At 47.2% G+C, this 57,671-nt stretch carries 44 protein-coding genes and 2 pseudogenes; 24 read left to right on the top strand and 22 right to left on the bottom strand.

Features of this window, described 5'->3' with window-relative positions:
* Positions 1–35 precede the first annotated feature (35 nt).
* The 3 genes from QZU58_RS01645 to ilvN all read left to right on the top strand — a co-directional run bounded on the left by QZU58_RS01645 (position 36) and on the right by ilvN (position 5,768).
* Positions 36–3,101 carry an FAD-binding and (Fe-S)-binding domain-containing protein gene (locus QZU58_RS01645; protein WP_294494193.1) on the top strand — a complete coding sequence of 1,022 codons (3,066 nt, stop codon included), beginning with the start codon at positions 36–38 and terminating at the stop codon, positions 3,099–3,101.
* 421 nt (positions 3,102–3,522) lie between these two features.
* On the top strand, positions 3,523–5,271 hold the full coding sequence (gene ilvB, locus QZU58_RS01640) for a biosynthetic-type acetolactate synthase large subunit (protein ID WP_294494190.1): 1,749 nt from the start codon (positions 3,523–3,525) through the stop codon (positions 5,269–5,271).
* The gene (gene ilvN / locus QZU58_RS01635) at positions 5,271–5,768 is read left to right on the top strand and encodes an acetolactate synthase small subunit (RefSeq protein ID WP_294463120.1); all 498 of its coding nucleotides are present in this window, start codon (positions 5,271–5,273) and stop codon (positions 5,766–5,768) included. The genes ilvB and ilvN overlap by 1 nt, the downstream gene beginning before the upstream one ends.
* Positions 5,769–6,024: 256 nt before the next feature.
* Here ilvN and pepD read toward each other — a convergent pair whose 3' ends face one another.
* Positions 6,025–7,488, bottom strand: coding sequence for a beta-Ala-His dipeptidase (gene pepD / locus QZU58_RS01630; protein ID WP_294494187.1), 1,464 nt, complete (start codon positions 7,486–7,488; stop codon positions 6,025–6,027).
* A gap of 301 nt (positions 7,489–7,789) precedes the next feature.
* Complete coding sequence (locus QZU58_RS01625; RefSeq protein WP_294494184.1) at positions 7,790–8,011, bottom strand: hypothetical protein; 222 nt, start codon at positions 8,009–8,011, stop codon at positions 7,790–7,792.
* Positions 8,012–9,448: 1,437 nt separating this feature from the next.
* On the opposite strand from QZU58_RS01625, the gene QZU58_RS01620 reads away from it, so the two are divergent.
* The 3 genes from QZU58_RS01620 to QZU58_RS01610 are packed head-to-tail and all read left to right on the top strand — an operon-like array spanning position 9,449 to position 13,091.
* The gene (locus tag QZU58_RS01620; protein WP_294463264.1) at positions 9,449–10,696 is read left to right on the top strand and encodes an alpha/beta hydrolase; all 1,248 of its coding nucleotides are present in this window, start codon (positions 9,449–9,451) and stop codon (positions 10,694–10,696) included.
* Positions 10,697–10,715: 19 nt separating this feature from the next.
* Positions 10,716–11,822, top strand: coding sequence for a glutamate 5-kinase (gene proB / locus QZU58_RS01615; RefSeq protein WP_294494181.1), 1,107 nt, complete (start codon positions 10,716–10,718; stop codon positions 11,820–11,822).
* A gap of 9 nt (positions 11,823–11,831) precedes the next feature.
* Complete coding sequence (locus QZU58_RS01610) at positions 11,832–13,091, top strand: glutamate-5-semialdehyde dehydrogenase (protein WP_294494178.1); 1,260 nt, start codon at positions 11,832–11,834, stop codon at positions 13,089–13,091.
* A gap of 71 nt (positions 13,092–13,162) precedes the next feature.
* Here QZU58_RS01610 and QZU58_RS01605 read toward each other — a convergent pair whose 3' ends face one another.
* The 7 genes from QZU58_RS01605 to mltB all read right to left on the bottom strand — a co-directional run bounded on the left by QZU58_RS01605 (position 13,163) and on the right by mltB (position 20,581).
* Positions 13,163–14,110, bottom strand: coding sequence for a glycosyltransferase (locus QZU58_RS01605; protein WP_294494174.1), 948 nt, complete (start codon positions 14,108–14,110; stop codon positions 13,163–13,165).
* Positions 14,111–14,400: 290 nt separating this feature from the next.
* The gene (modF, locus tag QZU58_RS01600) at positions 14,401–15,849 is read right to left on the bottom strand and encodes a molybdate ABC transporter ATP-binding protein ModF (protein ID WP_294494171.1); all 1,449 of its coding nucleotides are present in this window, start codon (positions 15,847–15,849) and stop codon (positions 14,401–14,403) included.
* Positions 15,850–16,146: 297 nt separating this feature from the next.
* Positions 16,147–16,956 (bottom strand): ElyC/SanA/YdcF family protein, encoded by an 810-nt coding sequence (locus tag QZU58_RS01595; protein WP_294494167.1) that lies wholly within the window; start codon positions 16,954–16,956, stop codon positions 16,147–16,149.
* Positions 16,957–17,021: 65 nt separating this feature from the next.
* A complete protein-coding gene (locus QZU58_RS01590) occupies positions 17,022–17,318 on the bottom strand; it encodes a DUF493 domain-containing protein (protein WP_294462652.1) in 297 nt (98 codons plus the stop codon).
* Positions 17,318–18,526, bottom strand: a complete 1,209-nt coding sequence (locus QZU58_RS01585; RefSeq protein WP_294462654.1) for a D-alanyl-D-alanine carboxypeptidase family protein — start codon at positions 18,524–18,526, stop codon at positions 17,318–17,320. The genes QZU58_RS01590 and QZU58_RS01585 overlap by 1 nt, the downstream gene beginning before the upstream one ends.
* Positions 18,527–18,571: 45 nt before the next feature.
* A complete protein-coding gene (locus QZU58_RS01580) occupies positions 18,572–19,435 on the bottom strand; it encodes a septal ring lytic transglycosylase RlpA family protein (RefSeq protein WP_294494164.1) in 864 nt (287 codons plus the stop codon).
* A 21-nt stretch (positions 19,436–19,456) separates the two neighbouring features.
* On the bottom strand, positions 19,457–20,581 hold the full coding sequence (gene mltB / locus QZU58_RS01575) for a lytic murein transglycosylase B (RefSeq protein WP_294462649.1): 1,125 nt from the start codon (positions 20,579–20,581) through the stop codon (positions 19,457–19,459).
* Positions 20,582–21,097: 516 nt separating this feature from the next.
* Here mltB and QZU58_RS01570 point away from each other — a divergent pair.
* The gene (locus QZU58_RS01570) at positions 21,098–21,622 is read left to right on the top strand and encodes an S-ribosylhomocysteine lyase (RefSeq protein WP_294462647.1); all 525 of its coding nucleotides are present in this window, start codon (positions 21,098–21,100) and stop codon (positions 21,620–21,622) included.
* Positions 21,623–21,988: 366 nt separating this feature from the next.
* A complete protein-coding gene (locus QZU58_RS01565; RefSeq protein WP_294494161.1) occupies positions 21,989–22,867 on the top strand; it encodes a DUF2799 domain-containing protein in 879 nt (292 codons plus the stop codon).
* 195 nt (positions 22,868–23,062) lie between these two features.
* Here QZU58_RS01565 and rodA read toward each other — a convergent pair whose 3' ends face one another.
* From rodA to leuS, 8 genes are all read right to left on the bottom strand, one after another.
* Complete coding sequence (gene rodA, locus QZU58_RS01560) at positions 23,063–24,199, bottom strand: rod shape-determining protein RodA (RefSeq protein ID WP_294494158.1); 1,137 nt, start codon at positions 24,197–24,199, stop codon at positions 23,063–23,065.
* On the bottom strand, positions 24,199–26,166 hold the full coding sequence (mrdA, locus tag QZU58_RS01555) for a penicillin-binding protein 2 (RefSeq protein WP_294494154.1): 1,968 nt from the start codon (positions 26,164–26,166) through the stop codon (positions 24,199–24,201). Before mrdA ends, rodA begins: the two co-directional genes overlap by 1 nt.
* A 5-nt stretch (positions 26,167–26,171) precedes the next feature.
* Positions 26,172–26,642 carry a 23S rRNA (pseudouridine(1915)-N(3))-methyltransferase RlmH gene (rlmH, locus tag QZU58_RS01550; protein WP_294460459.1) on the bottom strand — a complete coding sequence of 157 codons (471 nt, stop codon included), beginning with the start codon at positions 26,640–26,642 and terminating at the stop codon, positions 26,172–26,174.
* A gap of 43 nt (positions 26,643–26,685) precedes the next feature.
* Positions 26,686–27,006: a ribosome silencing factor gene (rsfS, locus tag QZU58_RS01545; RefSeq protein WP_294460461.1), complete on the bottom strand. Its 321-nt coding sequence runs from the start codon at positions 27,004–27,006 to the stop codon at positions 26,686–26,688.
* Between the two features lie 352 nt (positions 27,007–27,358).
* Positions 27,359–28,012, bottom strand: a complete 654-nt coding sequence (gene nadD / locus QZU58_RS01540; protein WP_294494152.1) for a nicotinate (nicotinamide) nucleotide adenylyltransferase — start codon at positions 28,010–28,012, stop codon at positions 27,359–27,361.
* On the bottom strand, positions 28,005–29,048 hold the full coding sequence (holA, locus tag QZU58_RS01535) for a DNA polymerase III subunit delta (protein ID WP_294494148.1): 1,044 nt from the start codon (positions 29,046–29,048) through the stop codon (positions 28,005–28,007). The genes nadD and holA overlap by 8 nt, the downstream gene beginning before the upstream one ends.
* 15 nt (positions 29,049–29,063) lie before the next feature.
* A complete protein-coding gene (locus QZU58_RS01530; protein ID WP_294460468.1) occupies positions 29,064–29,795 on the bottom strand; it encodes a hypothetical protein in 732 nt (243 codons plus the stop codon).
* Positions 29,796–30,040: 245 nt separating this feature from the next.
* The gene (gene leuS, locus QZU58_RS01525) at positions 30,041–32,617 is read right to left on the bottom strand and encodes a leucine--tRNA ligase (protein WP_363174807.1); all 2,577 of its coding nucleotides are present in this window, start codon (positions 32,615–32,617) and stop codon (positions 30,041–30,043) included.
* A 412-nt stretch (positions 32,618–33,029) separates the two neighbouring features.
* Here leuS and rlmKL point away from each other — a divergent pair.
* The 6 genes and pseudogenes from rlmKL to QZU58_RS01495 all read left to right on the top strand — a co-directional run.
* Positions 33,030–35,186 (top strand): annotated as a pseudogene (rlmKL, locus tag QZU58_RS01520) (bifunctional 23S rRNA (guanine(2069)-N(7))-methyltransferase RlmK/23S rRNA (guanine(2445)-N(2))-methyltransferase RlmL); the annotation flags it as partial.
* Between the two features lie 400 nt (positions 35,187–35,586).
* A complete protein-coding gene (locus tag QZU58_RS01515) occupies positions 35,587–37,491 on the top strand; it encodes an ATP-binding cassette domain-containing protein (RefSeq protein ID WP_294494144.1) in 1,905 nt (634 codons plus the stop codon).
* Positions 37,492–37,550: 59 nt separating this feature from the next.
* The gene (locus tag QZU58_RS01510; RefSeq protein WP_294494142.1) at positions 37,551–39,332 is read left to right on the top strand and encodes a DUF3466 family protein; all 1,782 of its coding nucleotides are present in this window, start codon (positions 37,551–37,553) and stop codon (positions 39,330–39,332) included.
* A 155-nt stretch (positions 39,333–39,487) separates the two neighbouring features.
* Positions 39,488–40,378 (top strand): PHP domain-containing protein, encoded by an 891-nt coding sequence (locus tag QZU58_RS01505; protein WP_294494140.1) that lies wholly within the window; start codon positions 39,488–39,490, stop codon positions 40,376–40,378.
* A gap of 5 nt (positions 40,379–40,383) precedes the next feature.
* Positions 40,384–41,007, top strand: a complete 624-nt coding sequence (locus tag QZU58_RS01500; protein WP_294494137.1) for an L-threonylcarbamoyladenylate synthase — start codon at positions 40,384–40,386, stop codon at positions 41,005–41,007.
* A 195-nt stretch (positions 41,008–41,202) separates the two neighbouring features.
* Entirely contained in the window at positions 41,203–42,021 is an 819-nt protein-coding gene (locus QZU58_RS01495; protein WP_294494132.1) for an MBL fold metallo-hydrolase, read from the top strand.
* 25 nt (positions 42,022–42,046) lie between these two features.
* Here the strand turns inward: QZU58_RS01495 and QZU58_RS01490 are convergent, their stop codons facing one another.
* A complete protein-coding gene (locus QZU58_RS01490; protein WP_294494129.1) occupies positions 42,047–42,361 on the bottom strand; it encodes a hypothetical protein in 315 nt (104 codons plus the stop codon).
* Between the two features lie 143 nt (positions 42,362–42,504).
* Here QZU58_RS01490 and QZU58_RS01485 point away from each other — a divergent pair, with 143 nt between their 5' ends.
* The gene (locus QZU58_RS01485; protein ID WP_294494126.1) at positions 42,505–42,813 is read left to right on the top strand and encodes an AAA family ATPase; all 309 of its coding nucleotides are present in this window, start codon (positions 42,505–42,507) and stop codon (positions 42,811–42,813) included.
* 68 nt (positions 42,814–42,881) lie between these two features.
* Here QZU58_RS01485 and QZU58_RS01480 read toward each other — a convergent pair whose 3' ends face one another.
* Positions 42,882–43,199, bottom strand: coding sequence for a thioredoxin family protein (locus tag QZU58_RS01480; RefSeq protein ID WP_294494123.1), 318 nt, complete (start codon positions 43,197–43,199; stop codon positions 42,882–42,884).
* A 421-nt stretch (positions 43,200–43,620) separates the two neighbouring features.
* On the opposite strand from QZU58_RS01480, the gene QZU58_RS01475 reads away from it, so the two are divergent.
* The gene (locus QZU58_RS01475) at positions 43,621–43,995 is read left to right on the top strand and encodes a MarR family transcriptional regulator (protein WP_294494120.1); all 375 of its coding nucleotides are present in this window, start codon (positions 43,621–43,623) and stop codon (positions 43,993–43,995) included.
* A 283-nt stretch (positions 43,996–44,278) separates the two neighbouring features.
* On the opposite strand, the gene QZU58_RS01470 is transcribed toward QZU58_RS01475, so the two are convergent.
* Positions 44,279–44,953 carry an HAD-IA family hydrolase gene (locus QZU58_RS01470; protein ID WP_294494118.1) on the bottom strand — a complete coding sequence of 225 codons (675 nt, stop codon included), beginning with the start codon at positions 44,951–44,953 and terminating at the stop codon, positions 44,279–44,281.
* A gap of 228 nt (positions 44,954–45,181) precedes the next feature.
* Between QZU58_RS01470 and apt the strand changes: the two genes are divergently transcribed.
* From apt to QZU58_RS01430, 8 genes are all read left to right on the top strand, one after another.
* A complete protein-coding gene (gene apt / locus QZU58_RS01465) occupies positions 45,182–45,724 on the top strand; it encodes an adenine phosphoribosyltransferase (RefSeq protein ID WP_294463033.1) in 543 nt (180 codons plus the stop codon).
* Positions 45,725–45,958: 234 nt separating this feature from the next.
* On the top strand, positions 45,959–47,056 hold the full coding sequence (dnaX, locus tag QZU58_RS01460) for a DNA polymerase III subunit gamma/tau (RefSeq protein ID WP_363174806.1): 1,098 nt from the start codon (positions 45,959–45,961) through the stop codon (positions 47,054–47,056).
* 158 nt (positions 47,057–47,214) lie between these two features.
* Positions 47,215–48,576 (top strand): hypothetical protein, encoded by a 1,362-nt coding sequence (locus QZU58_RS01455; RefSeq protein WP_294494115.1) that lies wholly within the window; start codon positions 47,215–47,217, stop codon positions 48,574–48,576.
* Between the two features lie 149 nt (positions 48,577–48,725).
* Positions 48,726–49,058, top strand: a complete 333-nt coding sequence (locus QZU58_RS01450) for a YbaB/EbfC family nucleoid-associated protein (RefSeq protein ID WP_294462880.1) — start codon at positions 48,726–48,728, stop codon at positions 49,056–49,058.
* 153 nt (positions 49,059–49,211) lie between these two features.
* On the top strand, positions 49,212–49,811 hold the full coding sequence (gene recR, locus QZU58_RS01445) for a recombination mediator RecR (RefSeq protein WP_294462878.1): 600 nt from the start codon (positions 49,212–49,214) through the stop codon (positions 49,809–49,811).
* Between the two features lie 243 nt (positions 49,812–50,054).
* The gene (gene htpG / locus QZU58_RS01440; RefSeq protein ID WP_294494112.1) at positions 50,055–51,965 is read left to right on the top strand and encodes a molecular chaperone HtpG; all 1,911 of its coding nucleotides are present in this window, start codon (positions 50,055–50,057) and stop codon (positions 51,963–51,965) included.
* A 278-nt stretch (positions 51,966–52,243) separates the two neighbouring features.
* Positions 52,244–52,888: an adenylate kinase gene (gene adk / locus QZU58_RS01435; RefSeq protein ID WP_294494109.1), complete on the top strand. Its 645-nt coding sequence runs from the start codon at positions 52,244–52,246 to the stop codon at positions 52,886–52,888.
* Between the two features lie 214 nt (positions 52,889–53,102).
* Complete coding sequence (locus QZU58_RS01430) at positions 53,103–55,397, top strand: clostripain-related cysteine peptidase (RefSeq protein WP_294494105.1); 2,295 nt, start codon at positions 53,103–53,105, stop codon at positions 55,395–55,397.
* A gap of 484 nt (positions 55,398–55,881) precedes the next feature.
* Here QZU58_RS01430 and QZU58_RS01425 read toward each other — a convergent pair.
* Positions 55,882–56,073, bottom strand: a pseudogene (locus QZU58_RS01425) (tyrosine-type recombinase/integrase); the annotation flags it as partial.
* A gap of 88 nt (positions 56,074–56,161) precedes the next feature.
* Positions 56,162–57,671, bottom strand: a 1,510-nt coding sequence (locus tag QZU58_RS01420) for an IS3 family transposase (protein ID WP_294494102.1), incomplete at its 5' end; no start/stop codon positions are given.

Genomic DNA, 57,671 nt, shown 5'->3' with positions numbered 1-57,671 from the left:
TAATTCTTTCTGATTATTTAAATACGGTGCAGAAGATGATTCCTAAGATAAACCCTGACAGCAGTGTCGATCCGGTATACCTTAACTATTTCAGCAGATTAAAGAGCGAGAATTTCCAAGGCGACATCGAATATTCATATTCGAGCAGACTTGCGGTGGCCACGGACAATTCCGTGTATCAGAGACTTCCGAAGGGCGTAATTTTCCCAAAGAACAGGGATGACGTGGCTCTGGCCGTGAAAATTGCCGGGGAACCGGAATTTGCGGGAATAAGATTTGCTCCGCGCGGTGGCGGTACAGGCACAAACGGTCAGTCTCTTACCGACTGGCTGGTAATGGATATGTCACGCCATATGAGAGGTATCAGGGATCTCAATGTTGAAGGTCGTACCGTGTTTGTCGAATCAGGCGTAATCAAGGATTATCTCAATCAGCAGATTAAGCCTCACGGACTGTTCTTCTCTCCTGAACTCTCAACATCAAACCGAGCCACTTTCGGCGGTATGATAAGCAACGACTCATCAGGACAGGGTTCCCTGAAGTACGGTAAAACATCACAACATGTGCTTACCGTTGAAGCTGTTCTTCTTGACGGCTCCGCCGTTACCTTCGGTCCGGTAAGCGGAGATGCTCTCAAAGCCAAAATGGATCAGGAAAACATGGAAGGCCGTATCTATCGTACGGTATACGGCATCGCCAAAAACAAGAGGGAAGAGATACTTAAAACCTTCCCTGATCTGAACCGCTTCCTTACCGGATACGATCTCAAGCACGTGTACGATCCTGAAACAGACACCATTGATATCTCCCGTATCATCTGCGGTGCCGAAGGTACCCTGTGCTTTATTACCGGTGCGACGGTAGACCTGACTCCGATACCAAGCTACAGATCCCTTGTGGTAATCAAATACGACAGCTTTGATTCGGCTTTAAGACACGCTCCGGTGCTGGTTGAGGCCAATGCGCTCTCTGTTGAAACCGTCGACTCAAAGGTGTTCAATCTTGCCAAGCAGGATATCGTTTGGCACAGTGTAAAGGATCTCATCTGTGAGGTTCCGGGAAGAACCATGGACGGTATCAACATTGTTGAATTTGCCGGCTGGGACAACGAGCTTGAAGGCGGAAGAATGAAGGCTCTTACCGATTCCCTGGATAAGGATCTCGGGGCTTCAGGAAACACCAGGGGAATTATCGGTTATCAGACCTGCACCGAACTGAAGGATATTCTCGCCGTATACGCCATGCGTAAGAAGGCTGTAGGTCTTCTCGGAAATGCCGAAGGCGATGCCAAGCCGATAGCATTTACCGAGGATACCGTGGTTCCTCCGAAGCACCTTGCCGACTACATTCAGGAATTCAGGGCTCTTCTTGACAGCCATAATCTCACCTACGGCATGTTCGGTCACGTGGACTCAGGCGTGCTTCACGTAAGACCGGCCCTCGATCTGTGCGACCCTGAGCAGGAAAAGACCCTGCGCACGATTTCCGATTCCGTTGTGGCTCTTACAGCAAAATACGGCGGTATCATGTGGGGTGAACACGGCCGCGGCTTCCGTTCCGAATACGGTCCGGAATTCTTCGGCGGTCTCTTTGAGGAATTAAGAAAGGTTAAGGCTGCCTTTGACCCTAACAACAGAATAAATCCGGGCAAGATTTGCGTACCGTACGGCATTGATAACGAAAAACTGGTGAGCGTTGACGATACCAAGCGCGGTTTTTATGACCGTCAGATTCCGGTTGACGTGAGACACAGCTTCAGGGCTGCCGTAAGCTGTAACGGCAACGGCCTCTGCTTTAACTTTGACAAGACCGCTCCTATGTGTCCTACCTACAAGCTTCTCGGCGACAGAAGACAGTCTCCGAAGGGCAGGGCCGGACTTACAAGGGAATGGCTGAGACTTCTGCAACTGGCCGGTACTGATATCCTTAAGGAAGAACAGGCTCTTAACGAATCAGGATTCAGTCTCGGAACCCTGTTCGCCAAACTCAGAAACACCATGTCGGCAGCTGACAGAGATGACTTCAGCCATGAGGTCAGAAACGTGATGGACTGCTGTCTGGCATGTAAGGCGTGTGCTTCCGCCTGTCCGGTAAAGGTTGACGTTCCTGACTTCAGATCAAGATTTCTGAACCTTTATTTCAGCAGATATCTCAGACCTGCCGGAGACCTTCTGGTCAGAAACATCGAGCAGACCGCACCATACATGGCAAAGATGCCGAGACTCATGAATGCGGTGAACGGTTTTGCTCCGGTTAAGTTTATCACCAAGAAGCTCTGGGGATTTGTTGATGTTCCGGTAATGAGTTATCCGACCTTCAGCACTCTGGTTAAGTCAACAGATGCCGAGTATCTGGATCTCGACAAAATGATCGGTATCAGTGAGCAGGAACGCTGTAATTACGTGATTCTGGTTCAGGATGCCTTTACCTCCGCATATGATGCTCCGGTAATTGCTGATTTCATCAGCCTTGCCTCAAAGATGGGTAAGAAAGTGCTTATTCTTCCTCTCAAGCCTAACGGTAAGGTAATGCACATCAGGGGCTATATGAAGGCCTTTGCAAAGACCGCACGTTCAACAGCTGATTTCTACAACAAGGTTTACCAGCTGGGCATTCCTATGGTGGGAGTCGATCCTGCCATGACTCTCTGCTATCGTGACGAATACAGAAAGATTCTCGGTGACAGCCGCGGAGATTTCGTGGTGCAGATGACTCAGGAATGGCTGCTTGACAATCTTGATGCCCTGAAGAAGGCGGAAGGTGCCGACGGCATTCATGAATATTATCTGATGGCTCACTGTACTCAGAAGAGTCTGAAGCCTACCACTCATGCCGACTGGACCAGAATCTTCGGTGCGGCAGGGCTGAAGCTTGTTCCTGTTCCGGTAGGCTGCTGCGGTATGGCCGGTCTTTACGGTCATCTCAAGGCCAATGTGGAACGCAGTATGCAGATCTACCGCGAAAACTGGGCTCCGGTTTTCAGAAAATATCCTTTGGAATACTGTCTTGCTACCGGTTACTCCTGTCGCGAACAGGTGCGCCGTATGGAAGGAAAGAGCGTTATGCATCCTCTTCAGGTGCTTAACATGTATCTTAAGTAGTGGCTTTGCAGACGGTGTCCGGGCACGCTCGGGAACACTGTCTGATTCAGGTATTTGAGATGCCGGAGGAGGGAGCTCTCCGGTACCCGGGAAAAAACCCGTTTCCATCCCTTAAACCGCAATCCCGCAGGGTTGCGGTTTATCTTTTTTTGTTGAATTATATTGCCGTTTTTGTTATAAAGTACATGTAGTTTTGAGACTATCACGACCCTGCATGAAAGTCCTTTTTACTTTCATAAAGATTGTTTTCTTAAATAAATTTCATTTATGAAAATTATTTTTTTAGCAGATGGTTGTGCCGGCCAGTCAATGTAAGCTTATTGGATGCTTAAGATCCTTCCGGCTCGATCGAACTGATGAGTGGAGGCGGTCGTTGACTTCGTTTTTTCAAAGATTTTAATAAAGCCCGGGAGGCTTTTTTATGGAAATGTTATCTGGTGCCCAGATGGTTATTCGCACCCTTGAGGATTTGGGGGTTGATAAGTTATTCGGATATCCTGGCGGCGGTGTTTTACACATTTATGATGCCTTGCTTGAATCGTCAAAGATAAAGCACATCCTGGTTCGTCATGAACAGGGCGCTTCTCACATGGCTGACGGCTATGCCCGTGCCACTGGTAAGGTAGGTTGCGTTCTCGTTACCTCAGGTCCGGGTGCAACCAACGTAATCACCGGTATTGCGACCGCTTATGCCGATTCCATTCCAATGGTTGTTTTAACCGGTCAGGTTGCCACAACCCTCATCGGTTCCGACGCTTTCCAGGAAGTTGACATGCTCGGCATTTCACGTCCTATCGTTAAGCACAGCTTCTTATGCAAAAAGGCTACCGATATCCCTGAATGCATCCGTAAGGCGTTCTACATTGCCTCTACCGGCCGTCCGGGGCCAGTAGTTGTAGACATTCCTAAGGACGCTCAGAATCCTCAGCTCAAGTTCCCGTATAATCCGGTTCCGCTGAGCGAAATCTCCATGCGTTCCTACAATCCTACCACCGTAGGCCACAGGGGACAGGTTAAGAGAGCGGCCAGAATGGTTGTTGAAGCAAAGCGTCCGATTCTCTACATCGGCGGCGGTGTTATTGCCTCAGAAGCTTCAGCAAAGGTTTACGATCTGGCACATCGCTTCAACATTCCGGTAGTTACCACTCTGATGGCGATTGGCGCATTCCCAGGCAGTGATGAACTGAGCCTCGGCATGCTCGGCATGCACGGCACCTATGCCGCCAACATGGCAATGCATAACTCAGATCTGATTATTGCACTCGGTGCACGTTTCGATGACCGTGTAACCAACAATATCTCCAAGTTCTGTCCTGAGGCCAGAATCATTCACGTTGATATTGACCCTTCATCAATTTCAAAGTGCGTTGAGGTTGACGTACCTATCGTAGGTAACGTAAACACCGTTCTCGATCAGCTCAATGAAGCGATCAAGGAAATTGAAACCAACGGCGGCATTGACGAACAGAAGATGAAGACCGATTCTGAAGACTGGTGGAAACTCATCAACGGCTTCAGACAGTCTCATCCGCTTGAATATGCAAGCGATGTTACTCCGGGCCTTCTCCATCCTGCAAAGGTTGTGGAAGAGGTGTACAGGGCTTCTAAGGGTGATGCCATCGTTGTTACCGACGTAGGTCAGCACCAGATGTTTGCCGCACTTTACTATCCGTTGGAAAAGCCACGCAGATTCCTGTCATCAGGCGGTCTCGGAACCATGGGGTACGGCTTCCCTGCAGCCATTGGTGCCAAGATTGCAAATCCGGACAGTGAAGTTGTATGCTTCACCGGTGACGGTTCATTCCAGATGAATCTTCAGGAACTTGCGGTATGTCTGCAGTACAACGTTCCTGTAAAGGTTATCATTATCAATAACCGTTCACTCGGTATGGTTAAGCAGTGGCAGATGATGTTCTACAACGGACGTCAGAGCGAATCATACATGGATGCAGTACCGGATTTTGTTAAGCTGGCTGAGTCATACGGTCAGGTTGGTCTCAGAGTTAACAATGAATCCGAATTAAGCGATGTTCTTGCCAAGGCATTCTCAATTCATGACAAGACCGTGGTTGTTGATATTATTGCAGACCCTGATTCCCGCGTATATCCAATGCAGATTGGCGGCGGTTCTATGGCTGATATGTTCTTAAGCAAGACGGAGCGTACATAATGAAGCATATTATTTCAGTTCTTCTTGAAAATGAAGCCGGTGCTTTAAGCCGTGTAGTCGGTTTGTTTTCACAGCGTGGTTTCAACATCGAATCACTTACTGTAGCTCCGACTGAAGATGATACCCTTTCCCGCATGACCATCGTTACCTGCTGTGACGATGATGAGGTTGAGCAGATTACCAAGCAGCTTCACAAGCTGATTGACGTTCTGAAGGTATTTGATCTGGCTGATTCAGGTCATATTGAAAGAGAAATCATGCTTGCCAAGGTAAGGGCAAATACCCGTGATCTCCGTGATGAGGTTAAGTCAATCTCCGACATTTTCCACGGCCAGATTGTAGACCTTACTCCTGATCTCTACACCATTCAGGTTATCGGTTCAAGCGATGAGCTCAATAACTTCCTGACTGCTATTTCTCAGGCTGTTGACATCGTGGAAATCATCCGTTCAGGTGTATGCGGTATTTCTCAGGGTGAAAGATCCTTAAGACCGTAACGGAAACTGATTCTGTTTAACGGACAAAACTCCTCTTTCCGAAAGTTGCGGAAAGGGGAGTTTTTTTATGGCATGGATTTTAGTAATCACAGCCGTTTCATAAACTCTTATATAAGAATTGAAGCACGATAATAAATAAGAATTCCGGCATTGCTGCCGGAATTCTCATTGTTTTTGTAACAGTCGTCAGAAATGAAGCTGTATGCGACGGAACGACGTGAAACATTCCGGAGATAATATCTCCGGAAATCCTGAATTACAGCTTTTCAAGAATGCTTACAATCCATTTGTAGCATGTTTCAACCGAGGATATGCGTACACGTTCGGAGGTGCTGTGGGCCCCGTATATGTCCGGTCCGATGGAAATAATGTCAAGCTTAGGATTCAGGGCCTTGAAGAGTCCGCATTCAAGACCTGCATGAATAACGGTGGTTACAGTTTTTTTGCCTGTAAGTTTTTCATATTCATCAGAGGCCAGTTTCATCAGACTGCTGTTGAAGTCAGGCTTCCAGAAAACGTAGCTTTCCTTATGATCTATTCTGGCATGGCATGCATCAGCAATGTCTTCAATTTTGTTTTCAATCTTAGCCTTGCCATCATCGGTGGCATATCTTGCCAGAAGTTCAAATCTGCAGATGTTGTTTTCGAGTCTGGCCACGCCCATGCTGCAGGAGGTAAGCGGAGTTACGCCGTCATCAAGATATTCAATGATTTTGGTGTTCAGTGACTTCAGGTTCAGGAAGTCCACTGTTGATTCTTCCGTCATCATTACGGCCGGCAGTGTATCCAGTCTGGTTATTTCAAATGAGACGTCAGGATCGCTTTCACTGAATTTGGTCTGCACCCTGTTGATGATGTCCTGCAGTGAATTGATGAACTTGTTTATGAGATGCTCCTGCAGGCAGAGTGTGGCGGATGCACATGAAGGAATGGAGTTTCTTACATGCCCGGAACTGAATTTGGAAACACAGACGTTAAAGCCCTCTTCTTTCAGAGCGGATAAAAGATAGAGCAGGGTACCGCCGCCGTTTAATCTGTTTTTATTGATATCGATGCCGCTGTGACCGCCGCGACCGTTGGACATCCTGATTTCAACAGCACCGAATCCGCTTTCCGGCACTTCCCTGATGTCCGGTGTATAAGATATGTTATATGCGGTGCCGCCGGCACAGCCTATACATATTTCACCGATGTCCTCGGAATCAATGTTAATGGCCAGATTACAGTCCATGTCATCTTCGGTGAGGGTGTTTGCCCCTCCCATGCTGGTCTCTTCTGAAACAGTGAACAGCGCTTTTATTTTAGGGTGCCTCAGTGTGTCGTCACTTAATATTGAAAGTATGATGGCAACACCGATGCCGTTGTCGGCACCGAGCGTTGTACCTTCTGCGGTAACGAATCCGTCATCGGAAATTACTGGACGGATGGCGTCCTTCTGAAAGTTGAAATGAAGTTCCGTTTCCTTAACCCCGACCATGTCCATATGAGACTGAAGCAGAACGGACGGACTGTTTTCCATTCCAGCGGATGCGGGTTTTGTAATGAATACGTTTCCCGAATCGGACATTTCAGCTTCAAGTCCAAGATCCGCAGCAACGCTCTTCAGATATTCTCCGATGTCTTTTTCGTGGCCTGAGACGTGCGGTATGCGGCAGATTCTGCTGAAGTAGCTCCATACTGCTTTAGGACTGAGATTTTCTATAGAAGATGATGTTTGCATGTTTTGTGTTCTTAATATTATTGTGATATGAAACAGGACAGCCTCATTTTATCACTATTTACATAAAATCGAGTGAAGCAGAGGGAGATGATTGCAATAAATGCTACGGGGACGGCATATCGTCGTTAGATTTTTCTATAAGAAAATGATAATGCTGCGGGCGGATACTGACGGTGCATGGCAGTCCGATGATTTTAGGTAATGTGATAAGAGAGAACCGCAGCCATGGAAGATGGCTGCGGTTCTTTTGGGAATCAGTAATCATAATCCTGTCTGAACGGCAGGGTACTGAAACGGGACATCAGATTTTGGATGCCTCTTCAGGTATGTTCCAGGTGTCCGCCGCATAGTGCATTCTGATGAAGTTAAAATTAATCTCATCAGTAAACATCAGTCTGTTGACTCTGTTTCTCCTGACACAGTTTTCGGAGAAGAAGTGTTCGGTGCGGGAGTTTTCCCTGACCTGTCTGGCAGGAACGTTCCTACGCTTACCTGCGTAGGTAATAATGCTGTTTTCAGCCATAAAATCCTCAGTGGTTTAGAAGACGAATCTACAAGTCAATTATAGAACAACTGATGAAAAAGTCCACATTATTTGAAGGGCCGGGCTTGGACGCGGTCAGTACGGGAATTGACGTTATTAACTGAATGACGGAAACCTTTATTTATATATATGTAAGGTTTTTTATTTATGGAAAACTACCGAATAAAACAGGAAAACAAGGCTGTTTGTCGGATTTATGTTCATTTTTAGGAATCGTCGTTTTACTCATTTATCCCATGTTTTTTGTCCACAGAAATAAATAGTGGAATCTGCGTCACGTTATCACGCGGTTTTTTCCGTCATTTGGTATTCAGTTGGAAAAGTGTCATTGTGTGTTTGCGGATGAATATTTGTATGCTTCCTGTCCGTGTTTTGCTTAAATGGTGAAAAATTCAGCATAAAACCGTGTAAAAAAAGATCAATGCTGTTATTCGAAGCTTTTTGATGATTTTTAAATAATCAGAATAATAAATATATTACAAAAGCTTAAAATATAAATGTCAAGAGTCTATATATTCTGTTGTGCTGTTTTGTACCCTAAAATTGTTTACAGTAATGTTGATAAGTTTGTGGATAAGTCGCCGATTCATTGATTTTTAACCCTTTTAACGAATGATTAAATTTTTTTAAATATTTTTCTTGCATTTTGAAAGTCTCGTAAAATCAACGTGTTTCACAGTTTTTGCTTTTTGTATATATTAATTTTTAATAGAGTGTTGTACTTTTGGTATTAAATTTCTTTAATTGTTGATATGTTAGCCATTCGCAGTCCTAAAACGCAGGAAATTAAAAAATATTCGTTTGAACACTGTCTGCTGGTTATAAAAATTGAATGTTTTTAAACATGAATGTCGTTGTTTAGGGAACCTAAAACGTTATCATGAAAGTAAAACAAGCGAATAAAAAATATCAGTCTTCGCCGGTTTTTGACTCTATGGAAAGGTTGAAAAAATATACAGTTGCGATATGGGGGGAATTTCGGGATATGTGATCGTAAATGCAAAAAAAATTAACAAATAATAAAATCAGAATAACACGTTTCGGAAAAAAATCAGAAATTGCAGGTCTGAGGATAACTTAAGATTGTGAGTATATTTTTTATCTGTTATGCTGCGTTTAGGTGAAATATTGTTTTCCGGGCCTATGATAAGGCTTCTTAAAATCCTGTTTACTGCCGCTGAAGTCCGTGATTAATGAGGTATACGGTCATACAGTGAGTGATTTTTATCATTCATGGAACTGTGGTACTTCATCCTTCTGCAGCGGGACTCCTTCGGGAATCGGCTTTAATGGCATTTTAAATTATGGTTTGCCTGTGTTTTATGATAAAATTAAAAGACTTATTATTATTTTGCGGCGTGGCTTCTTTGAGCCGCGCCGCCTGTTGCATGGTTTAATGTTGTAAGTATTGCGTGTATGACTGAAATATCTTCCGAAAACCTGAGCGAGGTATTGTTTAAACCTCATCGTTCAAGTCTGGAGACTTCCTTTATATCCAACTCCGTTGATGAGCTTCTGCCCAACCGTGACGGATCTCCGCGTCGCTGGTTTAGGGATCTGCACCGTGACTACTGGAGCTGGATGGGGTTAGACATTCTGGAAATTCAGAAGGTCGTGTCAGACATAGCTGGTTCTGAAAACAAGCGTACCCGTGAGGGAGTGCTGGATACCGTCTATGAATACGGTCCGGGAAACTGGGTCTATGAGTTTTCCATGCTTGCGGAGAAGCACGCTTCTCATGCCAGAAGCATCGAGAATGATCCCGATGCCCGTGAGGAGGCGTTCAAGCATTTCCGTCTGGCTTATCTCTGTTATGCGCTCGCCAGTTACCCTCATCTTAAAGGGGACGAGATGGCAAATCATGCGCTGCTCATGAATCATGTCAATTACAAAAAGGCCGCTGGATACGTTGACGGGCATTTTGAGATTATTAAGTTTAAGTCCGAAGCAGGGGAAGGTACCGCATATGTTCATACTCCTGACAAGAACCAGTGCCTGCCGTGCGTCATCATCTGCGGTAACTATGTGAATCTGGCAACTGAATACCTCAGATTCTACCGTGAGAATCTGTATCCTAACGGTGTGGCGATGATTACACTGGATCTTCCCGGTATGGGCATGAACAGTAATATCCCTCTTACCGCAAACACGGGGGTTCTGCACGAGGCATTGCTGGATTATGTCAAGGAAAACCTTCCTTACATCAACAGGATGCATATCGGAATTATTGCGCAGCGTTTCGGCTGCAACTGTGCCACTCACCTTCTTGTGTCTCATTCATCGGACATCAGGGTTGCCTGCATGATTGCCCCGATTGTAAATGACGTGATGGTTGACCCCGAGCTTCTGAAGCTTGCCTCACCGATACAGCGCACGTCAATGTGTAACCGCATGGGAACCGATGCTGCGGAATGGGAGAATCTGATTCCGAGACTGCAGACCTTTTCTGTCAAGAGACAGGGGCTCATTTCAGGGGTTAAGCTTAAGACTCCGATGCTTGTTGTTTCTTCAGACAGAAAGTCAATCAGTTCCATCGGTGATGCCAAGCTTCTGGGAGGCATCAGCGAAAACACGGAATTTATGGAATTAAAGGCGAATACCGCTTTTGAATTGTTTACAAAGGTAATTGACCAGGTTTCCGACTGGTTAAAGGAACGGCTCTAAAACTGCCGGATTTAAGAAATTGAACGCAAAGACTATAGTTGTAAAATTTGGTACCTCAATGCTTACTTCAGGTACTAAACGCCTTGATCCAGCACATATGATTGAGGTGGTAAGAGTTCTGTCCGCCCTGGCCAAAAAAGGGCATCACATCGTTGTTGTAAGTTCCGGTGCTGTTGCGGCCGGACGTGAGGTTCTGGGTTACCCGGCTCTTCCGAGAACCATAGCCAACAAGCAGATGCTTGCTTCCGTTGGGCAGACCTTCCTGATGAATACCTGGCAGAATCTTTTTGAAATCTACGGACTTCACATCGGTCAGATTCTGCTGACAAGAGCGGATCTTGAGGATCGTGAGCGTTTTCTGAATGCCAGAGATACTCTCGGTGCCCTTATCGCCAATGACATCATTCCGGTTATTAACGAGAATGATGCGGTTGCCACTGCTGAAATCAAGGTTGGTGATAATGACAACCTTTCTGCAAGGGTTGCAATCCTTTCTGATGCGGACATGCTTATTCTGCTGACCGACCAGAAGGGACTCTACACTGCTGATCCCCGTTCAAATCCTGATGCTACACTCATCAGAACCGTGGAAAAAATCACTCCGGAAATAAAGGCTCTGGCAGGTGACAGCGTCAGCGGACTCGGTACCGGCGGCATGGCTACCAAGCTGCAGGCAGCAGAAATTGCCACCAGAAGCGGTATTGAGGTTGTAATCGCCTCCGGTGATGATCCGCGAATTATTGAAAGTATTGTAAACGGTGACTACACCGGCACCTCCTTCCGTCCTGAAAGTGATCCGCTTGAGGGCAGAAAGGCCTGGATTCTTGCCGGTCCTAAGCCAAGATGCTCCATTGTTGTTGATGCCGGAGCGGTAACGGCTCTGAAGGCAAAAGGTTCAAGCCTGCTGCCTAAGGGAATTATCGGAGTTGAGGGCGAGTTCCTGCGCGGTGATGTGGTTAACATAAGTGATGCTGACGGCAGGGTCGTAGCCCACGGTATCAGCAGATACACCAGTGCCGAGCTTAACGCCATCTGTGGTCACAGGTCTGAAGAAATAGAAGATATTTTAGGTTACGAGCACGGACAGGTTGCCGTTCATCGTGACGATTTAGTGGTTTTGGAGTAAAAGAATACCATGGATATGAATTTATTAGGTCAGAGAGCCAAGCAGAGCTCTTATGTTCTGGCATCCCTGTCAACCGCCCGCAAGAATGAGGCTATCACCAAAATTGCCGACATTTTACAGGATTCGGTACAGGAGATACTTGAAGCAAACGCCACTGACCTTAAGAATGCCCGCGAAAGCGGAATCGGTGAAGCCATGCTTGACCGTCTCATGCTTAATGAAAAGCGTGTGAATGATATTCTTTCAGACATGAGAAAGGTCGTTCTTCTTGACGATCCTGTCGGTTCCGAATATGACAGCAGGGTGCTTCCTAACGGACTCAAGCTGTTAAAGCGCAGGGTGCCTCTCGGGGTTGTGGGGGTTATCTATGAAGCCAGACCAAACGTAACCGTGGACATTACCTCACTCTGTCTCAAAACAGGCAATGCGTGCATTCTCCGCGGCGGCAGGGAAACCTTCAACACCAATGCCGTTATTGTGAGAATTATCCAGAGAGGTCTTGAGGCTGCTGGACTTCCAGCCGCTTCAGTACAGTACATTGAGGATCCGGACCGCGCCTATGTTACCGAGCTTCTGCACCTTGATAAATACGTGGACATGATTATTCCGCGCGGTGGTGCCAAGCTTCACATGCTCTGCAAGCATGAAAGCACCATTCCGGTAATTATTGGCGGTTTCGGCGTCGGTCATATTTTTGTGGATGAATCAGCCGATCAGGAAAGAGCTCTTGACGTTATTGAAAACTCCAAGATTCAGAAGCCTAGTGCCTGCAACAGCGTTGACACCATTCTGGTTCACAGAAACATAGCTTCCTCATTCATTCCGAAGCTTGCTGCCCGCATGACTGAAAAGAAGGTTAGAATGGTTTGCCACGGTGAGGCCCTCGCTTATGCATCTTCAGTTGCCGGAAGCATGGTTACAGAAGGTAAAGAAGAGGATTTTGCAACTGAATGGCTGTCTCTTTGTTTGAACGTGGCCGTTGTTGACGGTCTCGATCAGGTTATTTCCCATATGCAGAAATATGAAGCCTGCCACTCTGACGCCATTCTGACCAACGACCATGCAAATGCCTTAAGATTCGTGAATGAGGCCGGTTCTGCATGTGCCTATGTTAATGCGTCAACCCGTTTCTCTGACGGGGCCCAGTTCGGTCTTGGCGCAGAGGTTGCAATTTCCACCCAGAAGCTGCATGCAAGAGGTCCTATGGGCCTCGTTGAGCTCACCAGCTACAAGTGGATTATTGAAGGTGATTACGCCGTTCGCAGCTAATCCTCAGTATGCATGATAACGATAAAGGGATTTACGTATTCGTAAATCCCTTTATGTTTTTCTGGTCCTGTCTAACTCTTCTGACGTCCGGTAAAGTTAAGGAACAGCCAGGATCTTATGCGGTTTTTAAGCGACAGATGCTGCGGCTTATATATGCCTGCATCCTTAAACTTCCTTAGCAGCGGCCAGGTGTAAACGTACCATTCCTTCTTACGTGCGCCGTTTTCTGAGTGAATGGGTTCGGTAACTGCGAACTTGAAGAATCTGTAGGCCATTCTTCTGTTTACGTATTTTCTGGAAAGGCAGGACATTTCCTTATCCTTAAATTCCTTCAGTATGAGTTCCGCCACCATGAAGTTGTTCATGATGATTTTTTCTGAGAGAGAGGTGTTTACGGCAGAACCGCTTCTGTCTCTGTAATAATAGAGTCGTTCCGGTACATACGCTATTTTTTTTGTGCGGTACATGATTTTGTATATGTATACCACATCCTCGCCAATGGCAATGTTTTCCGGGAAGGAGATGTCCTTTATCAAGTCCCTTCGAAAGATCTTGTTGGGAGTGTATATCTTTATATCGAGTTTTTTGGTGACGAAGTTTTCAAAGACGTTGTCATGGTAATTCGGCGCCACCGGAGCCGTGCTGAGAAGTTTTTTGTCTCTTGCGATTTCACAGTAGGCAATGTCGGCTTTGCCGTCCCTTACCGCATCATACATCCTTTCGAGAAAGAATGGAGAATATTCATCGTCGGAATCAAGATAACATACATATTCTCCGGTTGCGAGTCCGAGACCTGTATTGCGTGTTGCGGAAACACCTCGGTTTTCCTGAAAAACTGCCCTGATTCTTGAGTCCTTAAGTGCATATTCCTTAAGTATTTCACCGCTGTTATCAGGACTTCCGTCCACCACGCATACCGCTTCCCAGTCCGTAAATGTCTGTGAAAGCAGAGAATCAAGGCAGGCAGGCAGATATTCTTCGACATTGTATATAGGAATTATTACTGATATTTTGGGCATCTGTTTTATCCTGAAAATGTTCCGAAACACGGGCCGTCAGGCGTGTGCTCCTTAATTATGGTTATCGGTTTGATCGGAGTTCTCGGTTATCTTCCGTTCTTTATGATTATCATGTCTGTTGAAAACATAAAATGTCGGCGGGAGAAAATAAGGCCGGGAGGAAACCTTCCGACCTACTTTATTAGAACGGAGAAATGATGTCAACATTCCTCCTCTTCGGCTTTTTCAGAATATGATCCTGAAAACAGGGAATCCCTGCTTTGTTTAAGGATGTCCTTTCAGTGAGCGAATTATTTGATTTCCACGTCAAATGTTCTTGTGCCGTTGTCCTTGAAAATCAGGTGATGGGTTATTCCTCTCGGAGCATCCTCCTCATGATGGGATACGAAGAGAATCTGGGTTTCACCGTTTTTCATCAGGAATTCAACGAATCGTCTTACGAGTTCGCGGCTGAGTGCGTCAAGTCCCTGCAGAGGCTCATCCAGAATAAGGAGCGGCGGCTGCTTGACCAGGGCTCTGACGATAAGCACCAGTCGCTGCTGTCCATAGGACAGTGATCTGAAACTGCTGTTCGCCTGTTCCCTGAGACCTAAAATCTTCAGCCACTGCATGGCCAGATTTATCTTCTGGTCTCCGGGCTGTTCATAAATGCCGATGGTATCGAAGTAGCCTGAAAGAATAACGCTGATTACGGAGCAGCTTACGCGGTAATCAAGGTGAAATGACGGACTTACGTAGCCGATGTGCTTCTTAATGTCCCAGATTGTTTCTCCGCTGCCTCTTCTGATGCCGAAGAGGGTAAGGTCATTGCTGTACCCCTGAGGATTATCACCGGTTATGAGTGACAGCAGGGTGGATTTTCCGCAGCCGTTAGGTCCGCTTATCTGCCAGTGTTCGTACGGATTTATGGTCCAGTTGAGTTTATTGAGGATTACGTGATCTTCATACTGTACCGTTACGTCTTTAAGTACGGCAATAGGAATGGAACGGTCGATGGTGTCACGACAGTCTTCAGGTACTTCGGGAAGACTGTAGATTTTCGGAAGCTTTTCATAATGGGTAAGCTGCTTAACCTCACTGTTGTTGAGAACCTCGTCCTTGTCACCGAATTTGACCAGTTCCTTGTCCATGATGAGCCCCAGCTTCTGACATACCGGATTGATTTCGTCAAAGCGGTTCACTGTAACAATGATTGACTTGCCCTGATTGTAGACATCGATCAGCATCTGCTGCAGATCCTCTCTGGTCTTTACGTCAAGTCCGTCAAAAGGTGAGTCCAGAACAATCAGGTCCGGTTCCTTGAGCAGTGCTTCAATGATTAGGGTTTTTCTGCCTTCACCGCTTGAAAGCTTGTGGTATGAGCGGTTTAGGGCATAGCTGAAATGAAGTGATTCGCACAGTCTGCTGATGACTCTCTTGTCTTCGTTAACCTTAAGAAACATTTCCATCGGTGTGTAGCCGATAAGGTCACTCTCGGTATCGCTGTTGCGTCTGTTGAAATCCTCCTCAATGAACTCCAGCTGCTTTTCAAAGGAGATGTTGGCAACCTTTACTGATTCCGGCACCGTACCGCTTGAAAGCTTGAGTTCATTGCAGACGGCTCTCGCAAAAAGACTTTTACCGCTGCCGTTCTGTCCTATGACGGTGCAGAAACAGTGATCGTCCAGGGTAAGGTTTTTTAAACAGAAATGAGCCTGACCGTCTTTGGTCAGAAATATACAATCTTTCCAGCTGTACATGATAAATCCTATGTTTGTATTTGTTGTAAAAACCAGGACATGATTCCGTGAGTCTGAATCTCAGTATCTGAAAGTTTTGCGACAGAGAGGGAATATGCATAAGTCCACTGCAGGGTATTTTAAATAGTTCGGACTGTTCTCTCAACAGGTATTTTACGGCTTCTGCAAAAGAAGATGACTGGTAATGGCCGTAACGTACATAACGGTTAGAGGAATCGCCTAACCGGTGCATTAAGTCCCTGCAGCAGGGAAGCCACGGTACGTTTTTCGTTTAGGGGACTCAGTCCCGGTCCGATGCTATTCCGTTTGCGGCTCCGAAGGTTTATCAGCTTCTTCGGAGACGACGTCATTATGCTGATTTTTGCCGTTTTCAGCAGCTTCATGGTTTCTGTCCGTAGTGCTCTCATGGAGCTGGGCATGTTTCGGTGAAATGTTTTCACCGCCGATTTCAATCGAATCTCCCAGAAACTTTGGCTTGCTGTTAAAGAGGTATACGTCGAGAATGCACTTTAATCTGGCAAAGAATTCCCTGACGTTTGACACGAAAAAGTCCTGTCTCGGTACGTGTGCATTGAACGCAATGGCATTGATGCCGTTATGCCTTGCTATGTATATGGCTCTTTCGTTATGAAAGTCCTGACTTATGATGGTTACGCTGTCCTGCTTGAAGATGTGTTTTATTCTGACTACGCTGTCAAGGGTTCTGAATCCTGCGTAATCCAGATATATGTGATCAGGGGGAACTCCCATCTTAATCAGATCCTTACGCATGGTGCGCGGTTCATTATAGGATTTGAGGGCATTGTCTCCGGATACCACGATATAGTCGATCTTGCCGCTCAGATAGAGTTCCACCGCAGCGTTGATGCGGTTCAGATAGTATTGGTTGATCTTGTTGCGGGATACGAATTTTGAGGTGCCCAGCAGCAGACCTGTACGGTTGTGCGGGATTTTTTCAATGGAGTTGTATGTATAGGCGGACATGCGCGAGATGTCACTCATCATGATGCATGTCAGAACAAGCATCAGAAGCACAAAAATGGCGAATACGTAAAAAACCTTCCTAAGGAAGGTTCCGTATTCGATTGAAAATGAGTTCTGACGCATATTACCTGAATTCCGTATTTAACGGCCACTGTACCGGGATGGTGTGGCCGTTTCCTTAGCCGACATTATAGCACATGCTGAATGTGCGGGAGTTCAGCACCTTCCTTGTAGATCCTGTAGAGGATTTCCTTGTCGTTAACGGTGGTGGTAACGTTGAAGGTGATGTACTTGCCGGTACGGCTCTTGCGGCCGGCGCTGATGTCGCAGGCAAGAGTCAGCTTATCAGCAAAGAATGCGGAGATGATCTTTTCCACGGCATCATTGTTGTTGCCGATGAACTTGAAGGTCAGCTTTGCCGGAAACTCAATGAGTTCCTCAAGCTTTGGTTCTTCCTTTTCCGGAGCATTGGTATTTTCGGTCATTAGAATAAATCCTTAAAAAATATCACTACGTGGTCCCAGGTTCTGGATGCGAATCCGCCTTCCTTGATTTCATCAAGAGCCACCAGATTGGTTTTATAGATAACCTTTCCGTCAAGTGAAAGGTTCAGCACGCCGATCTTGGTTCCCTTCTGGATAGGGGCTACCAGGTTTTTCTGATCAAGCGAGTATTCGGCTTTCATGCGGTTTACTGAGTTTACCGGTACAACCAGACTTACGTCGGAAGCAGTACCGATGCTTAGGGTATCCTTGTCACCGAGACGTACTTCCTTGGTCGCAAGAACCTGTCCCTGCTTGAATGCTGTGTATGGTTCATAGAAGCGCATACCGTAACGCAGAAGTTCCTTTGAATGGGCAGCACGTTCCTTTTCGCTGACGTCACCGATGATAACGGAAATCAGTCTCATGCCATTGGTAGGATGTACTGCTGATGCCACAAGGTTGTAGCCTACCTGACTGAGGTGACCTGTCTTGATGCCGTCGGCGTTAATGGTGGTGTCCCACAGCAGCTTGTTTCTGTTCATCTGTTTGATGCCGTTGAAGGAGAATTCCTTTTCGGAATAGATGGCGTATTCCTCAGGAAGATCCCTGATGAGCGCACGGCCCAGCAGAGCCATGTCGTAGGCTGTGGAGTAGTGGTTTTCGTCATAGAGACCGTGACTGTTCACGAAATGAGTGCCCTTGAGACCGATTCTCTTAGCCCATTCGTTCATAAGTGAGGCAAAGGAGCTTTCGGAACCTGCAATGTGTTCTGCCATTGCTATGCAGGCGTCGTTGCCGGAAGCTATGATGATGCCCTTGTTGAGAAGTTCGACCGGAACTTCCTTGCCAACTTCAATGAACATTTTTGATGAGTCTGAGTAATTTTTGCTCCAGGCGTTTTCACTGATGGTAACCTTGTCGTCAAGGTGAAGTCTGCCGAGTCTGATTTCCTGTCCGATTACGTATGAGGTCATCATTTTGGTGAGGGATGCAGGATCAATCTGATCCTCGTAAGCTTTCCCGAAAAGCACGCGGCCTGAAGCGTAGTCCATGAGAAGATAGGCGCGGACGTTAGGTGAAGGCGGTTCCGGAATGTGCTCGCTCGGAGCCGGAGGAGGAAGGACGCTTGATTCAGGCACGTTAACCGTGGCATCTGCCATGGCGATTGCCGAACCGGTAAGTAACACGGATGCAATAAAAGTTGATATTATCTTGGATAACATTTGTTTTCTGTTCCTTTCATTAATTTTTTATCAGTCTGCCGTAAAGAAGGCTCCGGAATATCCGCACTGCTTTATTTTTGACAGGGTCGATGCGGCTTCTTCCTGTTTGAGAGGACCGACCTTTATTCTGTATGCCTGCTGGTAGTTCTGAATGAATACCGGCTTTCCGGTTTCTTTCGCCAGACTGTTTTTTATGTTTTCCGCCTTATTATAATCCATGGTGCTGAAAATCTGAATATAAGGCTTGTATCCGTTGAGCAGATTCATGCTGGTCTGTTCATCGTTTGGCACTGTCTTGATGAGTTCCACGCTGACGCGGGCTGTGCCGGGACCGATTACGCCTATCTTGGAGGCTGCACCTTTGGAAAGATCCAGTATTCTGTTGCCGTGGAACGGTCCGCGGTCGTTAACCCTTACTATGACGGCCTTGCCGTTTTCCAGATTCGTAACCTTAAGGAAGCTCGGGAGAGGCAGGTTCTTGTGAGCGGCGGTATAGCCGTTCATATTGTAAGGTTCACCGTTCGACGTGTTCTGTCCGTGAAATCCCGGACCGTACCAGGAAGCGGTACCTTCCTCGTAATAGCTGTCCACGTCGCGCCATACCTTATATTTCTGACCGAGAACGACATAGTCCTTGTTGCCCCTGACGCTGTATTTTTCAGAAGTGAGCTTGGCTCCGGTGACATTGGTAAGATCCACCGGACGGGTCTGCGGTGCCGGACGGCTGTTGTTCGGGCCTGTGCCGTAATATGCACCGGAGGTGTTGGCTCCTGTTGTGACGGCCGGGTTGCCACCGTCTTCCACGGAAGGGTTCTCACTGACGGTGACGCAACCCTGCAGAAGCAGGCCTGCACCGAAGCAGACTGATGTCATGGATGATAAAAATTTGTTCATGCGGTTCTCCCGGAGGCGGAATTATCTGTGTTTAGGGTGAACTTTGTCCTTTTTGCGGCTGTCAGGCTTCTTAACCGGCTTTTTCTGCGGTGCGGCTGCCGGCTTAGTAATTTCACGGCTGAGATCATAGACGGCCATGGCGTACAGCGGACTCTTATTGTATCTCGTAATTACGTAGAAGTTATGGAAGCCGATGTAGTAATCCCATCCGTTTTCAGTTTGGAATCTGAACAGGCGGCACTTTACGGCATTTCCGTAACGTTCGGAAATGATTACGCCTTTCTTTCTGAGTTCGCCCACGGTAGTGTTAGGCTTGGTGTCTCCAGAAAGAAGCGCTTCGACTTTCGCCGGAGATGTTACCTTTACCTTTGATGTTACCGGTTCGCCGTGCTTCCACTCGTGCTCGTGGAAGTAGTTTGCCACGCTGCCGATGGCGTCATATCTGTCACGGAAGAGATTCTTGTGACCGTCTGCGTTGAAGTCAACGGCCCATTTCATGTAGCTCCATGGCATGAACTGTCCCATGCCCATGGCTCCGGCGTAAGAGCCTTTGATATCATTGTGTTTCCAGCCCTGCTGCTTTGCCAGCTTTACGTAGTTCGCAAATTCCCTGCTGAAATATTCGGCTCTCTTTGGATAATGGAAGCCCAGGGTATAAAGGGCATCCAGAACTCTGTAGTTGCCCATGTTTGCTCCGTAGTAGGTTTCAACGCCGATGATGGCGGCCACTATTTCCGGTTCCACATGGTAGGTGTTTTCAGCCTTTTTGAAGATTGCTCTGTTGGTCTTCAGGAATTCACGGCCTTCGTTGATTCTTTTCGGTACAATGAAAATTTTGCGGTACTGGTACCAGGGTTTGGCTTCTCCCGGTCTGTTCATCGCGTCAATGATGGACTGTTTCTTTTCTGCCTGCAGATAGGCGGTTCTAAGTTCATCGTAGGTGATTCCGCCAGTATCATTTGCAAGTTTTTTCAGGAGAGCATCATCCTTTGGCGGAATGTGTGATTTGATGCTTTGCGGCTTTTTGCCATGGTGATGCTGTTCCACACCGTACGCCGTATGGGAGCCCGTGGCGGCTTCGGCACTGAGGCTGATGCCCATGGCACTGATTAATGTGCCGATTAGAAGGGCGGATAATCTGTTCAAAATAACTCTCCTCATTCTGATTGCTTGTCCTGCACCTCCGGAAAAAGTCCGTTACAGTTCAGGAGTACGTACTTATTGAGACCGACTGGCGGCTCATTTGTTTCACGTTTTCATATTTAAAATGAATAAAAAACGCCATCCTTTTGCCCGGGTGGCCGTATGTGTCGCAGAGCGGCCGTAAAACTGTTCCAGTCGCCTAAGTACCTTATTTACGGTTGCCTAATATAACATAATTACCGTGTTACTATAATCGCAAAATTCACAAAATATTAAACTTCGGGCAGATATGTTCACGACCTGCCAAAAAGTATTTTCTTGATGACTGTGCGTGATGCGGCAACCCTGTTCATATAACCTTGCGGATGCGTGAACGTTGAGTTTTTCAAAGTCACTCTTCCGTAATGTTCCGACAGGTGAAAAACCAGTGGGCGATATTATTCGGAGCTCGTTCATAGGCGTGTTTTATGATAAGATAGTGGCAGAAAAACATAACTTGAAACAGGAGCAGAAAAGTATATGGAATTAATCCGGAGTTTTTCAGTTGATCATAACCGCATTGTGCCCGGTATTTTTACCAGCAGGGTCGATCATCTTGGCGACTATTCTGTCACCACATACGACATCAGACTCAAGAGACCAAACAGGGAACCGGTTATCAATGTTGCGGCAATGCATTCTCTTGAACACATTATTGCCACCTATCTCCGCAACAATCCGGAATGGAAGGATGAGGTTGTTTACTGGGGACCTATGGGCTGTCTTACCGGCTTCTATCTCATTCTCAAGGGGAACAGGGCTTCCGCCGAGCTTTATGATCTGATGCTGAGTGCATTCAGGGCCGTGGCCGACGCACAGACCGTACCAGGTACCGCTCCTGAAAACTGCGGATACTGTCTCATGCACGATCTGGGAATGGCCAAGTGGTACGCTGCCGAGTTTGTTGAATATCTTGAAGCAAATGCCGATAACGCCGACATTTTCGAGTATCCTAAGACTGAAAGGCTTGTGACTGAAGACGGCAGACACTTCTTCGATTCATAAATTTTAATCCGCTGTGATCATGAAGACTCCGGCATCTGTTTTCGTGCAGTGCCGGAGTCTTTTCGTTCCGTAACGTTCGCAACTGTCAGGATCTGTTTTCTCATTCTCGGTTCGGTGCCGGTTTCGGGTCTTTTTTGCGACATTGATTAGAAATAACCGTGAAAGCCTGTTTTTATGTCAAAAAAACGATTAGTCCGTGAAGCGTTTTTATTTAAATGCGGTTATTGTTAATGTACGATCATTGCCGCCACCGGAACAGTTTCAGTCATGGTTTTGCGGGCTCGGTGACGGCGCATTGCGTTAAGGAACAGAGGGGCTTTAAACGCTGACGCTGATTTGATTGGTTTCATAAGTGGATGTACATACATGGGTAGATTATTATTCAGTGCGGCGACGCTTGTAATTGCCGCTGCAGTTTCCGGCTGTGCCGTTATGTCAGAAGAGGAATGCTACAATGCCGACTGGTCACAGGTGGGCTATGACGACGGCGTGAACGGCAGGCCTTCATCAAGGTTCAATGAGTATGTGGACGCATGCTCCAGATACGTTAACGTTAACAGAAGTGCCTATGATTCCGGACGGAGACAGGGGGCGGATGTATTCTGTACCAATGACAGGGCCTATCAGCTCGGTATGGAAAATCAGGAGGTTTCCGATATCTGTACCATTTCGTCAAACTACCATAATTTCAAAAAATATTATACAAACGGCGTAAATGTTTACAATGAATGCCGGCCGCTGTATCAGACCGACGAATATCTTACAAGTCTTAATGATTATGTTTCAGATTTCCGTCTTGGAGCACTTCATTCACAGCTCATGGCAGACAGGGATTATCTGATGCTTAACAGGGCTAATCTTGATAACTACTGCAATTACGTGAAGAGCAACGGATATGAGGGAAAATTCAGACGTACCGACTATTCCCGATTCATTGACGGAATGCCGTATCCTGCCGCCATTGAAGCCGCTGCCGATGCCGAAAAAATGTTTGAGGACGTGGACAGGGCCTACAGGGAAATCGATCGCATGATTGATGAGGCGAGACGCTGTGAGGACAGAGCATCCGACAATGATGACCGTTCCGAAAGGGATCGCTGCAGAAACCGTTCGAGATGTCTCATTAGGGAGAGGGAAAGACTTTCAGAGAATGAGAAAAAGGAAGTTTGGAACTATTCCCGTAACCTGAATTACACGGGAACACTGTACCATTCATGGATTGATGACTACAGAAAGTGCAGATAGTTGCTGACGATTTTTCATATGTCGCTTCTTACGGTCGGTGCGGAATTTTAGTAACGATCGTCTTCGGAGCGGCGGGGAGAATCCATGCCTGGTTTCACAGGCATTCTAAACATAAAACCGTTCCGGTATGAATTTGAAAACATCACGGAACGGTTTTTTCATAAAAGTGCTTCACGTTACGGAGAACCGTGTGCGTCAGTAGCGTTCATCCGTAATCTTGCGGTGTGTTCTGATTGACATCAGCAGACCGAAGCCCGCACAGAGCGTAACCATGGAGGTTCCGCCGTAACTGATGAGAGGCAGAGGCACGCCTACTACCGGCAGGATACCGCTTACCATGCCGATGTTCACGAAGATATAAAAGAAGAATGTGAGCGACAGGGTGCCTGCCAGAATTCTTTCAAAGGTGCTGTGAGCCTTTTTGGCAATATAGATGCATCTGAGGATGATGTACATGTATATTGCCATCAGGAGAAAGAAGCCCATCATTCCGAATTCCTCGCTGTATACCGCAAAGATGAAGTCAGTATGGTGTTCCGGCAGAAAGTCCAGCTGGGACTGGGTGCCGTGAAGCCAGCCTTTTCCGTATACGCCGCCTGAACCTATGGCAATTTTGGACTGAATTATGTTGTAGCCCGTGCCGAGAGGATCGGATTCCGGATTCAGGAAGGTCAGTACGCGCTGCTTCTGGTAATCATGAAGAACGTACATCCAGAGAAGAGGCAGCAGTGGCAGCGCCAGCAGGGCGCAGGAAATGATGTACCACCAGCTGATGCCGCCAAGAAATATGGCGATTATTCCGCTGGTTCCCACGAGAATTGCTGTACCCAGGTCCGGCTGCTTGGCAATCAGGGCTGACGGAATGGCTACGAGAATCACTGCCCATACGACTCTGATGAACCTTGGAGGAATCGATTCCTTGGCAAGAACGGCCGCAATGGTTATCGGCATGGCGATCTTGAAGAATTCGGACGGCTGTATTCGGATGAAGCCGAGGTTAAGCCATCTTCTGGCTCCCTTACTTATTTCTCCGAAAAACGTTACACCGAGAAGCATGACAAGGCAGAACACAAAAATGACGAGACACCAGCGTTCAAAGAACTTAACGTTTATCTGGGCGATGATTATCATGATGCCAAAGCTCAGACCGGTGTGCAGTATCTGTTTGAGCAGCATCTGATAATGCTGACCCGATGCACTGTAGAGCACGAAGAGGCTCAGAACCAGTGTGGCAATCAGACCGCCGAGAAGAGGAAGATCCACGTGAAGTCTTTCACTCAGGGTTTTCTTGCGGCTGAAGCTGTCATAGTAGCTGTCATAGGCTTCACTCATTATTTCTTAACCTCCTGATTCTCTTCGGCAAAACTCTGTTTTACCTGACGGACGTATTCGTCTATTTCCTGTTCCGTAGGTGTCGGTTCGGCCTGGTATTTGAAATAGTCGTCCATCATGGCGCGCACTATAGGAGCGGCTTCCTTACTGCCGCCGCCGATGTTTTCGGCGATTACGGCCACCAGAATTTCCGGATTTTCCTTAGGTGCAAAGGCCACGAACAGTGCGTTATCACGGTGTGTTTCCTTAAGGGCTGCGGCGTTGTACTTCGCATCCTGCTTGATGCTTACAATCTGTGCTGTTCCGGATTTGCCGCAGGCTTTGTATTTGGTGTTGGCGAAGGCCTTGCGTCCTGTTCCTTCCGCACCGTTGATAACGCGGCACATGCCTTCACGGGCATATTCAAAGAAATGATCATCCCTTACCTGAACAACCTTTTCCGTACGCGGATAAACGATTATTTCCGGATCGGAACCCGTAGGGTCATGGGCTGTTCTCAGAAGGTGCGGCACCACGTTGACGCCGTTCTGGGTGAGAATGGCGTGAGCTCTTGCCAGCTGTATGAGCGTGGTGGTCCAGTATCCCTGACCGATACCGATGGAAATGGTGTCTCCCGGAACCCAGTCATGCTTATAGCGCTGCTTCTTCCAGGCTCTGGAAGGCAGATTGCCGATGGATTCCTCCATTATGTCTATGCCTGATTTCTGTCCCATGCCGAACTTTGACATATAGGCATGAATGCGATCGATGCCTGCCCTGTATGCCAGGTCATAGAAGTAGGTGTCTGCGGAAATCTCTATGGCGCGGAACATGTCCATCATTCCATGTCCCCAGCGTCTCCAGTCTCGGAACTTGTGGGTGGATCCCGGCAGCTGGAAGAACGGAGCTCCGAAGAATTTTGCATGAGGGGTTATAAGATCCTCCTCCAGTCCCATAACCGCAAGCAGCGGTTTAACAGTGGAGGCCGGGGCGTAGCCGCCCTGAGTCACGCGGTTTATGAGCGGTTTGTCCGGATTGGAGAGTAGGGCCTTGTATTCCTTGTTCTTGATGCCTCTTACGAACGGATTAGGGTCATAGCTAGGAGATGACACGAAGGCATATATTTCACCGTTTTTCGGATTAAGCATGACAAGACCTCCGCGCTTGCCGCGCAGCAGCTGTTCGCCGCGGAGCTGCAGACGGATGTCTATGCTTAATGTCAAATCCCTGCCCGGTTTCGGAGAAACCAGGTTCAGGGTACGCTGAATGCGTCCCAATGAATCAACTTCCACCTTCTTGTATCCGCTGACGCCGTGAAGAAGGTTTTCGTAGTATTTTTCCACACCCTGCTTGCCGATGTCGTTTGTGGCTGCATAGTTTTCGGAATCGCCTTCCTCGGTAAGCTTCTTCATGTCGTCAGCATTGATTCTAGCTACGTAGCCCAATGCATGGGTCATGGTTTCACCGAGTGGGTAGTGTCTCTTGAGATTCGCCTCAATGTGGGCGCTCGGGAAACGGTGCTGGTTTACCGCAAACTTGGCTACCTGCTCCTCATTGATGTTTTCGGCAATCATGGTGGACAGGAATTTACGTCTGTATTTGCTCAGCTTTATGATGTTGTCAATGTCTTCCGGTTCAAGGTCCAGCTTGAGCAGATCGTTGAGTCCGTTAATGTCCTCGCGCAGATTCTTACTGTTTTCCGGAATGATTTCCAGGCTGAACAGAGGTCTGTTATCGGCCAGAATGTAGTGGTTGCGGTCATACACGAGTCCGCGCGGCGGAGCCAGCGGAACTATCTTGATGCGGTTCTGGTTGGAACGGGTGTGGTAGTCCTGATATCCCAAAACCTGCAGATAGTAAAGGTTTCCCCACAGAACCAGAATTGTCAGAATAACCATAACCAGGGCAAAATTGATTCTTCTGACGAATATTCTCCGTTCTGCGGCATTATCCCTGAATCTGAAGGGTTTGTAGAAAAAATTACTCATGCGCACTACTCACGGTGATAAGGGTGATTGGCCGTTATGCTCCAGGCTCTGTACAGACTCTCCGCGATTACGATTCTTACAATTGGATGCGGAAGGGTGAGAGGTGACAGTGACCAGCTGGCCTCTGCAGCCTTTTTGCAGGCGTCTGACAGGCCTTCCGGACCGCCAACGAGGAGAGCAACGTCACGACCGCCGCTCTTCCATCTGTTGAGTTCTTCGGCCAGCTGATGGGTGTTGTGCATCTTACCGGGGATATCCATGGTTACAATCATGGCTCCCTTTGGCACGGCGGCAAGCATCAGCTCGCCTTCGTGATTAACAATCTTTTCGATATCGGAGTTCTTGGTTCTTTTTCCGGCGGGAATTTCAATAAGTTCCAGTGAAACCTCCCGGGGGAAACGCTTGGCGTATTCCTCGAAGCCCATGTTTACGAAAGCAGGCATTTTGGTGCCGACGGCAATCAAATAAATCTTCATCTCTGTTTTTCAGCGGTCTGTAGGTATGGAGGTAGGTAAGATTTTAGGCAGTATAGAGCTTTTCCAGCTGATATGCGTCACGCGCCTGCGGAATCATTACGTGCAGAATAACGGAGCCTGCGTCCAGAAGAACCCAGTCACCGCTCTGCTCGCCTTCAATTCCGTAGGTTCTGATGCCGTTCCTGTGGAGGGATTCGCTTACCTTTTCGGCAATGGCTGTGGTGTGACGGGTAGAGGTGCCGGTGCAGATCATGTAGTAGTCGGCAACGTCGGAACTGTTGCGGACGTCTATGACGCTGATGTCTCTGCCCTTAATGTCTTCTATGGCACGGGTAATGTTTTCAATAATGATCTGTTCTTTCAATTTACGGATCCTTTTTCGGTAATCGGAAGTTTGTTTTATAGCGGGGAACGGTGCCGTGCCGCAGTATGACGTACGGATTTTCCGTTCCCTGAAACATACGGAATCGGTGAATGTGAATGTATCATCCGGGTCCGCATGACGGAAATATTTTCCTATGATTTTAATGTAATTTTATCGCAATGCAAAAAGATTTATGAAAGAGAAACCGTGTTTTTTAAAATTTTTCTGAAAGCATGATTTAAGAATCAAAAGGCTTCATCCGGGAGAACCGTTTCCGGGAGCGAATGGTGTCGCTGATACTGAATTTTTCCGCATGAATTCCGGTAAAAAACAGGAAAGTCAGGACAGCAGGTCAGAGACGGTTACCGTAAAGTCCGTGCTCCATGATGTATTTCAGAACTCCCGCCGACATGTATTCCTCCGCTCCGGAACCTCCTTCCCTAAGGAGATTTCTGAGTGTGGTGGAGCTTATGTCAAAAGGCCTGCTTTCGATGAAATACAGACCTCCGGATCTGTTAATCACGGAGTGATCGGTTATGAGATGGCGGCTATGGAGTTCCGCAAGCTCTTCAGGCAGATCCTCCTGCTTCAGCACGTGTCCCGGTCTGTTGAAAACGGCAATGTTGGCCGTTTCAAGAACGGTTTTGTAGTTACGCCATTTATGGAAGTAAAGCCATGAATCCATGCCCATTATAAAGACCAGTGCCGTTTCCGGTTCGTTTTTTCTCAGACGCAGAAGTACCTCTGACGTGGAGAGGTATTCCTTCTCCCTTAACTCGAAATCACTTGCCAAAAGTTCCTTTCTGCCGGTTTCCGCCACGGCGATTCTGAGCATCTCTAGACGGTCAGCGTCAGATACCTCGGCCTGCTTCTTGTAGTAGGGGATTCTGTTCGGCTGAAGAATCACCTCATCAAGCTCGAGCTCCTGAAGAGCAGTGAGCGCCATGCCGATATGTCCTGCATGAACAGGATCAAAGGATCCTCCCAGAATACCTTTTTTAATCATCAGGATACAACCTCAGCGTTTTTCTGCTCAGTGTGGCTGCTATTTCCTTAAGAATCATTACAGCCTCCTCATCCCTGAAGCTTCGAGCCATGAAATCAGCCTTTGTCAGCAGATCTATAAGGTGGTGAAGTTCTCTCAGATCCGTGTTTCTGGCCCCGTTAAGGTACATTGGTCTTTTGGCCGTGTAGCCCTTCAGCAGACGGTGTCCGGCAAAGTATCCGTCGAGGTTACCGACGGTATCCAGTATCGTTCTCATTTCATGCAGGGTGCTAAGAGCAGTTCCGGTTCTGGTAACAAGATCCATGGCGGTAATGCCGTTTTCGAGCAGTACCTCCATTATCTGCAGTCTGCGTTCCACGGTAACACGCGGATCTATCAGGGCTTCAATGTAGTCGAATGCGGAAAAGTGGTTGTCTGCGGAAATGTGGGTTCTTATGAGATCTTCGGTCACAGTCCCCTTAATGCCGCAGAGTTCCATTTTCTGCAGAATCTGAACCATGCCCTCCACGTTGCCTTCGTAGGCACTGTATAAAATGGCAAGAGCCCCCTGGTTTAGGTTAAGGCCGAGCGAGGCCGCACGCCGGCGCAGAAAATCCGTAATGAGACGCTGATCGGGATCGTAGAATATGGAAATGATGCCGTGATCTGCCAGAAAGTTAAGCGGCTTGTTCTTGTTGAGCTCGGCAAGTGTAAGTCTCGGTATCTGAATAATCAGCAGCAGGCTTGGATTAATGCATTCCGAGCAGATTTCGAGAAGCTTTTTTCCCTTTACCTTGAGATCTTTTATCTTAAGTTTGACGAGTACGCGGTCGGCAAAGAGCCCCGGACTGGTCATGGCCTCAATCAGCTCATCAGTTTTCAGTTCATCATCTGAGAATGAATACGTGTTGTCCCTGCCGAAGCCGGCCTTTGCGGCATAATTCTGCACGGTGGAAGTGGCTTCGTCCAGCCAGAACGGTTCGTTGCCGCTGAAGATGTATACGCCTTCAATCTGCTGTTTGAGTTTGCCTTCAAGTTCATTGGAGTTTATTTTCATGGCAGTTGCGGTCCGTTACCGGTCGGAATTTATTTCGACGTTTCTTTCCTGTTCCAGAGCCTTCAGTTCGTCGGCTCCTTCGATTTCAATCACCTCGGTCTTTTCCTCCTCGGTTGTACCGCCGGTGCCGTTGAAAACCACGGTTATCTTTTCATCTTCCGCCGCTGACTCAGTCTCTCCGGTTTTCACTGAAGGCTTCAGCACCGCATGCTTTATTCTGAAGATTATCTGTCCGGTGAAGATTTCAACAACTTCCTGACGGATTGTCTCTTCCTCCGTAAGCTGGCTCAGCGTGGCTCCCGATTTATTGAGGAAGGAGCGGTCAAGAGAGGAATTTATGACATACGGTTCATAGCCCTTTACGAAGAAGGTACAGCTAATCTGGTTTTTGTAGGCATATTCCATTTCCTGAGAGTCGCTTGACACAGACAGGGCTTTGCTTTCGTTCCTGAGATCGCTGCAGCTTAGGACGGGAGTGTCTCCGTTAATTTGGGCTGCGAGATCTGAGGTTCCCTGAGTGACGCTGAAGCCTTCCAAAAGCAGTTCCTTTTTCAGGTTCTTGTAGAGAATGTCGTTATTGTTGCCTACAAGAATAATGTCACTGAAGCTGTTGGAGATGTCTTCTGAGCCTGCGAGGTGAAAACCGCAACCGCAGAGAAGCGAGAGGGGGATGAGAGGGAGTATTCCGCATAATCTCTTCATAGTAATGACCGTGCCCTTTAATGTTCTTTCTGAAATCCGTGCCATGACAGTGTCCGTGTCCCGTATTTCCATAATATGCTAAAACCTTAAACATATGGGGATGGTACCGGGTTATGACCGGGGATTCCCGTATGTTTAAGGTCTTTGATTCATACCGCTTCGGGTATTTTAAAGCAGATGAGGTAAATTTTCATGCCGGAGTCTCCGATATGTATTGTCCGTCACCTGCTTTCACCTGAATTCATGCTGAATTCACGGGGAGTCGGAACGGCTCCCCGTCGGAACGGCTGTTATGCCGCAACGATGTTCAGCAGTTTGCCCTTGATGTAGATGACTTTCCTGATTTCCTTGCCGTCTGTGAACTTCGTAACGGCTTCGTCAGCAAGAGCCTTGGCCTTGATGTCATCTTCTGAAGCATCGGCAGCTACGGTCAGACGTGAACGTACCTTGCCGTTAACCTGTACGACGATAAGCTTTTCGTCTTCAACAAGAGCGTCTTCACAGACCTTAGGCCATGAAGCTTCGTCAATGCTGCCTTCGTGACCGAGAATTTCATAGAGTCTGAAACATGCATGAGGAATGATAGGGTAGAGGAGAACCACAACCGCATCATAGATTTCATACGCAAGACCGAGTCCGTTTTCGGTTGAAGTGTCGACCTTGGCTGCCTTATTGAGAAGTTCCATGATGGCTGCAATGGCAGTGTTAAAGGTCTGGCGGCGGCCGATGTCATCGGTAACCTTCTGGATGGTTCTGTGAAGGTCACGGCGAATGCTCTTTTCTTCTGAACCGAGTTCTGAAGGATTGTATGACGCAGGACGAGCCTTCTGAGCCAGAGCCACTACGTTGTTCCAGAAACGGCCGATGAAGCGCTTTGCGCCTTCAACGCCTGATTCCTGCCATTCAAGGGTGAGTTCTGCAGGTGAGGCAAACATCATGAAAAGTCTGATGGTGTCTGCACCATACTGCTCAACCATGCGCTGAGGGTCAATACCGTTATTCTTTGACTTACTCATCTTGGTCATGCCTGCGTGAACAAGTTCGTGTCCTTCCTTATCAACAGCAGTCTTGATGTTGCCCTTTTCATCACGGGTGCAGATGGCGTCAAGAGGACTTACCCAAACCTTGTTGCCGTTAGGTCCGACATAGTAGAAGGCGTCTGCCAGAACCATACCCTGACACAGCAGTCTGGTGAACGGTTCGTCACCCTTAACGAGGCCGGCGTCACGGAGAAGCTTGTGGAAGAAGCGGGCGTAGAGAAGATGCATGCACGCATGTTCAATACCGCCGATGTACTGATCTACAGGGAGCCAGAAACCGGTCTTTGTAGGATCGAGCATGCCGTCCTGATAGTCAGGGCAGCAGTATCTTGCGTAGTACCATGATGATTCCATGAAGGTATCGAAGGTGTCGGTATCGCGCAGGGCGTCAACACCGTCTACTTTGGTCTGAGCCCATAACGGATTGCTCTTGATAGGGCTCTGAACGCCGTCCATAACCACGTTTTCAGGTAAGCGTACAGGGAATTCTTCTGCAGGGCGAACTGAACCGTCAGGCATGTAGATCATTGGAATAGGTGCGCCCCAGTAGCGCTGGCGTGAAACACCCCAGTCTCTTAATCTGTAGTTAACGGTGCGGTGACCCTGATTGTTCTTTTCGAGCTCTGCGGCAATGGCGTCAAATGCCTGCTGGAAGTTCAGATTGTCGAACTTGCCGCTGTTTACGGTAAGGCCCTTTTCGGTGTATGCGCATTCGGCAACGCTTACTTCAGAACCGTCTGCCGGTCTGATTACCTGGATTATGTCGAGACCGTACTTTTTGGCGAATTCAAAGTCTCTCTGGTCATGTGCAGGTACTGACATTACGGCACCGGTACCGTAGTCCATGAGTACGAAGTTTGCAACCATGATAGGTACGGTGCGGCCGTTGAGCGGATGAATCGCATAGAGACCGGTAGCCATGCCCTTCTTTTCCATGGTGGCAATGTCTGCTTCGGCAACTTTGAGATTACGGCATTCTTCGATGAATGCGGCGAGTTCGGCATTGCTTTCGGCTGCCTTCTTTGCCAGAGGGTGAGCGGCGGCAATGGCCACATAGGTTACACCCATGAAGGTGTCAGGACGGGTGGTGTAAACATCAAGTTTGGCATCGCTGTCCTTTACGTTGAAGGTGATGGTCAGACCTTCAGAGCGGCCGATCCAGTTGCGCTGCATTGCCTTAACGGTGTCAGGCCAGCCTTCGAGAGTGTCGAGACCGCTGAGAAGTTCTTCGGCATAGTCGGTGATTTTGAGGAACCACTGCGGGATTTCCTTGATCTGAACCGGAGCGTCACATCTCCAGCACTTGCCGTCCTGAACCTGTTCGTTTGCCAGAACGGTCTGGTCAACCGGACACCAGTTTACGGTAGAGGTTTTCTTGTAGACGATACCCTTCTTGTAGAGTTCGGTGAAGAACCACTGTTCCCACTTGTAGTATTCAGGCTTGCAGGTGGCTATTTCACGGCTCCAGTCAAATGAGAGACCAAGCATCTTGAGCTGACCCTTCATGTAGTCGATGTTGCTGTAGGTCCATTTTGCCGGAGCGGTCTTGTTGTTGATTGCGGCGTTTTCGGCAGGAAGACCGAAAGAGTCCCAGCCGATTGGCTGCATTACTTCCTTGCCGTTGAGTCTCTGGTAGCGGGCGATAACGTCACCGATGGTGTAGTTACGTACGTGCCCCATGTGCAGTTTTCCTGATGGATACGGGAACATTGACAGGCAGTAGAATTTTTCCTTGTTGCTGTTTTCCACAGCCTTGAAGGTATTGTTTTTTTCCCAATTTTCCTGAACTTTAGGTTCAAGGTCATGCGGATTGTATTGTTCAAGAATAGTAGACATGATTAAATCAGAGCTCTTATTAAGTAAATTAGTAAGTAATTCATCGGGGACATCTGCCCCTTTTCCATCTCGGGGAATCCTGTCTGACGGCTGTGGCACCGGCATGCAAAGCGGTGTCTTACACGTAAGCTTCCAGACATAAATTACCGTATGCCCCATGGTACGGGTACGTATTATATTTTATTTATCCCGAAAAATACAATATATAAAGACACCGTAGGACTCGGCGACAGAAACGGCCGTCGTGTTTTCAACCGTTCGCGTATGTCTTATTTTTTAGATACGGATCTGATTTTTTGATACAATAGCGTAATCCGTGAATGTATCACTCTCGATCCGGGGACTTTATCCCCGGATCTGATTTTTTTTATTGTTGTTTTGCCGAGTTATAGAAGAACCCTCAATGCTTAAGTTTTTTGCAACATGTCCAAAGGGGCTGGAAAGCCTTTTAAATAACGAATTGATTGAACTTGGAGCCGAATCCGTGAAGGAAACGGTGGCCGGTGTGGCTTTTTCCGGGGATCTGCAGCTTGCCGTGAAGGTGTGTCTGTGGACCCGTTTTGCCACCAGGGTTCTGCTGACACTCGGCACCTTCCATGCCGACAGCGACATTGAGTTCTACAACGGTGCATACAGTCTGCATTATGAAGACTATTTTTCAAATGATGCCACAATATCCGTTGATTTCAACGGCCAGAACGCTTTCATAAACAACACGCTTTACGGTGCACTGAGAATAAAGGACGCACTCTGCGACCGTTTCGTAAAGCTTACCGATGCAAGACCGGACGTGGACAGAGAGAATCCCGATGTACGCATTAATGCGCATCTGGACAGACGCAACAACGTAACGGTGTCTCTCGATCTTTCCGGAAAGTCACTGCACCGCCGTGAATACCGCAATGTGGCAGGTGCCGCTCCGCTCAAGGAAAACCTGGCTGCGGCCATTGTCGCCAGAAGCGGTTATACCGGAGGTTCTGTAATTGATCCGATGTGCGGTTCCGGTACCATTCTGATTGAAGCCGCCATGAAGGCCTGCAACATGGCTCCGGGGCTTTTCAGAACGGCATACGGCTTTGAAAAGCTTAAGGGATTCGATGCGGCGGCATTCAACGCCATGAAGAGAGAGGCCTCTGCTACTGCCGAGGAGGGCAAACGCCGTCTTAAGGATGCAAAGGTTGTTTTTCACGGCTTTGACCGTGATGAGACTGTTATTGAAAAAGCAGTTCAGAATGCGGAAAGGGCAGGGCTTTCAGATCTGATTAAGTTCAGCGTATGCGATCTTCATGACCTTAAGAATCCTGTAACAAGCGGTAATCCGGGAATGGTAATTACCAATCCGCCGTACGGTGAACGTCTCGGTAACGTTCCGGAACTTCTGGAACTGTATACGGCCATAGGTGCCTGTCTCAAGAGGGAGTTCGGCGGCTGGAAGGCCGGTATCATTTCCTCCTCCGAGGATCTTTTAAGCTGTCTCCGTCTGCGTGCCGACAGGGTGTACAGACTTTATAACGGAGCCCTGGAATGCCAGCTCAGAACCTATACCATCAGTGAGACCGGGGCTGTCCGCACCGGTGATGAGAGTTCCTCAGGTGACGGTGAATACACTATCAGCTCCGCAACCCTGAAGGTTGCCGAGGAATTTGCCAACCGTCTTAAGAAGAACCTTAAGAAGCTGGAGAAATGGGCGGCAAGGGAAGGCATTGAAGCCTACCGTATCTATGATGCGGATCTTCCGAACTATAATGCCGCAATTGACCGTTACGGCAGCTATATCGTAATTCAGGAATATGCCGCTCCCGGCTCCGTTGATGCCCGTGTGGCTCACAGGCGAATGCTGGACATAATTCAGGTAGTTGTTGCCGTTACCGGAGTTAGGGGGGATCACGTTATCGTCAAGGTGAGAGAACGCAAGAAGGGCGATTCCCAGTACGAGAAGCTTAATGAAACAAAACATACCATGCTGGTAAAGGAATATGACGCTTCCCTCATCGTGAATCTCTGGGATTATCTGGATACCGGACTATTCCTTGATCACCGCGAGGTAAGACGCATGATTACCCGCAGAAGTGCCGGAAAGAGCTTCCTGAATCTTTTTGCCTACACCGGCAGTGCCACCGTTGCGGCGGCCATTGGCGGAGCCAGTGAAACCACAACCGTGGACATGAGCAGGACTTATCTTGCCTGGGCGAAGGATAACATGATGGCCAACGGCTTTTCAGGTAAAAATCATCAGTTCGTGCAGGCTGACTGTCTGAGATGGCTTGACCTTCCCGGCAGAAAATATGATCTCATTTTCTGTGATCCTCCGACTTTCTCAAATTCCAAGAGAATGGAAGCCACCTTTGACGTGCAGAGAGACCATGCCGCACTCATCGCCAAGCTGTCCGGAAAGCTCAATGTAGGCGGTACGCTGATATTCTCAAACAATAACCGCAGCTTCAGACTTGATGAGGAAGCAGTGGTATCCATGGGCTTTGACGTAACTGACGTGAGCGAAAAGACCGTACAGGAGGATTTTAAGCGAAACAAGCGCATTCACTGCTGCTTCATTCTCACCAAGGTGAGGGATGTGGAAATTCCTGCGGAGCTTGCCGCCGTAGATTTTGGTTCTGCAGCCAACATGCGTACCAGAGTTGACTATCTGAAGGGTGATTCTTCAGGGGCTGATAATGGAGGAAGAACCCGCAAAGACGCTCGACGCGGCAGGACTTCAGGTCAGACGGCCGGTGAAGGAAGAACCGGTGAGCGTTCAGAATTTTCAGTGCGTGGCAGGAGAAGTGACGGCGAAGGATATCGCGGACACGGCTCATCCCGCAGAAGCGGTGAGTACGTAAGGGAACGGCGCATGCCTGAGGCTCCGGTTCTGACCGGAGATGAGGAACAGCCGGGGCGCGGTCCACGTCTTAAGAGACGCATAAAGAGTACGGTCGGCGGTGAGGGAGATAAGGAATAGGCAGATGGCTCTCGTAACTTTAGACAATATTTACCTTTCATACAGCGATGCACCTCTCTTTGATCACGCAAGTCTTGCCATAGAGGAAAAGGATCGCATTGCCATTGTGGGCAGAAACGGTGCCGGAAAATCCACTCTTCTTAAAATTATTGAAGGCCTGATAAAGCCTGACGACGGACGCTGCATCGTACAGCAGGGGGTAAGAATCGCCAGACTTGAGCAGGATCCTCCGGCACATCTTGATCTTCCAGTATACTGCTACGTGGCTGAGGGCATTCCGGGGATCGGAAGTCTTCTTTCGAGATACTACATTCTCATCAATGCCGCAGACGGTTCCGATACCAGTGCCGAGCTTGCTGAAATAAGCTGTGCCCTTGACAGGGATGAAGGCTGGCATTATGACACCGAAATCTACCGTCTGCTGAATCTTGTAGGTCTGGCTCCGGAAACGATGATGTCATCACTGAGCGGAGGCTGGTTGCGCAAGGTGGCTCTTGCAAGAGCACTTGTAAGCTCACCGGATCTGCTCCTTCTGGACGAACCTACCAACCACATAGACATCAAGTCAATAATCTGGCTGCAGGATTTTATCGCCTCATTCCGCGGAGCAGTGGTGTTCATTTCCCACGACCGAAGTTTCATAAATGAAGTGGCTTCACGCATAGCCGACGTGGACAGGGGTCGGATTTCCGTATTTGAAGGCAATTACGATGCCTACGTTCAGGCCAAGCAGGAGGCTCTGAGACTTGAGGAAATTGCCAATGCCGATTTCGATCGCAGGCTTTCAATTGAAGAGGCCTGGATAAGAAAGGGCATAAAGGCTCGTCTTACCCGTTCTGACAGCCGTGTCCGCAGACTCAAGGAAATGCGTCGTGAGCACAAGGAACGCAGGGCAAGACTTGGTAATGTCAGAATGCGCATCGACGACAAGGAAATGTCCGGAAAGATTGTTCTTGAAGCCGAGAATCTCTGCTTCAACAACGGCGAAAAGGATATTATCAGGGATTTCAGTACCATTGTTCTGAGAGGCGACAAGATTGGTGTGGTCGGGGCCAACGGTGTGGGCAAGACCACACTCATCAAGATGATTCTGGGACAACTGCAGCCAACGTCAGGCAGACTGAAACTAGGATCAAACCTGAAGATTGCCTATTTTGACCAGTACCGTGAACAGCTCGATCCTGAAAAGACCGTAATGGACAATCTTGCCCACGGCAAGTCAGAGGTGGACGTGGCCGGCAGAAAGCAGCACGTTCTCGGGTATCTGCAGGATTTTCTGTTTTCACCTCAGAGGTCCAGAACGCCGGTCAAGGCGCTGTCCGGCGGGGAAAAGAACCGTCTGCTTCTTGCCAGAATTTTCCTGCATCCGTGCAATATTCTGATTCTGGACGAGCCTACCAACGATCTGGACATTGACACGCTGGATCTCCTTGAGGAGCTTCTGGCGAACTATCAGGCCACCCTTATTGTGGTGAGCCATGACCGTTATTTCATCGATAACGTTGCCACCGATACCTGGTATTTTGACGGTTCCGGAAAAATTTTTGAAAATGTGGGCGGCTACACCGACCTTAAGGAAACTTTAGCCCGCATGGAACTGTCCAATGCCGGAGAACGGAAAACCGGAGGAGCTGAACCGGTAAAGAAGCAGGAACCGGCACAGCCTCCGAGAGAGCGTAAGAGAAAATTAAGCTTTAAGGAAGCACGAGAGCTTGAGCAGCTTCCGCAGGAGATTGAAAATACCGATGCCAGAATTCAGGAAATAGAAGGTATTTTTGTGGGAGCGGACTACGGAACAAGTTCTGAGGATTACAGAAAGGAAATTCAGCAGGAGTACAATTCCCTGACTGAAAAACTTGAACATCTGTATCAGCGCTGGGAAGAATTGGAAAAAATTAATAATGCATGACGACAGGATCCCGCTGCTGGCGGAATCCGAGGAAAAGAGCATTGGATGGATAAAGGATTATGATGAAAATTAAAAGACTGTTTTTTGTGATAGCGGGATGTCTTGCAGCAGGTTATGCTGCTGCGGATGCTCAGAATGAATCTGCTACGCCGATGTATTCAATCAAAGCCCTGGACATCCCGGCCACCTCATTTGGTTACGGCCCGTTTGCCGTGTCAATGGGCGAGGGGGAATCACCTGACGTGGTCGGACTTTATGAACAGTTTGATTTTTTCTCGTTTTTCAACCTTCCTCCGCATCAGGTGGATCTGGGGCAGAAGATGTATCGTCACTTCAGCTGTCGCGGAAACAGAATAAGCTCCAGTTACTGTGATGCCCTCTGGGACGGTGCCAACATGGCAAAAGCGTGGAGATACAGTCTTTATAACGGAACTCCGAATCTGAAGTCTTTCCTTAACCAGACCATCGCTGATGACACCGACGTTATCTATACCAGTCTGGGTAATGATGCATCGGAAGGAGTCGGCTACCGTTATGACTATGATTCATCACTTTCCTCCTATGCCAATCCGACCTCATACGGCATAGCCAAATTCAACAATAAAACCTTTATACTGAAGAGTCCCGTTATCGACAGGGAAGACGGTTACATTCTCGGCAGCTACGCATCAGCCCTTGGGTTCGTGAAGCTTGATGACGGCCGAATCCTTGTTGGCGGCTACAGCAACTTCCCGAGTGCGAAGGAGCAGTTCTTCTATAACTGTTATGCCGGCAATGATGACTCAGACGGCAGTTATCATTTCTGTCCTGGGCATAAGATGCAGGCGACCATTTGGGTCATAGATCCGGACAGGGATCCGGATGGGGCTGAGATTACCGGACAGCAGACCCAAAGCTACATAGACTATACCACCAACCCTACGGCAATGGTTTCCGCAGCAGTAACGTCATTCATCAAAAAAGGTGATGATTTGTATGCACTCGGTTATTCAGTTACCAATGACTGGGGCGGAGCGGTAAATCCTTCAAATACCGCCGTTTACTGGAAACTGGGGCTTGACGGCGATACTGTGAATTATGAAACCGTCAGTGAATATCCGGGAATGGCGCGTCCGGGCAACCAGGACAACTGGAATGAATACACATGGACTGTCGGGGCCAATGACAACGGCTATATTCTGGCCAACAGAAAGCTTGCAAAGGCAAAGAACAGTAACTACGCCATGAATCTTGCCTATACCAGACTGAATGATGACGGTAGCTTTGATACGGTAAGTTACCCTCTTTACAATGATCCTTTCGGCGGTGTGAATTCCGAAGGTGCTGCCATCAACGACAACAATTTTATTGTCGGATGGACTGACAGGCGTAACGATACTCGTGCGGTTGTCGGCGGCAGCTACAGGGATACCGAGGCGCTGTTCTACGATATCAATGCCGGTAAGTATCATTACATCAATGACTTTATCTGCCATAAGGATGAGGCCGGCAATACAGACTGTAAGGCAGAAGACGGTAAGTACTATCACATCCAATGGGCGGTGGACATAAATAATTCCAATGTAATCTATGCAACCGCATTCCAATATGACACCAAGAGCGATTGGGATAACAGTATTAATGCTACGGTTAAGTCCGTGCTCCTGAAGCCGTCCGAAGATGCATTCATTGTTGACGGGGATACCGGAGAACAGATCGTGAACGAGAGCAGAAAGGTTACCTATAATCGAGCAGTCGTAAAGAATTATTCAACAAAGCGCGGCGGCAGTCTCGGTATAGGAGGTCTTCTGATGCTTATTGCTGCCTCCTGTTTTACTCTGTCTGGACGCAGAAAGTTTTAGTGTCTGGATGCACCAGCGGTGAATCCGCACGTGCATTTCAAAATTCCGGCCGGATTCTTGGTATCAGACGTTCTGGTATCAGAGGTACATCCCGCCGGTTTTTCTGATTTATGAGCCGGTTGCGGATGTTTCCGTAACGATGGAAAATAATGGTAATGATGACTATCAATGAGGAACTGAGGCGGACATTTGAAATGCCCGGTATCAGGGTTGATCTGCATACGCACTCAAATGCGTCGGACGGAAAAATGAGTCCGGAGGAACTGGTGCGTCATGCCGCGGATTCAGGTGTCGTGCTGCTTGCTCTTACCGATCACGATACCTGTGCGGGCAATGCATGTGCGGCAGCTGCGGCAGCAACGGCAGGAATACATTTTGTTGCGGGTATTGAGGTTTCCACTCTCTGGCGCGGGCGTGAGATTCACGTCGTGGGGCTCTGTGTCGATGAAAAGCATCCCGCACTGAAGGAGCTTCTTGCCGAACAGCGCAGGTTAAGGGACGAGAGGGCGAGGGCCATAGGTGAAAAGCTTGAGGCCTGCGGATTCGTCAATGCCTATGAGGAAACCAGAAGAATGGCGGGAAATAATGCCTCAATTACAAGGGGAAACTATACCGACTATCTATTCAGCATAGGTGCTGCCGATACTCCGGGCAAGTGTTTTGCATCATATCTTGCAGAGGGACGGAAGGCCTACGTAAAACCGAAATGGTGCACCATGGATGATGCGGTAAGGTCTGTGCGTCTTTCGGGAGGCATTGCCGTTCTTGCCCATCCCCGCTGTTATGATCTAAATAATAAGTGGTTGAGGATGCTCATAACGGATTTCAGGGAAGCCGGCGGAGAAGCAATGGAGGTGTCAGGCAGCATGCAGTCTCCCGCAGATCGTGATTTTCTGCAGGTATTATCACGTGAATATGCGCTTTTTGCTTCATTCGGCTCAGATTTTCACAGAGAATGCAAATATATTAGCATAGGAGGCTGCCGGATTGATGCCGGAGCCGTTAATCCCGTATGGAATCATGAAAAATTCAGGTTGGAGGTTTGATCATCATGGCTGAGGTTATAGTAGTTCATCCGAAGAATCCGCAGGAAAGAAACATACAGCGCATTGCCGAACTCTTAAGAGACGGCGCCGTGGCGGTTTTGCCGACTGATTCCGGATATGCGCTCGGCTGCGTGCTGGAAAACAAGGATGCGCGCGAAAGAATAATCAGAATCAGAAATGTGGACAAAAACCATAATTTTACCCTGCTCTGTGCGGATCTGAGTGAACTCGCCACGTATTCAAAGGTTGACAATACCGCATTCAGACTCATAAGAAACAACACTCCCGGCCCTTACACCTTTATCCTCAAGGGAACAAAGGAGGTGCCGAAGAAGCTTATGAATGAAAAGCGCAAGACCATAGGTCTGAGGGTTCCGGAAAACAATATTATTTCCGAGCTGTTAAGATATATGGGGGAACCTCTCATGAGCGTATCCCTGATTCTTCCGGACAGCGAGAAGGCCGAGAACGATCCTTATGAAATAGATGACAAGATAGGAAAGCTGGTGGATGTTATCGTTGATGGCGGTTATCTGGCGGAGCAGCCTACAACCGTTATAAACCTTTCTGAGGACGGCAATGTTGAAGTAGTGAGAGTCGGGGCCGGAGACCCTTCTCCCTTTCTATGATTTCATTGAACTGAACGGTGGTACGCATCCTGATGCGGATCCCGGCCTGTTTTGTCACGCTTCACTGCATGAGCCGGAGACTTCCGTACACGTTTTTCACGATAATCAGGAGACGTCTGACGGTGAGCTTTCGGAACAGGATGCGGAGCCTGATGACGATTAATCAGTAAGTCCCGACCGGAACGGAATACGTGTATGAAAATAGTAACCCTTGTTGAAAATACGGCATCAGGCTGCACGCTCGGTGCCGAACACGGACTTTGTCTGTATGTCGAGACGCGAAAGCATCGCCTGCTGATGGATACCGGTGCTTCCGATCTGCTGTTGCGAAATGCCGCAGCCCTTAACGTGGATTTAACGAATGTGGATACCGTGGTTCTCAGTCACGGCCATAACGATCACGGAGGAGGGCTTCCGTTTTTTCTGGAAATCAATGGTCAGGCACGGGTTTATGTTCAGGAATCCGCTTTTGACTCATATTACTCAATTCATGAAAAGCCGGTATTCATAGGTCTTCCCGAGGGCGTTTTCGATCATCCTCAGATCGTCACGGTTAAAGACGGTCGGCAGATCGATGACGAACTGGAGATTTTTTCCGGAATCTGCGTTTCAGAGCCGGTGCCTTCGGCAAACCGCACACTTTGGGTAATGAAGAACGGCATGTTTATGCAGGACGACTTCCGGCATGAACAGTGTCTGGTAATTAACGAAGACGGACGTCGGGTACTTATGTCCGGATGTGCCCATCACGGTATTCTCAACATCATGTGTGAATACGTGAAAAGGTTTGGAACCGTTCCCGATGCGGTAATAAGCGGTTTCCATCTCAGAAAGAAAACGGCATACACGGATGCCGATCTGGCAGAAATCAGGAACATGGCCGAAAAGCTTTTAAACTACGGGACGGTGTTTTATACCTGTCACTGTACCGGAGATGAGCCGTTTGACGTAATGAAGTCGGTTATGGGGGACAGGCTTTTCCGCATCCGTTCGGGAGATATTCTGAACTTCTGATTTTACTGAGTCACGCAAGTCCGTATTATGGTAATGGTGGCTTGGTGCAGGTGATATTGTACTTATTTTTTAGCTTCGTGGTGAGCTTTTCAGCTTCTAGTTTTTTACGTGGTTTGACTTCGACTTCTATATCTGTACAAGTCACCCTAAAATCCTCACGTTTCACATTCCAATAGGTTGTGTCACGCTTAACTGCATCATTAAAGTATACAGCTGCTATACGCATCGAAAAACAGTGGTGTTTTATAGAGACTACAGTTGCGTCAGCCAATCTTTTTAGGAAAATAAAAAAATCATTTTGACATTTTCTTAAATATCCAAACAAGCGAAATAGAGCCATGTGGCATTTTCACTATTATCTTACTCAATTTAGTTTTAGTTAAAGTTTAACAGTATCTCACTGCGATTAGTTAATAGATGCGCCAGACTGTGCTTTATATGAAACATGTCCGCATGTGTCAGACTCAGAGGTGGAACAGAATTTTGAAGTCTATAAGTATTGGTTCAGAATTATTTCATGAATTGATTGAAAGCAACAGTTATTACGTTGATAAGTCAATGTTTTTAAAGACCGTTTTTGCTGAAAACACTTCAAAAGTAATGCTCATTACCGGACCGGGACTTTTCGGTAAGACACTCACCATGTCCACATTCTATGATTTTCTGGCTCTTGATCCGGAAAATCCCGGAGACATCTCCGGTCAGGAAAAATGGTTTATGGACACAAAAATCTTTGAGGATAAGGAATTCTGCCGTGAATACACGGGAAAAGCCTTGTTTTTCAATGCTTAAATCGCTTTTTAGACAAAAAAACTCCGGTTTCGCCGTTTTCGAAACCGGAGAAAATCAGACATTTATGTCTATCGGTTTTTCCCTAAAAAGTTCTCAAGCTGACTGAGACTCATTGCTCCAACATGTCTGTCAGCTTCCTTTCCGTCCTTGAGTATCACGAGGCACGGTACGCCGCTGATGTGAAACTCTTCCACGGCATCGGTGGCCTCGTCAATGTTATGCAGGCAGATTTTTAAATCCGGATTGGCCTGCCCGAGCTTCATGATGTTCGGCTTAAGCACCTTGCAGTGACCGCACCATTCGGCCCCGAAAACGAGAAGCTTGAATTCACTGTCTCCAAGAACTTCACTGCGGAAGTTCTCGTTGTTTATCATAACCATACTCATAATTTATCTCCTGTGGGACCTTGTTTTTATTCTTGTGTCCCGTATTGTTTATTTGTTTTGTGTCTTACGCCGTACGTTTTTCCACGGCAGAGAGGTTTAATAACCTCTTTCTATGCTTTCAGTATATCACAAAATTTAATTGAATCAAATTTAATTTAAAAAATTTAATTAAAAAAAGAAAATATTCGAATTTATCTGTAGAATATAAGTAAGACACCTAAAAAGCAGATGCGGTTTTTAACAGAACGCCGAAGGTGAAACCACGGTGCCGTGCTTTGAAGGATTCCCGTCCGGAAAAGTTAAGAAAACATCCTGACCCATATACACAATTGATGAACAGAGTGGAACAGACATGATATTAGATGACTCATTCAAACTTAAAAGCCAGGTTTGCTTTCCTTTATATGCCTGTGCAAGGAGAGTGGCAAACAACTACGCTCCTTATCTCGAGCCGCTGGGACTTACGTACACTCAGTATATAACAATGCTCATTTTATGGGAGGAGGAAGAGATAACCATTAAAGATCTTTGCCTTAAGCTGTATCTTGACTCCGGCACCATTACCCCGGTAATCAAAAAGCTTATCAATGACGGCTATATCATCAAGCACAGAAGCGTAAGTGACGAGAGGTTGGTTGTTGTCAGTCTTACAGATGAGGGCAGAAAGCTTTACGACAAGGTTAAGGATGTTCCGAAGCAGGTATGCGGGGCTCTCAACGAAAAGGGATATGAGATTTCTGATGAGAAGCTTTCGGTTCTGCGAGATCTGCTGTATGAGATTCTGAAATTCTGCTGACAGACCCGGAATGAAATGTTACATCGTTGCTGTAACAATTTGTAACATTTTGTATCACTTTTAAAACACAATTTCAAATGTCTCTGACTAAAATTAAAAGTGGGTGGAGACGAAAGGATTCACCTTGACTTTGTGAAAAGTGATTGATTTATCCTTAAACTTTTATTTTTATTAAGCATTTTTTTTGCGGGCGCATTATCGAACTGTCCACTGTTCGTGATGCGCCTTTATTTTATCAGTGCGAATCATGCCGTATCTTGTTTCCTGATCGAGGTTAACGCAATCAGATTTCTACTCCTATGATCTGAGCCAGTTTTCTGAAATCCTCGGCAACATAGTCGGCTCCGAAGGCCTGTGGATTGCTCTTGTCCTTTATGTACCCCCATAGCGCAAGTGCTGTTTCCATTCCCGCATTGTGACCTGCTTCAATGTCCCTTATATGGTCTCCGACGTAGAGACATTTTTCAGGGGTTACGTTCAGTTTTCTGCAGGCGTAAAAAAGCGGTTCAGGATTCGGTTTGGAAACCGGCAGGGTGTCGCATCCGACAATCACGCCGATGTCAGCAAGCTCGGGAAACTTGCCGAGAACCCTGCATGCAAGATGATCCGGTTTGCTTGTAACCACCGCATATGGAATGCCATGTCGTTTAAGTGCCATGATGAGCTCAGCCGTTCCGTTGAAATAGCAGGTTCTGTCGGCTATGTGTTCGTGGTAATAGGGCAGAAACTGCAGTCTCATTGCCTCAAAATCGTATTTATGATGCTCGCTTTCAGGTATTCCGGATTTGAGAAGTGCCCTCATTCCGTCTGAGGCGTGGGTACGTGCGGTTTCGTCGGATATCGGAGGAAAACCGTACAGGGACAGAACGTGGCTTGTGGCCATGCCGAGGTCAAGAGCCGTATCGAGCAGGGTGCCGTCAAGATCAAACAGAACGGCTTCATATTTTGAATTATTCATACTGAGTGCTAACTGCTGGCAAAATGAACGTTAAACTGAAAACTCCCGCCGACACTGCGGCAGGAAGTTTTTACGGGGCTCATTATAGCACGTGAGGAAGATAACCGTGCGCAGCTTCAGCCGAGAGGAAATTTCTCTTTGACATTTTTGCTCCTCCTAATAGAATAGAATTTATGTATGCTGAAGTTTTCATGATTTTGGCAGTGGTGTCACCGAGGAACTCTAAAAATGGACGAAATTGAATATCTGAAATCCTGCGTCAAATCTATTAATGATTTTCCAAAAAAGGGCATTGTATTCAGGGATATTACTTCCGTATGTGAAAATCCCGACGCCTTTTCCCGTCTCTGCAGAGCAATGGCAGATATGTACAGGGATGCCGGCATAACCAAGGTTGTGGGCAGTGAGTCCAGAGGTTTTGTGTTCGGTGCTCCTGTCGCCGTTCTTCTCGGTTGCGGCTTTGTCATGGCAAGAAAGCCGGGAAAACTTCCGAGAGACGTATACAGTGAGGATTATGAACTGGAGTACGGTACCAATACCCTGGAAATCCACAAGGATGCAATCAGCAGCAGTGACCGTGTTCTGATCGTCGATGATCTTATTGCCACAGGCGGTACCGTGGGTGCTCAGATTAAGCTTATCAGACGTTTTAATGCTGAGATCGCCGGTGCTGTTTTTGCCATTTCACTTCCTGATCTCGGCGGTACGGCCTTGCTTAAGGAAAAGTATGGCGTTGACAGCCGTGCCGTAATGGAATTTCCGGGGCACTGATTGAGTCCCGGCGGAGACAAATTGAAATCCGTATATAAAACAGCCGGCTATTGCAGCTTACTGTGACGGATCGCCTCATGTTTGACCTTCCGCCCATTTATATTTTGATTTTTTACGTGTTAGTGATAAGCTATATACCGCACTGATAACAGCATGGAAAAAGCATGTTCACCATGCCGGCATAAGAATTTCATGTTACCGTTTATCACGGTAGTTTCATTTTGAGAAAGGCAGATGGCAGATTATACCGTTTTGGCAAGAAAATACCGACCTCAGTCATTTGAGGACATGGTCGGGCAGAAGCATGTTCTGGCGGCGCTGATAAACGCCCTGGATACAGGCAGGCTTCATCATGCCTATCTTCTTACCGGAACCAGAGGCGTGGGTAAGACCACAATCGCCAGAATTCTGGCAAAATGCTTTAACTGTGAAAAGGGCGTAACCGCACATCCATGCGGTGAATGTGAAAGTTGCCGGGCAATTGCCAACGGTAACTATCCTGATCTCATTGAAATCGATGCTGCCTCCAGAACCAAGGTTGAAGATACCAGGGAAATTCTGGAAAACGTTCAGTATAAGCCTATTGCCGGCCGTTACAAGGTTTATCTCATCGACGAAGTTCATATGCTGTCAACCAGCTCCTTCAACGCACTGCTGAAGACGCTGGAGGAACCGCCTGAATACGTTAAATTCATTCTTGCTACCACGGATCCTCAGAAGCTTCCTGTTACCGTTGTGTCCCGCTGCCTGCAGTTTCAGCTGAAGGCCCTGTCAATAGATGACATCAGGGGACAACTGAAGTTTGTTCTTGATTCCGAAAAAATTCAGTACGAGGAAGACGGTCTTGTGGAGCTTGCCAGAGCTGCACGCGGTTCCATGCGTGATGCCCTCAGTCTTACCGACCAGGCCATAGCACTTGGCGGCGGACAGGTAACCCTTAACGGGGTTTATGATATGGTGGGTACTCTTGATTCCTCATATCTTATCGAGATTATCAAGGTTATAGCCACAAACGATGGAGCCTCACTGTCCAAGGTTCTCAATACTGTTGCTTCCGTTACTCCTGATTTTGATACTCTGCATCTGAGCCTTGCCAGGGTATTCCATGACATTGCGCTTTATCAGGTTGCAGGAAGCAGTGCCGACATTTATTCTCTCCGCAGCGACATCATTGCCGATCTTGCCGGATTGTTCAGCCCTGAAGAAATCCAGCTTTACTACCAGATTGTTCTTGAAGGCAGAAGGGAGCTTCCTTTCGCGCCGGACGGACTTGCGGCTTTTGAGATGACGATGCTGCGTCTTCTTGCGTTTAATTTAAAAAAAAAACGTTAGGTAGTTTCAGAAAGGTCGTATTTCCGGACCTTGCCCTCGATAAAATTAACGATCCGCTGGTAACTTTTGATCATCTGAACAGGCAGCGTGACGCCATCAGAATTGAAAATGAGTCAAACGAGAAGCAGAAGGAGCGTCAGTCATCTCCTGTTTCGGCCATGCGCAGTGACGTTGCCCGCGGTTATGCGGATCTTTTTGACTATATTTCCGTTCTGCAGAATGAGATTGACCGTCAGGACAAGGAAATTGAAAATCAGTACTACAAGCTGACTGCAAACGAGCAGAAGCAGCTTAACCGTAAACGCGAGGAAGAGTACAGACAGCGTGAATCGGCTCTTGCAGGCCGAATTCAGAACGTGACCGCCTCCGTCAGTCCGACACAGATCCCGGGAAATACTCTGGCCGGTGCCATTCATGCGGAAACAGAGGCCGCAGTCAGCAGCCGTTATGCCGGCCGTTTAGATAACGGCAGTGAGTCAATGGCTCCTTCATCGGTTCAGCATCAGAAGCTTACTGCTGCCGTGGCCGCCTCCGTCGGACCTCAGCGTCCGGTTATGAGGGTCGCAGGACGGGATTCCGTTCAGGTGGCATCATACGTTCCCGATAATTCAAGACCGGTGCCTGACAGCGGGTGGCAGCGTGCAAACAGAAATCAGCCGGCTCAGGATATGCGTGGAGGAACGGAAAACTCATGGCAGAGCCGTACCTTAACAGGAACCGAATCTCCAGTTGGGGAACAGCCTGGCCGCAGAGTTATGCCGCCTCAGGTTCAGGGCAGACCGGATTTTGCTCCGGCAGTTCCTGGCCGTAATCAGTCATCTGTACCTAACGGTTACGCCATCCCCGGAAGTGCTTTTATTCCTCCTGAAATTCAGGGCGGTGATTCAGCCGGTGAACAGCAGTTTGATGACGTGCCGATGCCGGAATTCGAGGATTTCGCTTCTGACAGTGATGATGAATCCGATAAGGTAAACAGCGTGGTGTACACGCAGATGGATCTCAGTTCGTCAGTACAGAGTCACACCGGCGGCGAGCAGCAGAACGTAAATCATCACCGCAGAATGATTAATGGGCGTGAGATCGTAATGCCTATGGACCTTTTGGATAAGGTACAGGATTCGTACACGAGGGATCTGGTTAATGCGGGGGTTTCCATGGAAAACATGGTCATTCTCAACAATGGTGTACGCGAGTTCGGCAGCAGTGAGAACGAATGGATTATCAGACTGCCTAAGGCCATGGACGGTATTTTGGACAGAAGGGCACCTGCGGAAATCAGTGCCGAAATCAGCAGCGGTCTCGGCAGGGACATTACCGTAAGATTTGATTTCGTGGATGCTGACGTGATTGACGGATGTCCGGACGAACTCGATAAGATGTGCTACGAGAAGACGCTGGATGAGGAATATCAGAATATCACCGGTAATCCTGATTTCAGAAAATTCGGTGATATGCTGGGGCTTGATCTGGAGCATGCAAAAATTGAGCTGGTTCAGCCTAAAACAAAAGGTCTGTCTTAATTTTCGGATGCTTTGTCCATCATGGTTTGACAGATTGTAAAAATCTTGCATAATAAAGGCATGACACGGTTACGGATTTTTGAACCGAAGGGGCTGGTATGTCCCGGCCGTAACTCTTATGAAATAATATAACTAAAAAGGAATTTGATATGTTCAATGGTATGGGTGGTTTGGGCAACATGATGAAGCAGGCCCAGATGATGCAGGAACGCATGAAGAAGGCTCAGGATGAAATCGAAGCTCATGAAGTTGAAGGCGTTGCCGGCGGCGGACTTGTCAAGGTTCGCATGAACGGTGCTCACCAGGTACTCAAAGTTGAAATTGCGGAAGCCGCATATGGTGATGACCGTGAAATGTGCGAAGATCTGATTGTTGCCGCTACCAATGACGCCGTACGTCAGATCAGTGAATATTCAACCGAACGCATGAGCAAGGTTACCAACGGCGTACCTTTACCACCGGGATTCAAGTTCCCGTTCTGATGCGCCTGAGGAATCAGATAACGAAACGTCCCTTTACGTCATTTAAGTGAAGGGGCGTTTTTTAACACCACTGCAGTGTTCCGATTATTTAGTCCACTGCAGATACGAGAAATTAACCTGATACGGTTTTTACGGCAGCGGAGCCGATGAGTCATGAAATTCAGTCCACTGGTTGAAAAATTAATTAATGATTTGCAGATTATGCCGGGCATAGGTCCGAAGAGTGCCCAGAGAATAGCCTTTTATCTGCTTGACCATAACAGGGAAGGCGCCATGCGTCTCGGAGACACGCTGAATGAGACGATGAAAAACGTGAGCTGCTGTCCTGTCTGCCGTTCATACAGTGACGGTAACGTATGTGAAATCTGCAGTGACGTAAAACGTCAGCAGAGCGGCATTATCTGTGTTGTTGAAAGTCCGGCCGATGTTCTGGCTATCGAACAGACGGGAGAGTACAACGGTACCTATTTCGTGCTTCACGGACATCTTTCACCGATTGACGGCATTGGACCTGCCGAGCTCGGTCTCGATGAACTGGCCACACTGCTGGACGGAGGAAACTACAGGGAAATAATTCTTGCCACGAATCCGACCGTGGAGGGCGATACCACCGCACATTACATCGCCCATATGGCGGCCCGCAGAAACGTTGTTGCCACAAGAATAGCCCGCGGCATTCCCGTCGGCGGGGAACTGGAATCCATCGACGGTTCAACAATCATGAGATCCCTTGCCGGGAGAAGCCCGCTCTAACCTCCTTTATTTTTCTGACGGAGATTTCCATGCTTACGGAGATTTCCGTTGTGAATTCACTCGGATACCGGTAATCCGATATTTTTTTTCCCGTTTTGACTTTAAATCCTTGAAATCCTGTTTTTTACCCCCATATTGAATCTAGACATACGGAAAACCGTATCGCATTTTTAGAAACGGGCGGTTTTCAATTTAGTTTTTTTAGTTTTAATAATCCATTTGAAATAAATAACAGAGGGTATTATGAGCGAAGTTGAAAAGCATGGTTTTCAGACAGAAGTTAAACAGCTTTTAGGTCTGCTGGCTAACAGTTTGTATTCCAACAAGGAAGTATTTTTAAGAGAACTTATTTCCAATGCGTCAGACGCTATCGATAAACTGCGTTTTATTTCTCTCGAAAAGCCTGAAGTTTTAGGCGATGATCCTGAATTCCGCATTCGTGTTTCAGCCGACAAGGATAAGAAGACACTCACCATTTCCGATAACGGTCTCGGTATGACCAGACAGGAAGCCATTGATCACCTCGGTACCATTGCCAAGTCAGGTACCGCTGAATTCTTCAAGAATCTTACGGGTGACAAGTCAAAGGACTCACAGCTTATCGGTCAGTTCGGTGTAGGTTTCTATTCAGCTTTCGTTGTTGCTGACAAGGTTACCGTTATCAGCCGTTCATACAAGTCAAATGCCGACGAGGCAGTATGCTGGGTTTCTGACGGCAGCGGTGAGTTTGAAGTAAGTCAGACCACCAAGGCAGACCGCGGTACCGAAATCATTTTAAGTCTCCGTGACGATGAATCAGAATTCCTCGAAGACTGGACTCTCCGTTCAAATATCAGCAAGTATTCAGACCATATCAGCGTACCTGTTCAGATGCTTGAAACCGTAAAGCCTGAGAGCGATGACAAGGACGACAAGAAGGAAGAAGCAGAATATACCGAGTGGAAGCAGGTTAACGATGCCAAGGCCCTTTGGACCAAGAATCCTAAGGACGTGACTGACGACGAATACAAGGAATTCTACAAGCACGTATCTCATGACTACCAGGATCCTCTTACCTGGACCCACAACCGTGTGGAAGGCAGTCAGGAATACATCAGCCTTATGTACATTCCGCAGCGTGCTCCTTTCGATATGTTCAACAGAGAACAGAAGCATGGCTTAAAGCTTTATGTACAGAGAGTATTCATCATGGATGACGCTGATCAGTTCATGCCTGGATACTTACGTTTTGTAAAGGGTGTTCTGGATTCAAACGATCTTCCTCTTAACGTATCCCGTGAAATTCTTCAGAGTAACAAGATCAGTGCTCAGCTGAAGAAGGCATGCACCAAGAAGGCATTACAGATGATTGCCAAGCTTGCCAAGGATGATGACAAGACCAAGTACGAGACTTTCTGGACCCAGTTCGGTTCAGTACTCAAGGAAGGTCTTGTTGAAGACTGGGAAAACCGTGATGAAATCTTCGGTCTGCTCAGATTCGCATCAACCGCCAACAGCGGCAGTGAACAGAACGTTTCACTCGATGACTATATTTCACGCATGCCTGAAAAGCAGAAGAATATCTACTTCATTACCGCTGAATCATATCAGGCTGCTGCTGCAAGTCCTTACCTCGAAACCCTTAAGAAGAAGGGCGTTGAAGTTCTTCTCATGTGGGAACGTGTTGACGAATGGGTAATGAACCAGGTTACCGAATACAAGGATAAGAAGTTCATCAACGTATGTTCAGCTGACCTTGATCTCGGCGAACTCGAAGATAAGGCTGAAAAGGAAGAACAGGAAGCCAAGGCTACCGAAAACAAGGATCTCCTTGAAAGAATCAAGAATGCTCTCGGTGAAAACGTCAGCGAGGTTAAGGTTTCCGGCCGTCTGGTTGATACTCCAAGCTGCGTAATCAGCGAAGGCAACGCAATGCTTACCGCACAGATGCGCAGACTTCTTGAAGCTTCAGGTCAGAAGCTTCCTGAGGAAAAGTTTGTTCTTGAAATCAACCCAGACCATGCAATCATCAAGAAGATGAGCGCCGAAACCGACGAAGCGAAGTTTAAAAATTGGGCTGAACTGGTTCTGGATCAGGCTCTGCTTGCGGATCAGCGCGGTCTTAAGGATCCTGTTGCCTACGTTAAGCTTGTAAACTCATTACTCCTTGCGTAGTTGCGGGATGACGGCTGAGCGGGGGCTGTGCCCGCAGCCGTGCAGAAATGGAAGCCGTACGGTTATGCCTGAGCCGTGCGGCTTAATTTTGGTAAATGGAAAACATTCCTTTTACGGCGTGAAAAACTGTTCTTCCGCGGTGGCTGACATTCTTCCCAAAAAGGTTTTTAATCCGTCTGTCAGCTTGTATGGTTTGTTCTATTTGCTTATAATGTGAATGGTTTTTTGTGGCGATTCCGTATCGCTGTTTTTTTTATTATTGATTAAAGGTATTACTCATGCGTATTATTCTTTTAGGTGCTCCTGGTGCAGGAAAGGGAACTCAGGCTCAGTTTTTAATGCAGAAGTTCGGTATCCCTCAGATTTCTACCGGTGACATGCTCCGTTCAGCAATCAAGGCAGGTACTCCGTTAGGTCTTAAGGCTAAGGAAGTTATGGATAAGGGCCAGCTCGTATCTGATGACATCATCATCGGTCTTGTTAAGGATCGCGTTGCCCAGGCTGACTGTGCCAACGGCTTCCTCCTTGACGGTTTCCCACGTACCATTCCTCAGGCTGAAGCTCTTGACGCCAACAGCATCAGCATTGATGCCGTTGTTGAAATCTGCGTACCTGATGAAGAAATCGTTAAGCGCATGAGCGGTCGTCGCGTTCACCTTGCTTCAGGCCGTACTTATCACGTTGTATTCAATCCTCCAAAGGTTGAAGGCAAGGATGACGTTACCGGTGAAGATCTCGTAATCCGCAAGGACGACGAAGAAGCTACCGTACGCAGCCGTCTGAACGTATATCACTCACAGACCGAACCTTTAGTTGCATTCTATTCTGCAAAGGCTGAAAAGAACGAATGCAAGTTCATCAAGGTTGACGGTACCAAGAAGGTTAGCGAAGTGAGCGCTGAACTTGATAAGCTCCTCGCCTAATCAGTAACCTTTTTTGAATGCATGAACCCGGGGCATCAGAGTTGTTCCGGGTTTTTTTGTGTCCGAACGGGGTTTTGCTTTAAAAAAGGTTCTTCTGCATACGTATTTTTAAGAGAGTTGCATTCAGTTCAGGTTTTAAGCTTTGGTTTTGTCTATAATGGGCGCTGTAATTACTGTATGTGATTTATAGCGGGACTTAATATTTGGTAGCATTATGATTCATGTTTATTTTAAGAAGCTGCTTCTGATTCTGGCCCTATTCATGATTTCCGGAATGTATCCGGTTATCTGTCAGGCCGCAGGAAAGCAGAAAAGTGACTGGCTTGTGTATATTTATCTGGTAGGCAGTGATCTTGAGTCTGACGGCGGAGCGGCCTCAGGTGACCTGAATGAGATCATTGAAGCCAAGCCGGGCAAAAATGTCAGGGTTCTTGTGGAAACCGGAGGTGCCAGAAAGTGGCACGGCAAAATATCCTGCAGTGAACTTGGAAGATACACCGTTGAGAACGGAAAGCTTGTCAAGCTGGACGCAGTTAAGAACAGGCCGATGGGTGATGCTGAAACGCTGACGGATTTTATAAAGTGGGGTGATTCCCGCTATGATGCCGAACACAGGATGCTGATTCTCTGGAATCACGGCGGCGGTCCAGCCGGCGGTGTCGGTTATGATGAGCTGTATCAGAACTCCTTCCTTAAAATGGATGAGGTACATGTGGCCATGAGCAATGCTTTTGGTGACAGGGCATTTAAGTATTTTGACATCATTGGTTTTGATGCCTGTCTGATGGCGAATTTCAACGTGGCTTCCCTTCTCAGTCCTTTTGCCGATTACATGATTGCTTCTGAAGAACTGGAACACGGTGCCGGATGGAGCTATGACGTATGGCTTGCCGAACTGGTAAAAAAACCGAAGATGACTCCGCTTGAGGTAAGCAAAGCCGTGGTCGACAGTTATGCGGATTTTATGAGCAGTCAGGATATTGAAACCACTACGCTGTCGGTAATTGATTTGAACCGGTTCCCGAAGCTTGCCGTTTCCGTGATGGATTTTTCCGAAGCTGTCGGCAGCAGGGTTTTAAGCAACAGACAGCAGTTAAACTATGTTGAACGCATGGCTCAGAGAGACGTACAGTCCTACGGTTTCACCAAAAAGGCTCCGAACTGTCCTGAAAGTCTCGATATGGGGCAGTTTGTCCAAGGGCTCAGCAGATATGATTCCAAGAAGGCGGACGAGGTTCTCAGGAACCTTGACAGTACCGTGGTTTACAAGAGAAACGGCAGGTACAGAAAGGGCTCAGGCCTTGCCATGTATTATCCCGTAAGCAAGGACGTGGACAAATACGCCTTCTTCCTTGAGCACAACGTTAATACCGGCTTTGCAAAGATATTCGGTGACATTCTTAATGTTCTTGATGATGACGTTGTCAGATATCTGGATGCATACAGAGAGAACGGTAAGGAGTATTTTTCCATGCTTGCCGGTCTTGAGCAGTCATCATCCGGTATCGGATCCGGAACCGCAGCTTCTTCTGAAGATGAGGATGAAGAAGGTTATGATGAAGAGGATGAGGATTATGGCAATGACGAGGAAGATGACGAGGATGAAGCTGACGAAAACGGCGGCGGTATTCTCGGAGGTCTTCTTAATGTCGTGAATGCAACCGGCGGATCATCCACGGCAACTTCCGATGCGGCTTCAGCCGTGGCTTCTGGTCTCACAGGCGGGTTCAGCAATGCCCTGGAATTGTCAGCAGGTAACAGAAAGCTTACTCCGGAGTTCAAGAGCATAGAGAATATCATGCCGAAATTCAACAGTCAGGGACACAGTTATGTGCAGCTGACAGCTGAACAGCTTGCCGAAGTGAGCCGTGTGGATATCGCCCACATGATGATTATTCTCCCTTCTGATGATAATCCTGACGGAGCCGTTGTGGTACTCGGTTTTGATGAAACTCTTGAAGCCGACTGGAAAAAGGGAATATTCACGGATAACGTTGATAATACCTGGATCTGTCTTGACGGCAATCCGCTTTCAGTCAACGTCGTCAACTCAACCGATGACTATATCTTCTATGAAAGTCCGATTAAGCTTAACGGTACTGAATATATGATGGAAATAATTTATGACCGAAAGGATAGGGAATACAGAATTATCGGTATGCAGACATATAACGATGAAGGTCTGCCGATTCGCAGTAACGTACGCCTTACACCGGGTGACAGGATTATTCCTTTATTCAGCGTGTCACCTCTTCAGGGAGAGGCTGATGATGACAATATGATTGAAATGGATGAAATCGTATATAAGAAAGATTCAAAGGTCATCAGGGAATCAATGGGCGAGAACAGTGTGGCATTCAGCTATACGTTCTACAATGCATCCGGCGATGATGTTTCATCAGACATGGTTCACATGGAATCTGATGATGAAGATAATATCAGACTGAAGCTTTTTGATACCTTCCTTGAGGAAAATGCGGAAACCATCATGAAGTACATTAAGGACTAATGGTGGCGGGGAGCAGCTTTCCCTTCTGCAGTCTCCCGTTCCCGTGATTTATGGGAACGGGAGATTTTTTTGGTTTTATGCTGGCAGTTGTGGATTTTGATGCTTGTTTGTCAGATGACGATATGGATTCTTCTATAAAAGTTGTATAACACTGTGTGTAGTGATATCGTGCAGTATTTAAACACCAAACAAACACCAAAAACCTTTCGGAAGTGCCGTAAAACGCGGTTTATCGGCATTCCTGCGGTATATAAGTTCTCCTTCTCGAGCGTATCTGATGGTCATTCATATCGTTGCATATCGTTGAAAAATGCCCGTTTCATGCGGTATCGTGGTGAGTGAATTTGTATATCGTTGAGGATCATATTGCTTCGTTTAGCCCCTTTAAACACCAAGTAAACACCTAGTAAACACCAAATGTCCTTTCATTCTGTGTCTGAATTTTTACCTCGGTGTTTTCTGTGTCTGAAGGGGCAAAAATGTATCAGGATAATTTCCTGTCGTCAGATAGTGCTCTGCTGATGGCATCGGATGTCTGTGCCAGAGTTTCACTGAAAATGTGTGCGTAGATGTTTTCCGTGGTTCTGGTATCACAGTGGCCGAGATGCTCTGAAATAACCTTTACCGGTACTCCCATATTGATGAGCAAAGATGCATTGGCATAGCGGATATCGTGAAGATGGACATCCGGAAAATAGTATGAACCCCGTTATCAATCAAGTGATTGGAGTGCTCCCCATAAGTTGAACAAATAAAACTTATGCTTATTCTAAGGCTGAATTTCTTACTTCACAAGGAGTTCGGCCTTTTAATTTTTTCTGTATTCTATCATTGTTGTAATAATGGATATATTTCTCCATCGCATCTTTAAGTTCGTCTAGAGTGTTAAACTCATATTCATGTCCATAAAACATCTCGTTTTTCATTTTTCCAAAGAAATTTTCCATAATGCTATTGTCATAGCAGTTACCCTTGCGAGACATCGACTGAATGATACCTCTTTCTCTGAGCATGGAATGATACTCGAACATTTGGTACTGCCATCCTTGGTCAGAATGAAAGATAAGCCCTTCAAGTTTTTGATGTTTTTGAAACGCTTTTTTCAACATATCCGTTGTTTGAATGAAATTCGGTGATTTTGAAATATTGAAAGATACGATTTCTGCATTGTGCATATCCAAAATCGGGGACAGATAAAGCTTTCCCGCTGCGATGTGAAATTCAGATACATCGGTGGTCCATTTCTGATTTACGTCTGTAGTAGCAAAATTCCTTGTGTAATATGTTTTATGTTTTTCTGTGTCGATAACCTTGTTAAGAAGCAGATTTTTAACGGTACCATTGAAATCGCCTTTGTATGACTTATACTTTGCTCTGGGAGTAATACCCCTAAGCTCATATTTTTGCATCAAGCGTTGAACCTTCTTATGATTTACATTGTAACCTCGACGAACCAATTCTAGGCTGATACGACGATAGCCGTAGCGCTTCTTATGTTCAGCATATATTGATTTGATCTTTTCTATAAGCTCTTGATTCTTTTCGTCTTTGTCGATTTTATTTATCGTATAGTAGTAATCAGAACGAGTCATATGCGGGATATCAGGTATACCGTTGATGGTTGCTAATATAAAACGTAAAGAGCATTTCAATTCTTGCCTTAACTCAGTGATATCCTGTGCTACCTCTTCTGCTCTCGCTTTTCCCTTTCCGAAATTAAGGCATCTAATTTTTTTAAGTATTCGTTCTCTATCAAAAGTTTCATATTCTGCTTCTGAAGCTCCTGTATCCGCTTCAGTAATTCTGCTTCTGATTCTGTCTTCGGCTGATTCTTTTTGGCCATAACGTCCTCGCTTTTTTTCGATGACATTATAACCGTTTTCTATGTAAGACTTAATCCATAATGACAATGTACCTTTGCTCGGAATCGCCAGAGACAACGAAACTTGTTTTATACTTTCATGTTGTATCAAAACTCTCCGGATTGCTTCTTCCTTAAATTCTGCTGAATACTCCCTATTTTTCTTTTTCTGAACTACAGATATTCCATGAATATCAATTAGCTTTACTATGTAGGTCACTGAGGTTCTGTCGCATTTAAATAGTGTTGCAAGTCTTATTAAACTGTAATGATCTTCTTTCCAAAGTCGATACATCTCGACTTTATCTTCGTACGTAAGACAATATGAAACGACCTCCACGAATGAATGTAAAAACGTGGATTTACCGTGTAAACTGTAGATGTCTATAAACAGATACGGATTTACCGCAAAC

This window comes from uncultured Ruminobacter sp., from assembly GCA_902764345.1.
GTDB lineage: Bacteria > Pseudomonadota > Gammaproteobacteria > Enterobacterales > Succinivibrionaceae > Ruminobacter.
This window is presented reverse-complemented; position numbering and strand designations above follow the sequence as displayed.

Coding starts and splice junctions, on each gene's coding strand:
- QZU58_RS01645 (WP_294494193.1), top strand. CDS start 36: ATGATTCCTAAGATAAACCCTGACAGCAGTGTCGATCCGGTATACCTT.
- ilvB (WP_294494190.1), top strand. CDS start 3,523: ATGGAAATGTTATCTGGTGCCCAGATGGTTATTCGCACCCTTGAGGAT.
- ilvN (WP_294463120.1), top strand. CDS start 5,271: ATGAAGCATATTATTTCAGTTCTTCTTGAAAATGAAGCCGGTGCTTTA.
- pepD (WP_294494187.1), bottom strand. CDS start 7,488: ATGCAAACATCATCTTCTATAGAAAATCTCAGTCCTAAAGCAGTATGG.
- QZU58_RS01625 (WP_294494184.1), bottom strand. CDS start 8,011: ATGGCTGAAAACAGCATTATTACCTACGCAGGTAAGCGTAGGAACGTT.
- QZU58_RS01620 (WP_294463264.1), top strand. CDS start 9,449: ATGACTGAAATATCTTCCGAAAACCTGAGCGAGGTATTGTTTAAACCT.
- QZU58_RS01610 (WP_294494178.1), top strand. CDS start 11,832: ATGGATATGAATTTATTAGGTCAGAGAGCCAAGCAGAGCTCTTATGTT.
- QZU58_RS01605 (WP_294494174.1), bottom strand. CDS start 14,110: ATGCCCAAAATATCAGTAATAATTCCTATATACAATGTCGAAGAATAT.
- modF (WP_294494171.1), bottom strand. CDS start 15,849: ATGTACAGCTGGAAAGATTGTATATTTCTGACCAAAGACGGTCAGGCT.
- QZU58_RS01595 (WP_294494167.1), bottom strand. CDS start 16,956: ATGCGTCAGAACTCATTTTCAATCGAATACGGAACCTTCCTTAGGAAG.
- QZU58_RS01590 (WP_294462652.1), bottom strand. CDS start 17,318: ATGACCGAAAATACCAATGCTCCGGAAAAGGAAGAACCAAAGCTTGAG.
- QZU58_RS01580 (WP_294494164.1), bottom strand. CDS start 19,435: ATGAACAAATTTTTATCATCCATGACATCAGTCTGCTTCGGTGCAGGC.
- QZU58_RS01570 (WP_294462647.1), top strand. CDS start 21,098: ATGGAATTAATCCGGAGTTTTTCAGTTGATCATAACCGCATTGTGCCC.
- QZU58_RS01565 (WP_294494161.1), top strand. CDS start 21,989: ATGGGTAGATTATTATTCAGTGCGGCGACGCTTGTAATTGCCGCTGCA.
- rodA (WP_294494158.1), bottom strand. CDS start 24,199: ATGAGTGAAGCCTATGACAGCTACTATGACAGCTTCAGCCGCAAGAAA.
- mrdA (WP_294494154.1), bottom strand. CDS start 26,166: ATGAGTAATTTTTTCTACAAACCCTTCAGATTCAGGGATAATGCCGCA.
- rlmH (WP_294460459.1), bottom strand. CDS start 26,642: ATGAAGATTTATTTGATTGCCGTCGGCACCAAAATGCCTGCTTTCGTA.
- nadD (WP_294494152.1), bottom strand. CDS start 28,012: ATGATTAAAAAAGGTATTCTGGGAGGATCCTTTGATCCTGTTCATGCA.
- holA (WP_294494148.1), bottom strand. CDS start 29,048: ATGAAAATAAACTCCAATGAACTTGAAGGCAAACTCAAACAGCAGATT.
- QZU58_RS01530 (WP_294460468.1), bottom strand. CDS start 29,795: ATGGCACGGATTTCAGAAAGAACATTAAAGGGCACGGTCATTACTATG.
- QZU58_RS01515 (WP_294494144.1), top strand. CDS start 35,587: ATGGCTCTCGTAACTTTAGACAATATTTACCTTTCATACAGCGATGCA.
- QZU58_RS01510 (WP_294494142.1), top strand. CDS start 37,551: ATGATGAAAATTAAAAGACTGTTTTTTGTGATAGCGGGATGTCTTGCA.
- QZU58_RS01505 (WP_294494140.1), top strand. CDS start 39,488: ATGATGACTATCAATGAGGAACTGAGGCGGACATTTGAAATGCCCGGT.
- QZU58_RS01500 (WP_294494137.1), top strand. CDS start 40,384: ATGGCTGAGGTTATAGTAGTTCATCCGAAGAATCCGCAGGAAAGAAAC.
- QZU58_RS01495 (WP_294494132.1), top strand. CDS start 41,203: ATGAAAATAGTAACCCTTGTTGAAAATACGGCATCAGGCTGCACGCTC.
- QZU58_RS01490 (WP_294494129.1), bottom strand. CDS start 42,361: ATGGCTCTATTTCGCTTGTTTGGATATTTAAGAAAATGTCAAAATGAT.
- QZU58_RS01480 (WP_294494123.1), bottom strand. CDS start 43,199: ATGAGTATGGTTATGATAAACAACGAGAACTTCCGCAGTGAAGTTCTT.
- QZU58_RS01470 (WP_294494118.1), bottom strand. CDS start 44,953: ATGAATAATTCAAAATATGAAGCCGTTCTGTTTGATCTTGACGGCACC.
- apt (WP_294463033.1), top strand. CDS start 45,182: ATGGACGAAATTGAATATCTGAAATCCTGCGTCAAATCTATTAATGAT.
- dnaX (WP_363174806.1), top strand. CDS start 45,959: ATGGCAGATTATACCGTTTTGGCAAGAAAATACCGACCTCAGTCATTT.
- QZU58_RS01455 (WP_294494115.1), top strand. CDS start 47,215: ATGCGCAGTGACGTTGCCCGCGGTTATGCGGATCTTTTTGACTATATT.
- QZU58_RS01450 (WP_294462880.1), top strand. CDS start 48,726: ATGTTCAATGGTATGGGTGGTTTGGGCAACATGATGAAGCAGGCCCAG.
- recR (WP_294462878.1), top strand. CDS start 49,212: ATGAAATTCAGTCCACTGGTTGAAAAATTAATTAATGATTTGCAGATT.
- htpG (WP_294494112.1), top strand. CDS start 50,055: ATGAGCGAAGTTGAAAAGCATGGTTTTCAGACAGAAGTTAAACAGCTT.
- adk (WP_294494109.1), top strand. CDS start 52,244: ATGCGTATTATTCTTTTAGGTGCTCCTGGTGCAGGAAAGGGAACTCAG.
- QZU58_RS01430 (WP_294494105.1), top strand. CDS start 53,103: ATGATTCATGTTTATTTTAAGAAGCTGCTTCTGATTCTGGCCCTATTC.